This is a genomic window from Sphingomonas sp. 3-13AW (assembly GCF_049311085.1).
GTDB lineage: Bacteria > Pseudomonadota > Alphaproteobacteria > Sphingomonadales > Sphingomonadaceae > Sphingomonas.
Genome location: NZ_JASNVZ010000001.1, coordinates 1 through 54385 on the forward strand (window position 1 = coordinate 1; position 54385 = coordinate 54385).

Below are 54385 nucleotides of genomic sequence, written 5' to 3' on the forward strand. Positions count from 1 at the left end.
GAGGCAAGCTGCACTGGCACTCAGGCCGCCGCCCAGTGCCTTTCTGGCAGCGCCAGGTTCACCCCGATCAACCGGGGGACGCTCAACGGCCAATGCTCGCTTCAGTGCCAGTGAGATCGTCGGACGTTATACGGGTGCGGGGGTCGTCCGAAAGGACGGCCCCCATTTTCTATCGGGCCAGGTGCATCGTGGCGGAGAGACTGGGTGCACTCGACGGCGACTGACGCATCTCGGGACTGGTCCTGTTTTCCAGCTTCGCATGCCCGTTTTCATTGCCGACGATAAAAAAGGGGCCCGAGAGGCCCTCGAGTTTGCAAGGCGCATGGCGGTCTTACAGACCGCCTTTGAAGCCTTTGCCGTGGATCTCAGATGTCGCAGGTTGTGCTCCCGTCCTCCTGAATGAGCGCCGGACAGAAGCTGCCCTGACCTTCTGGGAGATCCTGGGTGCGCCAATAGCAGTAGACGTCGGCATCGGACCGCAGCTCGAGCTGGAAGCTTCCATAGTGGCCGCGATGGTCACAGACTGCGAACCAGCCGGGGATTCCGTTGCTGCCATCCTTCGCATAGGGGCGGCATCCCCCCACAGGGGCGGGATTACGCTTATGCGCCCCCCAATACGATCCCACGGCCTCCTCAAGCTTCTCGAGATTGTCGTCGCTCGCCGTCTTTAGCCCAAGCCGCTGCGCGGCTTCGTTGCAGAGGCTCCAACGAACCTCGTCGGCGCGGGGGTTAGCCGCGATCTGGGCTTTCACGGCCGCGAGAGCGGCCTGGTTCAGGAGATCTGCGGTGTTCGCGGCATTCTGCGTCATAGTGCTCATGCTGTTTTCCTGGTGGATGGGGGTGCGACTGGGGTGGGGAGGTCAGCCTGCAATGCTCACGGCGGGCATCCATGCGATAGCGGCGAACGCCGGTGAGCGCGGCTGAAGCGCTGGCCGGCGCCGCCCATGTGAGCAGAGGCGCCTAGGCGGCTAGGCCGAAGTCCGGATGCAGATCGGGCGGCCACGCGAGGTGTTCTCGATCGACCAGGTGCGGCTCCAGATCCGCGCGCCTGCGCTTCCAGTCAGGATATGGGCTCTGAAGCTGTTGTATTTTCGCTGGTTGATGAGGTGACCGTCAGTGTTCACGCGGTCAAAGAGAGCTGGGTCGATCTGCTGCTGAGGCTTCTGCAAAGCCCAGTTCGTCGGCGGGGTCATCTTTTTCGTCCAGGATCAAACCCTCCTGAAGCGCTGCTCAGATGGAGGGAGGGGCTCCGACCCAGTCTAACGGAACGGAAATCTGGTCGCCGAGTAACTCGCTGACGAGTCCTTCTTCAGCCAGGAACGTGGCCATTACGGTCGTGGGGTCGGACACATCTGCTCGGACTTGCGCAATGTACCCCTCCCCGATCGGGCCCGTGTCGATGACGATGCCGGGCCGGCCGCGAGCAATGGAGGTGTCCTTGCCTCGGATCACCACACCGCTCCTCCCAAGAGCTACAGCGAGGCACCGCTCGACCCGCAGCAGGGGTTGGTAGTCCGTGCCAGACAGATCATGCCCCCGTATGACGATGTGGAATGCTTCGGGCCCGTTGCGCGCAGCGTCCTGCTTCAGGGCGAGAGTAGACATCGGGGCTCCTGTCACTAGGCGGTAACGTCTTGGTGGTGCGATGAGATCGCCTCGTGCCATCATTCGGCGAAAATGGATAGCACTTTCAGGATGGAAGGGGCGTGGCCCTCTTCATCTGTGAGCGGTCAAACCGGATCATCCTCCCTTTCTGAGGCAACAGCTAGTCAGCACCGGCTGGCATAATCGTGATCAAGGCGCTGGGGGTCAACTCGGGGTGGGTTTCATCCATCATGTTCGGACGCACCGGCGCGTAAGGAGGGTGCGCTCCCGCGCGTCCTGAAGCCGTCGATCGCGCCATCTGCTGGCTCAGCGGCGCGGAAACCCCTGTGGGCTGCCATAGAAATTGTTGACGATTTGCAGGCGCGTCCCTCGGGAGGGGAGGGACATCAACTCAAGGGACTTCTTCCAGTCGGCTTCGGCGCGCCCGTAGCGGGCCGTGACGTAATTCGAACCGCCGCCGGCATCCCGGTCTTCCTGATTGTATTCATCGTTGCCAACGATCTCACCGCCGCATTTCGTGTCCCACTTCATCCGGGCGAGCGCCAGGAACAGGGCCTTAGCTACCGGGTGAGAGCGGGCACGTTCAACGGCGTGATTGCCTTCCGTCACGTACCAGTGGATGGTGCGCGCCTTATCATCCAGGGTGATGGTGCCGTTGCTGATCTCGAACATCATGGTCTTGCCGTTGGCTTCGGGGAACATGGCCTTCGTCGGCTTTGGCGGACGGCCGGCGCTGCCCTTCAGGCTCATCGGATCGACATACTGGCCGCCATTTGCGGCTCGTGCTTTCTGACGGTTCGGCTCGAACACGGCCCAGGTTATGACCCAGCGGTCGGAGTCATGGATCCGAAGATCGTCGAGAACCTTTTCGGCGAGCAGCCTCCAGTCGACGTTCCGCTGCCCGGCTGCCGCCTTGATAAGCCCCTCCTGGAGCTGGACCGCGACCGCGAGGCGCCGGCGCTGCTCTGCGTTGTGAGCTTCGCGCAGGGTAGCCTTGAGGGCTGCCCATTCGGTGCGGGGGATGGAAATCGTGCCGCTTTCCCATTCGTTGCTGGACATTGGACTACTCTCTCAGGGCAGGAGGATTGTGCAGACGCGTGATCGATGGCCGCCGGCGAGACCGCGCTCGACGGCGGAATGGGTCACGATCCGGTCGGGGGAGTGAATGCCGTCGAATATGCTCAGGACGGCTGCGGCGTCATGGGCTTCCCGTCGACGAAATAGCGCGTCGGTTAGTCGGCAGGGTCGGTTAGTCGGCAGGGTTGCTATGGGTATGACGCTCAAGCGTCACTCTTTTTCCCTTTGCTGCATCTTCGGAACCGGGCCGCGACCTTCAATCCACTGCTCAAGTTCCTCGACCGTGAACCAGCCGAAGTTGTTGAGGTTCTGCTGAGATGGGTTGAGGAAGAACTTGACCGGGTGGACGCTGTGCTTCGCCCTCTCATGATCGATCCAGGCGGGAGAAAGGGCGTGGTACGGTCTCCCGCGGCCGAGGACGCTCATTCGGCCAATCGACTGCAGCTTATCCGCGATCCCGGTCGCGTCTGCTGCCGCGAGGAGGCGCCTGCGATCTTCAATTTCCGAGTTGAACGCCTCGACTAGGGCAGTCGGCACAAGCGATCGTCGTGCAAGGCAGAGGTGGCCGTAGCCAAGGTCAATACTGCCAGAGATCCAGATGGCCAGATCGCCTGTTGCGAGCCCCTCCTGTACGAGGTCGATAATCCGGCGTCCTTCATCGCCGTAGCCCCGGATCGCGAAACTCGCATCGTCCCAGGCGCCGGTGATCAGGCTCAAAGGGCTATAGCGTCGGCATTCCTCGACCGCGTGCTCAAGGTTGCCTCCCACGCAAAGCGCGGTGCTGGTGCTGCGTAGCTTTTTCGCCTTGGAGCCAGCATCGAGGTAGAGCTTTTCCTCGTGCGTCAATTCCGTGCGCTCGAAGCTCCCAAGGGAGGGGATGAGGTGCTCATCGAACGTCCGAAGGCCATGAGAGTCCGGTTCGGGGGCGCCCAGGCGACGCAAAAGCGGGTCGATGCCGATCTGGTGCTGACCGACACTGTCGGGAGCGAGATGCACGCCTGCGATCTGCCCTGCCATCAAGAGAGCGCCGCTCTGAGCTTGATTTGCTGCCATCATGGTGGTTGGTTTCCTGCGGGTTCGACCATTGGTCGTGAGCGGCTAAAAGCGGGTGGATCCTGCGCTGCCTTGCACATCCTCATGGGTCACCCATTTCTCACCATCGCGAGCGATCGTGACGTGGGCGCCGTCTTGCTCAAGCTGGACGCGCCAATACCCCAGATCAAGAAGGGGCTGCTCGTAGACGACGTTGTACACCGGAAAGATGGCTCCCTCGACGTGTACGAGGTCGCCGGTGAGGGGCTGGTCGAAGTACTGAGCGGGGGCTTCAACACCCTGGTACTTCCGAAAATAGACAGCTAGCGCCAGCGTGTGGGTGGGGAAAGCGAGGACTCGGGGTCCCCAGGAGATATCGATACTGAGGGTCTCTGCGTCGGGAACCCAGCCCTTGAACTCGTTGACATGCACCGGAACCGGATTGACCGAGAACGTCAACGACTGGCGCTTACCCGGTGGGTACATCGGACCAGAGCCGCGCGAGCAGATCAGGTCGAGGTCGCTTCGGCGGACGTCATTATCCCGATGAATCTCTTCGCGATACTCACGCATCGCAGCGTCGTCGACTCCGTCATCCGTGGCCTCTTCGAAGCCGCCGGTAAGCCCAATGCAGCCGAGCTGCGGACCGTGCCCGCGGACGGGGGTGAGTATCCCGATCCGCTCACCGTCGGTGACGGTCTGAAGCAGCACCCCGATCGGCGTAGGGTTGTGCCAGCGAAGGTCACCACAGGTTGCGCATTTCCGCGGCCACTCAGCATCAGGGTAGGCTGCGCCGCAGTGATGGCAATGCGAGTAGGGAAAGGGCTTGGCGGTAACGTTGGTCGGTGCGTGCATTGTTCGCTGTCCTAGGGGGAAGTAGATCTGCTGGCCTCGACAGCGGGGTTGATCCCGATAATCCGGACACGGCATAATTCACGGTGCGATCTCGATGAATCGAGATCTCCGCAGGAGAGAGCGGGTCAGGTTCGGCGCTGGAAGTCGCCGAGCACCCCTCCCATGATGTCTGGAAGAACATCGGCGAGCGTCGTGCGTACCAATTTTTCGAGCTCGAGCGTCCTGTCCACTGCAGCCACGACACCCTCGGCCTCTTCACGAGAGCATCCTAGCCTTTCCTGGACGAGGATTAGCCGCTCGTCCTCTGTAGGTTCACGTCCATGCTGAACTTCGAACCGGACATGCGAGAGCATGACCCCGAGATAGGTGGGGTCGGCGGGGTGTAGAGCGCTTGTCATCTATCTTTCCTTTCTACCGTGTGGTCGAACCCTCGCGTGGCGGAAGTCCAAGAGGATCGCGCAATCAAAGGCGTCAGCCGGGCACGATCATCAGTGGAGCGAACGAGGTAATCGTGCACGTCCTCGTTGATGAACGGGGATCATCGTTCTGACGCAGTGGCAGCCTTGATAGAGAAGGGTATCGCTCCACCGATCGCACGCATGGCTGCGTGAGCGGTCGCCCGCGACGGGTACAGAAAGGCCCCGCCTCGATCCCTTGACCATTCTGGGCCGTACGGGTCGACCAGCCAATGCCCGGTAATTTTATTACGAACAACACACGGTTTGTCGGGCCTTTTTTTCCTGACGCGGCCCATTTTCAGATCGGGCATTCCGTTCTCCGGCACTTATGATGTTTACGGGAAGCCAGCGACATCCTAGAAACTGTACAATGTCCTCAACGACCGGAATCAGCAGAATCGATGCACCGCCGGTCTGGCGGTCAGCAACGATTGCGAACATTCGCCTTGTGATTATCTGCGCCCTTGTCGCGGCACTAGTGCGAAGCTTCATCGTGGCGCCATTCGTAATTCCGTCAGAATCGATGTTGCCCAATCTTTTGGTGGGCGACTACATCTACGTCACTAAATGGACTTACGGATATAGTCACTACTCGGCGGGGTGGGGGCTGTTACCCAAGGCCGGCCGAATAGGCGGAAGAGATCCGGAACGCGGTGAAGTTCTGCTGTTCGCCGGGACAGGTGACCCGTCTATCACCTTCGTTAAGCGCTTGATCGGGCTACCCGGCGATCGCGTTCAGATGCGCGATGGTAGGGTGTGGCTTAACGGGCAGGTGCTACCGTCGGAGCGGCTGAAAGATCTGTTGATCCCGATCACGCCATATACATCCTGCCTCGTCGTTCCTGGCATTATCGATTTGAGAGACCGAATGCCTGATGGTCGCCCCGCCTGTCACTACCTCCGCCGCCGGGAGACCCTGCCGAACGGGAGGTCTTACGTGGTGCTGGATTTCGCTACCGCGCGATCGGACAACACTGAGGAGTTTCTGGTCCCGGTGGGCCACTATTTCGTGCTGGGCGACAATCGGGATAACAGCATGGACAGTCGATTCACCGTTGAAGAGACGGGGGCTGGCATGATTCCCAGGGAGAATCTCATCGGTCCGGCGGCGGGGGTCTTCCTCTCCGTCGATGGCTCAACCTCGCTCGCCAGGCCATGGACTTGGTGGAAGGGGACACGCTGGGACAGGAGTGGCTCTATAGACGGACGTCCGGAAGAGATTGCGGGAACCCTGGTCGAGGGGCTTCCTGATCTTCACTGAGATGGTCGGCGCACCCTGCGAGCGGCGCGATGAAGTCGCGAATGGGGTGGGCATTGATTTCGACATCACCGCGGCACTTCGAGGCAGCGTGGCACCCGGGCGCTCCGCTTCTCGCGTGTTGTCGCGCGGGGCAGGCGAGCGCCACGGGGAGGTCGGTCTTCTCGACGACGAGGTCTTGGTCGCAGTCTTCGCGTCGACCGATCAGCTGCTCCGCGATTAATACTGTTCGGATGCCTGGTCTTCGGACGGAGCATCGAACGATGTGTCGTACTCTGTGCTTTCAGCAGTCGAGTATCCTGCCCCCGAATCCTCGAGCGAAGTCAAAGCGACAGCGCCGAAATGCATCGCCAGTGCGATGACAGCAACGATGAAAGTGCGCCCTAAGTTCGAGCTCACATTGATGACGCGCGTGTCGTTCGCCGAATCCCACGATACGAGGCTTCCACTATCGACCTTACGATAGTTTACCAGGGCGGCAATGACGACGAAGATCGGTATGCCGAAGGCGAGCCCGTAGACGTAGAGCTGGAGGTTTCGCCTGAGCGCTACTGCAAAGGGGATCTGTCGATCGTTCGAGACCCGAACCTTGATGCCGGCAAGCGCCTTCCCTGGCGTGTTGCCGAAGGCGGCTAACACCACGGCTTCAAAAAGAAGTGCGATAGGCGTCATGACCAGGCCGAAGAGCGCCGTCCCTCCCTTACCTTCGAATGCAGGCTGGGCGGCGAAGTCCGGAAATGCGAATGCTACCACGATCCCGGCGATCGTGGACCAAACCGCAAGATCGAGACTTCTTGCCCAGTACCGCGGCCAAGGCCGCGCGAGCGGAACGGAAGCCGCATCGGTATCATTTTCGGTTTTCGCCAGAGTGATGCTCATAATTTCTCCTGATTAAGAACGTCAGCGCGTATGATCGACGAGAGTGAAGAAGTTCTACCCTTCCGGGCGCATTATAGCTGCGGTTTAATAGAAATGGACTGCTGCAGCATCGTCCGCGTGCATCTAATTACCGGCAAGCGCTTAGCTGACACTGGGAAAGTGGCATGAGCGTCGCGCTGGTTCTGATGTGAGTGCAGGTCGTTGGCCTGGCGGTCCTGCGGCGTCGGGCTCAGCTTAGTAGACGATCACACGACCGAGAGCGGCGGATCGGATGTGGCCTACTCAGCCGCGCCGGCGATCTGGATTTGATTCCGCCCCTGCTGCTTCGCCCGGTAAAGTGCCCGGTCCGCGCTCTTCATCATAGAGGCGGAGGTGGTGCGTAGAGGCGGACCGGATATACCCGCGGAGAAAGATATGCGGCCCAGGGTCGCGCCTGTGCCTTCGACTCTGAGCAGCGTGCGGCCGATCTTCTCCCGGACGGCATCAAGGCGCCGAGATGCCTCGCCGCTGTCCACCCCGCGGAAGATGAGGACGAATTCCTCACCGCCGTAGCGGCCGACGAACGGCGACCCCTGGGTAGACCGGAGAGTTCCGGCGACATACTTGATCACACGGTCACCGACATCGTGCCCATGCTGATCGTTGATGCGTTTGAAGTGGTCGATGTCGACGAGCGCGACGGCTAGGTCGGCCTTGTTGACGTTGGAGTTGTCGACCGCCTGCTTCAAGGCGGCATCAAGAGCGCGTCGATTGGCGAGACCGGTTAACGGATCTCTGTCGGCATGCTCGCGGGCCTCGGCCAGCGCCTTCCGCAGCGATTGCGCCTCATTGTAGGCCGTCTGGATCTGGTGCTCGAGATCGTCGCTCTTGCGGATCATCGTCTTGGTGGCAGACACGAGGGTGGCTACTACCGATGCTGGGTCCTCGCGGAGATCAGCACCTCTAAGGACGGCACCGTACTCCGATGCGTTTTGGCCCGAGCGGGCCGTCAGGTCGATGATTTGCCGGATCTGCCGAGCTGCGTTTTGGGCGAGCGTCGTAAGGCTATGCGGGTCACCTTCCCTATACGGGATCTCCTTCAGGGCACCCGGTGTGATAGCACCATGACGCGAGATCGCTTCCTCGACCTTGCGACTAAGTTCGGGATCCTCCCCCGACAGATGGCGACGGAGCAAGTCGTAATGGACTGTGGTTGGCTCCAGGCCACCCGCTTCCAGCATCTCCCCGATACGCCGATAGAGGTCCGTACCGGTCAGCGGGGGTGTTTTGCGGGCCACTCGGCCTTCTCCATTTTTCATAAGCACGTGGTTCGAGGCGGGCGTCCGCGATGTACAGGCCAGCACGCCTCGGTGAAGGGCAGAGAACCGTGGTATCCGCCTTTAGAATGAGGACCGCCCGTGGTGCGGAGCGGCCCTTGCATTTTATAGAACGAACGCTCTTAGAGGGTCTCGTCTTCGAGCGGCTCCTTGAGCAGCAGTTCATCGAGGTCCGCCTTGAGCGGGTTCGACTCTTCGCGCACGACGCCGAGATCGGCGATGCTAAGGCCGCCGGCCGATCGCAGAGCATCACCTGCAATGCTGCTGAAGCGAAGGGAGGGGCTCGTCTCTGGAGTAGGCGTCGGCGCGGACTTCGGGGCTTCGACAGGCGCGGACTCGCGGCTTCCTGCCTTGGTGTCTCCCGCGAACTTGTCGGCGAGAGCTTCGAGAGCGATCGTCGTCGCCACGACCGGGTCTTCGCACGTGGCGGGGACGGTTGCGGACATCGGCGCGGGCGCCGAGCCGACCTCGGGGACTGCCACGACGGCCGGAGCTTGGGGTTCGCCTGAAGCAGTAGCCGGACCGCGAGCAGGAATAGCAGCTTCAGCGGGGGGTACGAGGGCGGTGGTGGTCGGAGCGAGGACAGCCTGGGAACCCGCCATGCTCACCAAGGTCAGGCTGTCGCGCACCGCGGTCGAGAAGCTTTCCGGATCTGCCGGATCTCCGTTGATCCGCTGAAGAAGAACCAGTGGGGTGTTCGGAATCGAGGAGTGCACACGGTAGCCGCCTGCGACTTCGTCACCGTCGTGGATCGACGAACGGACGAGCGATGTTCCGGTCTTGGACACCATGGCGGGGATAGATGAATCCAGAGCGCCTTCGAGCGCGATCATGAGGAAGTCACCTTCCACACTCTGAACCCGGCCCCTGATGGCGACTTGATCGCCCTTCCTGTAAATCGTCATTCTGCACCCCTGTTTGAGATCGTAATGGTTATAGGATGGGACTCCCTCGGTGGCTATACGGATCGCAAGACGCATGTCATTTTAGGATGACCCCCGATCCGGTTCCCAGTCAAAATCTCTTCGCGGCTTGGGGGGAAGCAGGCCTGCGCCTCTCACGCGAGGTCAAAGCGTACCTTCCGGGCGATCAGAAGTCTGTGTGCGGGGGCGCCAAGGCTGTCGCCGATCCACGATCACGAGGATCTCAGTGGCGACGAAAGTAGCGCCCACTCAGGGTTCGACCAGAATGATGTAGGAGTCGGGCAGTACGATGCTGCCTGGAAGAGCCTGTGATTTCTTGATGATGGCCTGAGGGCGCCCGTCGGCCGGAACGACACCGGTGACCTCACTGGTCGGTCCTTTCTCGCGCGTCATGTAACCGCCAGAATCCATGGTCAGCATGGAATCAACGATCTCGGCATGGACGCCGATACCTCCACTTTGCGCAGGGCCATAGGACAGGCGGATTTCACGTTGGACACCCGGGATAGCCGTCAGACTAACGCCACGGTCGACGTAGACGGCTGGCTCGCCTCCGAGGCGGACGGTCTGTTCATGGGGCTTTCCGTCGAGGATCAGTGGAACACGCGTCCCGGACAGCGCGCCCTGGTCGAGCATAGAGCGGACCTGGGCCGCAAGAGTTGCGCTGTCGAGGGCTTCGAGTTGCCCCGGCATCGGAGTGATGACCAGCGTCAGGCTGCCCGCCTCCTGAGCGGTCGCCGGCGTCGCCGCCAAAAGCCCTGCGAGCATAAGGATGATGTGCTTCATGCGATTTTCCCAACCAGTTATCGTGTTCCCAAGGGCGAGATTGTTCAGCGAAGCAGGACAGTCAGTGGTCTCTTGAGCACCGCTCGATGAGCGCACGAGAGTGCACCTCGATCCATTCTCGCATGATGTCGACGGGAACATATCCGGATTTGCCCTTCATCGAGAGGATAAAGGTCATCTTGAACGGCTGGTGGAGGCGCCACGCCAGGCGCGAGATGCGCTCCATCTTCGGGGTCCGGACCGACCACAAGTGATCGTGGGTCTCGGCAATGCCATACGCTTCAGCATCGAGCCGTTCGAGCAGGGCCTCATCCACCGGGTTCGGCGCAGGTATGAGCGCGCAAAGGGCCGACAGAGCAAGATCGGAGGACTTCACGCAGTCGGTACCGAAGTCCAGGCCGTTGGGGGAGTGATAGATGACGTGGCGCACATTGGCGAATACTCCGGAGGATCCGCGCTCGGCGATGAGGCCAAGATCTTCTATCGTGTGCCAGTGCTCGGTGAGAGCATTGAAGTCATGCATCGCCATGTCTGCGTCCTCAAGCGCAGGCATACCATATCACGAACCAGGCTTTCGCCAAGCCGGGCGAGAAGCTTGCTCTGAGAAGGTAGATCAGTTCTCACCCGGTGGCTGGGCGGCCTGCAGCGAAGGCAGCCAGTCGTCGCGCCACACGCTCGCGACAAGGTCGCCGGCGTGGCCTTCCTCGTTCCGCTCGTGAAGAGTGATGTAGCCCAGATCGTCACGTTGCACGATCAGGGCAGACTTCACGGCAGTGGGATCACCGTGGATCACGCCTTCATCTGCGTCCTTGTCGGTGCGTACGCCAGGCGCGGCCTGGCCGGCTTCAGTCACAGAGGCTGCGGCGTTCAGCGCATTTATGATCGTATGGACCCGCTCTACGTGGGTCTCGACCGTCTCACCCTCCAGGAACCGAACGACCACGATCGGAGCGGCATCGTCGTCGTCAGCGGCGTAGATCTCGGTCTCCTCACTGAGCGCTCGAAAGGTGTAGATCATCTTGGTTCCTCTCGAGGATTTGTTTTCGTGGGCGTCCGGGCTTAGGAAGCGTCTCACATCTTGGGGTAGATCTGCAGGAAGCTCCGCGCGACGGCGACGTTCGCCGAGATACTACCGAGTGCTTCGATCTCTTCCGCAGTGCGTATCTCGATAGCGTCGAGCCATTCTGCCAAGGTTGCGAGGCCGTTCCCCGTTAATGGCCCCCGCGCTATTGTAACACTCGCAAGTGTATGCCATCCTAAAACAGCTAGGGTCCTAACCGCCAGTCCCGTGTCGATGCTGGCGCGAATGAGCCCGAACCAGGAGATAAATTGGTGGTTGAAGAAAGAATGACGTTTGCCGTCCGCGAGCACAAAACGGCAGTCAGGTTCCTCTATCTCTTTTTCATCCTGACGTTGATCGCTTGCGTGATAGCCGAGGTGGTCGCCAGGATGACCACCGGTGACATGTCGTTCGCTACCTTCAGCTGCTTCGTCCTGCTTTTCAATGCAGCCGTTGGCCATTTCATCGCGGAGAGCATTTACAGAAGGCACCCCGTCGCTCGTTCTGTGACCGACCGCGGCGGTGAGACGCGTTTCGGCAGCCTTTCTCCAAAACTCGTTTGCGGCGCGATCCTGCTGCTGTCGCTTATTTCCACTGGGATCATGATCAAGGTTTTCGCCCCTAATCCCTAAGCTCAGGCGACGATGCCCCACCACCGGGCGCTCCAAAGAGCATCAGGTGGTGGGCGCCGGGCACTTTGCGGGCATGCTGGGGCGGGTGAGTACGCCTTCAACAAAAAGCATGTCGATCAGAAAGCTTAGATCGCCGAGCTCCGGGTCCAACCAGTGTTGGGGTGGTTCGCCTCCGGCGAGAATGCCGTGGAGCGCGAATCGTCTCATCGTTGCGCAAGCAAAGTCGGCGGGGAAGCCATGGGGCAGCGTATGCAGGACGGCTCCGTCTCCCAACATTGCCGCGATTGCAACGACTGTCGTTCGATGTCCTTTAGCAGAAGGGTCATACTTCTGACCCATCATCTCCTCAACCAAGGATAGCGTGGTGCGGCCGTTTGGCATGCCCGCCGGGGCCTCGACGTCGACGTAGTCCTCTGACGCGTGGTCGTTCATACGATCGCTGAGACTTTCGGCGCATTCCGCCTCCCGGTTCGGGGAAGCAGACTTCGCTCCGCGGCCACCCTCGCGCGCGGCGTTCTTAAGGGCCGTCCGGGCCTTGCTGCCCAAGAGACCAAGCCGGTTCACCATCCCCATGACGGCGCTGCGGGAGACATCGCCTAGCACGTCTGCGATTTGCCCGGACGTCTTGCCGTTCGTCCACATCTCGGTCACGGTTTGCTTACGGTCCGGCGTCCAGGTCACGTGATTGATCTCCAAGATACTCGAAGGGAGGAACGCGTCCCGTGCGTTCCTAGATTTTCCGCTGGGGTACGTTGGGTCGCCCGCGGCAGGAGGACTCTTCGCCTGAAGGAAGAAGAACAGGCGTCTCGTCCAATTTCATGATGTTCGGCAGTCCGTAGGCCGGACCGGCATCGGCGTCGTCGCGATGTCTCAGGTCCGTAGCTCAGGAGTTGTCCGCGCCATTCATGATGTTTGTTCGTCCTCGATCTGATCCACTGTTTGGCGGATCAGGCCCCTCAGCGCACGCCCAGGAGACGGAGCAGCTGCATCACGCGGTACGCAGGAGTGGGGTATGCGGTGTACAGCTGTGCCTGGCGCAGCGCCGCGCCATGCGCGAACGAGAGGCGAAGCTGATCGCCGAAGCTGCTGTCCCAGCCGCTGTCGCGCGGAGCCTCAAGGAGCCTCTCGCTCAGTCGGGAGATGAGCCTTAACGGCACGAAGAAAGCGTAGACGACGAGAAGAGCAAAAGCGTTGAAAATGAACATGGTTTCTTCCTTTGGGACTTCCTATTTTCCCTTCGGTATCACTACCGACCCATATTCATCTTCAATATGCAGCGCCACCGGCGCAGGTACTTTCTTCTTCTGGTCCTCTGTGGCGCATGGCGCGGAGAGCGGCCGCGACTGCTCGGCCCACGTCATCGCCGAGCATGCCGGTCATGCTGTGGAGCTTGTCGATGAAGCGCCCGGGCGTGGTTATCCGCAAACCGAGAGTAACGAGCCGCATGTCGCAATTGACCATGCAATGAACCTGACCCCTTTAGGGTCTCTCGTCAATCTTCTGGTGACGTCCTGAGTGTCTATGCTGGCCTTCGAGCCGGGGCATCCGCGATCCGCTAACGCTAGGGGCGCGAACAGATCTGACGCGCGTGAGGCCGGAATTTCCATCGCGCCCGCGCGAACGGTAGGCCAAGGCGGCGGACGTGCCCTCTCCGCGCCATTGCTTTAAGAGCATCTTGAACGTCCTGTCGGGTGTTACCTTCTCGAACGATGAAGACGGCGCGCGAGCCAAGAGCAAACCGTAAGGTTGTGATTGCCGAGGCGACGTCCTCATGATCCTTTTCCACGGCATCATGAAGTTCGCTGACCGTCATTGCCCGGTTTCCGCCGGCAACCAGACGCAGTATCCGCTGATCCAGCCTTTGTTTCTGTAGGGTCTTTGCTGCCTGGATCAGGACCGTCTGGAGGTCGAACACACGCCGGCGGAGGCGTCTCGCCTTTGAACCGGTATGCCAGGCTTTGTGGGAAAGCTCGTTGATGAGCGATTTGAACTCTGGATTGTCCGGACTTGCCGCAGCGTAGCCGCGCAGATTAGCCGCGATGGCAGGGGAAGCCCAGCAGGCTGCCTTTGTGGTCTCAAAGAGGAATGCTAGCTCGTGGCTATGCTTTTCGAGCAAGGTCGGCGTGGCCACGGGAATCTGCTTTTTGAGGACAAGCAGCCTCTTCTCGCTTCGCTCGATCGCGAGCCGCTCGTCATCAAGGGTCCTACTTATATCGGCAGCCTCGGCGTAAGTTAACTCGCTCACTCTTTTCCCCTCCGATCTCGATCTCCGATCACGGCTCCGCCGAGTTTCGGGTCATCGCTCGCTCATGCACTTCCTGAGGTATGTGTCCCAATCCCGACGGTAAGCCCCGTACGACGAGCAGCGCTTACGTTTATCGGTGTCCAGGAATAGAATTGCTGACGCGCGGCTTTCCGGGCTCACCAGCCGTTGTGCGTGTACGATCCCGCTGCTCAGCAAGTCCAGCCGCTCGCCGAGCGATTTTGCACACCGCGAACTTGCTGACGCAGCCTCCAGTGGTGCGCGTGCCGGCGCGGCGTCTGCGAGCGCGGCGAGGGTCTCCCGGACAATGTCTTCGAGCCTCGCCACTTCGTTCGACGCGTTGTCCGCCCCGCGTTCTGTCACCGCGCGTGCATAGTTCGAGAGGCAGTTTGTAGGGGTCACGCTTTATCTCCGGCAGATTGAGGTGGAGCGCTGGTTGCCGTCAGACAACCTGAAGGACTCAAGCGAGTGAGGCCAGGAAGCTTAGCGGTGAGGCAAGCTGGGAACTGCGCAAGGAGAAGGCGCGGTTCCAAAGGTAGACATCTACCTTCGCGCCCTGATGGGTCCAGGGAGAGATATCGAAAGATGGAGAGCCGGCGGCGTCGACGCAGTAAAGGATGAAGGCAGCGCGCTCCTTGCCCATTGCGGACAAAACGGAAGCTGCGTCGCCAGCAACTTGATAACCCTCGTCTTCGATCCGGCGAATTCCCTCGGCAGCGTCAAAGGGAATGTCCGACATGGGGGGAGAGATAGGTACCGAAACTGGGTCTAGGTGAGCGGTCCAGGTTGACCCTCGGGCGGTGAGAGACAGTACGGGTATGTCCTCTGCACCCGGTAGATCGACAATCTGGGACAGCCGCAAGGTCCCCTTCTGAGCGAGGGCGTTAAGGGCCACGCCCATCGAATCGGGAATTTCGAGGCCGGAGAGCTCCATGTCGGTGAGCTCCAGTCCTTTAACGCACAGGACAAAGGAGGCCCGCATGTTGTCCGCGGGGGAAGAAAGCTCGAGGCGGGCGATAGGTAGGCCGGTTGTGAACGCCAGCTCGGGTAGGACGAAGCTTGAAACCCGCTCTTTTCCAAGCCCTCGCATCCAGTGGCTGACTGCTTCTGCAGCTGGACGGGTAAGGCGTTGCAGGAGGTTAGCGAGCACCGGCGATGCATTGGGGTATGCGACGGCGGTGTCGTAGCCGAGACCTACCTCGCGAACGAGCTCTTCGCGAGCGTCGCTAAGGGATTGGGCGAAGGTGCGCGGGTCGGATGGGAGCTCCCGCCAAAACCACCCATGTTCGGACTGGAGACGATAGGTTCCTTTGTCCCAGGAGATCCGTTCGTTGACGCGGGGAGCGGCCGGGTGAAGACGCTGCAGGATTGCGTGATCGTTCACTCGGGAGGTGCCGCTCAGATAGCAGGCGACGTCCTCTGGTACAGATCCGAGAACAGGCGCGAATGTCGGCATGCGCTTCGTGGTAACATACCGCCTCCGGGCTTCGGTGCGATCTTCCGGCTGGAGATCGCGCTGCACAAGCCGGGCAAGGATCGTCGCATCTTCAGAACTGGTCGTGAGTATCCACAAGTCCTCACAATGCGGGCGGAGCGGCTTCCCGATCCACCGGACGGTGGTTTCATTGATTAGCGAGCGCCACTGGCGGACGACCACCGCGTAGAAATTATCGACTTCGATTATCGGGATGTCTGATAGGCGGCGCACGTCAGACACCCTCCAACCGCAGGCAACCGATGTCGATTGGAGTGGCTTGGCTCAGGAAGGCTCGAAGCTGGTCGACGGCGGTTTGCGGGGTGTTCGCTGCGTCGAGAAGGTCAGCCAGTACGTCGACGTACACAAAGGGCTTTCCATCGCCGTCGGCCTGGCACTCGGAGGGGGCGGGCATGCTGGGCTGCCACCAGACTACGATCCCGATCTCGCCGGCATCGGGATCATGTTCGCGGCGGAAGACCAGATCATGCTCCTGACAGAAAGTTTCGAGCGGCGGCAGTTTGCCCCATTTAGCGGAATCATTGTAGAGGCGGAGCGGCTCATTGCTCGTCGCCGCCTCAATGATCGCCTCGCGCAAGGCGGCAAGTCCGCGGGCATCCACGTTCAGCCGATCGCCGTTCCAGTCGAGTGCGACGCCACAGGCCGCAGCAGCATTAAGAAGGCCATGCAGGCGGTTTGCGGGAAGATGCCCGCCGATGGCAATGTTGGTCGCGTAGCTAGACATGGCAGGAGCTTTCCAAGTGTGGGTTGCGGGTGTCTGACGGCCGGCGCGGCGTCGTGCGCTTTCGCGCGGATCGGCAGGCCGATGCTGCTATTGTTTGGTGAACATGCCCTCCGGAGGCGGGGCGCTGAACCGTATCCCGACCGACGTGCCCTGCTGCCACACAATGTCGCCAGCCATCGCGTGCTCGCCGCGCAGCAACTGAACGGCGATGTCGCTTTTCCGGAGCGGCTCGCTTAGCTTGAGGCGGCATCCCAGAACGGAATGGTCACGGACCCGCCCGGGGATCCGCCGACCACCGATTTCGACAGTTATGGCGAAGAGAATGCTTCGCCGCGGCTCACTGCGGTTCTCAGGAAGGTGGTTGTTCATGCTGCCTCTCGAAAGTAGCGCGTCTCGCCGAACCGTGTGACGAAGTCTGTGAGTCCGCGCTCGAGGTCCGCCTGCGCGGTGGATACATGGAGACAGTAGGCGGGGTTCCAGCTGAGCTGGACCGGGATGTTCAGGCGTCCCTGTGTCCACGTCATCGTCGTGCCCACGTAGGGCGTGATGGGCTCGCGCAGGCCGATCAGCGCGTCGATCGCGATCCGGCCTAGCGCCAGGATTGCTCGCGGTTTCACCAGCGCGATCTCGCGAAACAGAAAGGGCCGACTGGTCGAAACCAGGGTGGCATTTGGCGTCTTGCCGTCGAAGGGGGTCCAGTGCACCGCATGAGAGATGTGGAAGTCCGATAACTGCAAGCCGGCCATCTTCATGGCCCGAAGCATTGGCTGGCCATTCGGCCCCGAAAAGGGGTGTCCGGTAACCAGATCTTCCGGTTCAGGCCGCTCGGCCAGGATCATCAGTGGGTTCACCGTGCGGGTACGCTTTGGCAGCGCCGCCACGCATTCGACAGCGGCCGGATGCGCGTCGAAGGCGCGTAGTGCTGCGCACAACTGAGGTACTGAACGTGCACGAGCACTTGCAGCGATCGCGGCCGCGACCGGGATGCGCTCAGAAAGATGGAACTGCACTATTTTGCCTCTCCGATGTCCTGACTACAGTGGATCCCCTTGGTCGGGGAATGATATCCGCTCGAGAAGTGGTGGATCAGGAGCTGCTCGCGTGCGATGATCACGGGACCCAAGCTGAGCGGGAGCCAGGGGGATATATCAACCTTGCAGGCGTCTTTGCTCAGCAGCGTCCTGAAGAGGTGCAGTCGAGCAGAGGGGGCAACCTGCGCCAAGAGGCTGAACACCACGCCTTCGATCCGCAGATCCGCCGGAGCCTCGAGAGCCTTGAGCATCTCCAATGAGACTTGCTCATCATCTTTCGGCGGCACGGGCGAAGGGAGCGGTTTCACGTCGACATCCGGAACGAGGGTGAAGCTGCCGTCTTTGCCGTGGTGACGGATGATCAAGTGATCGAGATCCGGCTCGCCCCATAGCTTCGAGGCTTGAAGCCCGACGACTCCCGCGAGGACGGTCTCGGGAAGTTTGACCGTCAGGGTCAGCGTTCGGTCGACGATCGAAGTGTCACCGTAATATACGCACCTTGCAGAGATCTGATTGGTGCTACGTACCGCCTTCAGTTCGAGCCACAAGAGATCGCGTGGGGTCGCGATGGTCGCTGCGGCGATTACGAGGGGCGGGATGGTATGGTGTGCTTCAATCCCGGCGCGTTCAACCGCAGAGCGCCAGCGCTCGAGCCGACAGGCACCGTGCCAGTCCAGCCGCGACAGGATCTGAGCTACGTGCGGCAGACAGGTGAGAGTGGGTGACTTCGGGGCCGGCAGCTTCGCGAAGCGCCGGTATCCTTTTTCGACTTGCTCTTCCCAGTCGGGGCCGTCCCGGAGAACGATGCGCCTCAAGGAAGTTGAGCCATCCTTCGTCGCGGTAAGGCGACTCATCCGGTAGCACTTGTCCTTAGCGTTCCACTGAAAGTTGACCGCAGGGCCTTCGGGGGCAGGATGAAGGCGCTTCAGGCGAGCATCGTCGCAGTCTGGCCCGAAAGTGTCGAATACGACGGCGTGGCCAGCGCTCACCAAAGGCTGTACGGCTTCACGATACGTGGGCGCTCGGGCAACGGTTATCTCTTTGGCCGTTACGTAAGGATATCGAAGCACGGTTGTGTGCACTTCCGCTGCGCGCTGTGCATCGTGACACAGGATGTAGAGGTCACATTCCCGGGGCAGTCCCTCGTTCCGGGAATCTGTGCCGCAGTAAAGCCCCAAGAGGCTGTGATAGGTATGCCAATCAGGCACGACGACGGCCCATGTGCCGCCGGCTAAGCCGACGACATGTGGGGGTAGTGACATGTTGCTCTCCCGAAGGCTTTAGCTCAGATCTGGCGCGAGCTCTCGACAAGCGCTTCAGCCAGTTCGCGCATCCCAGGGAAATTCTCGAGCAAGGAGACATAATGTCCCTCATTCTGAGAAGTGTGAAAGCCGCGACCTTCCACCTCTTCCAGAAGCTGGACGTCTTGCAGACGCCCATTCACGGCCTCGATGTAGATGTCGCGTGCTCGTTGCAGCCCTTCAGGGATACGTGTCTGCCACGGGACTATGCCGATCATTCGGCCTTCGGTCCCTGCTGGCATGAACATCGCGTGGTTCGACCGTAGCGCGATGGATGCTAACAGCCCTGGGGTGAGCGGACGGTTCTTGATCATCTGAGCACTCCTGCTGCTTTGGCTTTTTCCAGCCACTCGGGGTATTCCGCCATCATGAGGTCGTAGAGGTCGGCGTCTGAAAGCGCGTCTGGCTCCTCGACAGCGAAGAAGTTCGCGTTGTCGACGAGACGCCCCGGCATCGTGTCCAGCATGGCCAGAAAGTCGAAGCCTTTTGGTAACGTCGAGCGTCCGCGCTTGAGGCCACGGGGAAGCTCTCCGACAGCCATAAACTGCCAAAAGATGCCCTCTCGCGAGGCCTCGACGATCTGCGTCTCGGTAAGTCGCGGGTCGTTCGTTCCACCGTCGGTCAGGAACATGACGTAGACCGGGACGCGGCCGAAATCCGGTTGGGAGCGGTAATGGTCCCGGATCATCCGCATCATCTTGCCGTAGTACGTATTCGGTTCGAGGCCGGTCCGCTTCATCAGGCGCGAGGTGAAGGTGCGGTACGTGTCTGTGGTCTCCTCGCCAAGCCAGTGAGCATTGGCGCCGAAGGCGCAGGTGTCGATCGCGCCATCATCGTCGATGTTGAGGGCGAGGCCCAGACACCGCGTCACCAGAGCGTCGACCGAACCCCGAAGGTAGCGGTCTCGCATGGAGGCCGAGATGTCGGTGGCGAGGCAGATCTTCGCGGTGAGACCGCTAAGACCACGCTTGGACAAGCTAACGCGCGCAGTCTCTGCGACCGCGGCGAGGTTCGCGTCACGCTTTTGAAGATCGACCAATCGGTTCTTGCGAAGGTCGACCAGGCCGGGGGATGGTTCCGGCGTCGATGGCTCAACATCTACGCCGTAGGAGCGCGCTAGGGGCTCCATCCCGCCAGCAAAGCCCTGGCCAACAGCGCGAATTTTCCAGCTGTCGGCACGACGATAGATCTCGCACAGGATCAGGGCAGGAAGCGTCTCGTTTCTCGTGGAGTGGCGATAGGACACGCCTTCCTTTGTCGTGACCGTGATCGCGTTGAGCAGTTCGGCGCTACCGCCGTCGACAACGGCACAGAAGACGATGCGCTGGACTTGCGGAGAAAGCCTCGCGAGGTCGACCCGGAAAGTGGAGGTGGTGACATCAAGGGTAACGACATCGTGCCCGTAGAGAGGTTGCCCATAGAAGACGATATCGGCGTCACCCGAGACCTTGCCGTCGGCCCCTAGAACGTAGGCTGACAGATCAACGTCCATGATGGGCGGGTGTCGATCCATCCGGAATTCCAGAACCTGGACGTCGGCGGTGAGCGGCAGGTTCGCTCCAGGGGAGAGCTCCATCGACTAATCCTTGAATTCGACCTCGCCGAGGCTGACGTCGAACCTGCCGTCTGGGTGAAGGCGAGGTGCTGCTTCTGCGTCGGTCCCCGGCGGATTGCTGCTGAACATTGCGCCGGAGACGCCGTACGTCTCGACGTGACTGATCGAGATCTCGTCCGCTACCGCGATGTGGCTGATCGCGACCCAGTATGAAAATTCATTGGGGTTCAGCAGAGGAATGGTGACTTCGTTGCCAGCGTGGTCTGTCAGGACGACTTTCGGACGATAGCTTTGGAATGACCCGGTCCCGTTGCTGAGAGCGCTGTAAGCCGCGAGCAGCGCGAAGCGGATCTCTTCCGGGCGGTGGAGAACGATCTCTTCCATCCCGGCGGCCTGTGAGTCACCGGAGAGGGTGATGAAGGGGGCGCGATCGCGACTGCCGTGGTTGTTCCAATAGACCTTGCCGCGGCGGCCGTCCTTCATGACGTAGAAGCAGTAGAAATCGAGATCTCCGTCGCCGTCATAGCGGCCTTCCCAGATCAGGCGGGCCCGGATTTCTCCTCCCCCCTTCTTCAGGCTGACCTTGCCCTCCTTCTTGAGGGTGACCTTCTTGAGGCTGACAGGGGCCGGTGGCGGCGGGGCCTGCACAACTGGTTCCTCATTGACGTCGATGCCGAACGAACGTGCGAGTGGCGCCATGCCCCCCGTGAATCCCTGCCCGACAGCACGGATCTTCCACTCGCCGTTGCGACGGTAGACTTCAGCCAGGATGATGGCAGCCTCCGGAGCATCGCTCACATCATGCCGGAAGCTGATGCCGTCCGACGTGGACATCTGGATTGCACCGAGTGCCGAGGCAGGCCGCCCGTCTACGACCACGCAGATAGCGATCTTCTCGACGTCGGAGGGAAGTTCCTGCGTCCCGATCGAGAACGCGTTGCCGTTCTGAAGCTGGATACCGACCGCAGAAGGCTGGTTGAAAAACACCATGTCCGCGTCACCTCGAACCTTTCCGTCCGCGCGCAGCAGGTAGGCGGAAACATCGATGTCGGCGCCAGCCGGCTGCTTATCGAATGAGAGGCGCAGGTTGACGCTACGATCTTTCAGCGGCGCGTTTCCGCCCTTGGTGAGTTGCATTGGCTGTCCCTGTTAACGTCGTGTGAGGCGGCTGGGAGCGCTGGCGCGCCCGAGGCAGATGCACTCCGTGGGACCCGCTGTGTGTCGCGGCTTCCGTCTGTGCGTCACAACCTCGCTGTTATGCGATCAGGGCTTCCTGAAGCATCTCGTCCGGGGCCGCCTGGATGAGAATGTGTTCGACGGAAGCATCGTCCCGCCCTTCCAGGGCGGTGCGCACGGCAGATTGCACCTCGTTGGCAACGGGCAGGTCTGCACAGAGGATCTGGATCGTGACCAGGCGCGGCGAGTTCGGCGTAAACCGCTCCTCGGTTGTCTCGCCGTCGCGGTAACCGACACGTTCGCCCCAGGGGCGTAGCGGCTGGACGACGCGCCAGCCGAACGATTCCCAGCGTTCGTCTGCAGTCCAGGGCTCCCGCGTCTGAAGCATGACGCGGCGAAGCTCGCGGGGAAGCAGCCCAGACTCAAAAGTCGCGTCGATCTTTGCACGGTCCTCGTCCGTCGCTGGCTCCGCGCAATCCTTACGCAGCATGTCGACGGGGAATTCGCCTCGTCCTTCGACAACATACGTGTCGGCGTTGGGACGTTGTGACGCCATGTACTTTCCCCTGGGAGTAAAGGTTGATGGGACGGAATGATTAGGATGCGTAGCGGTAGGTGCCGGGATCATCGAAGCGGATGCCATCCAGCTCCTCGAAGCGGGCGATGGCCTCCTCTTCGGTCTCGTACCGGCGGTAGAAAGATCGGTCGCCCGAACCGAGAAACATCAGAACCCAAGGGTTGGTGGTTGAGACTTCCTCGGTGTCGTATGGGTCGTCTCCCCACGGTACATCGTACAGAAACAGGTGAACCGCAGCGTAATAGTCACCCTCAACGTTAATGCCCCAGGCCGTGTAATCTCCGCCGATTTCCGCGAGTCCCAAGAACGCGTGCGTCGCGTTTTCGCGCCATTGACACGTCACGCGGTTGATCGTGGATACGAGCGGGCTCGAGACGTATGGGGGACGGGGGAGGGTGGCTCTTTCGGCCATGGGAATCTTCTTTCAGCACTTGCGAGGCTGCCTTAGCCTCGTCTTCCGTTTGATTTAAGCAGGCTTATCAGCCTTCGTCGATGGTCCCGGCAGAGGAGGTCTTGAAAGACTTCGTCGGTCCTTCTTTTTCTCGCTCTACAGCTACTATGCTCTCGGCATCCTCCGTTCGAACCACTCTCGACGCCCGGAGATGCCGACCACGCCATCACGGATCGGCGGTCCTTATGGCGTTTTGGAGCTGGCGATCGCGTCAGCCACGGCCTTTGACGCATCACACAGGGACGCGTTCGCCCGGATTGTCTTCGAAGACCTCCTGGCCCACGTAGCGCAGAGCCTCCACCGCCATCTCCGCTTCGGGAAGGGTCAAGGGAACGAGGATCATGGGTTCCCGAGACCGGTTCCGGTTATTGAATGCCGACATAGTCCTACCTTCAGGCCGCGTTTCTCAGGTTGATGAGGGGGCGACCGCTCCGGATTAGCGGTTCGAGGCCGCTGGCCGCGTCGTCGCCGAAGTTGCGGGTGATTTCTTCGCTGCTGACGCCGCTCATCCGAAGCTTCTGTAGCAGGACCTCGCGCAGCGGCGACGTCATGTCCTGGAACGGCAGCAACGAGTTCTGAGGGAACTCACGCGCAAGATCGAGTACCTGTCGCGCCTGCTCGATGGTCTTGGGCCAGGACATCATCGAGAACAGCAACGCGTGCATTTGCCCGGTGCTCTCCGGCCACATGCCCGCACGTTTTGCTGGCGTAGCTTCGAGGAGATCGAGGAGAGTGTGCCCACTTTCCACCTGGTCGTAGATTGCCAGACAGCCGACAGCCAGGGCGGTACCGACAATGCTGCTGCCTCCCCAGAGGAGCTCTTCTCGAGCTTCCGTCGTCATCTTGCCGCCGGTCTGGCGGAGAACCTCCCAGATCAGATCGGAGAAGCTCGTCCAGTTGCGCGGATTACCGTACGCGATCAAGTTATGCTTGAGCGCATATTCGGTCATGCAGAAGTGACCAACGTTGTGCTTCAGATAGGCGACCACCGCCGGGTGAACGTTGTAGATCGCAGCGAAATCCGGGATCCACTGATCAAGGGACGCGACCAATCGAAAGTTCATGAAACGGCCGCGGGTCGCGTTGTCCATGTGCTGAACGATGGTGCCATAACTGCCGATGTTGCCGGCAGCGACCAGAAGGTCGTCCTCGCCTACCTTAATCTCGTTGAGACGGCGCTCAAGGAAGAACCCGAACAGCGGCTTTCGCACCATATCGTGCGCCGCGGAGAATTCGTCAAAAAAGTAGAGCTTGGCCTCATCGCTCTTAATCTGGAGCCATTCCGGTGGGTACCAGATCGTGCTTCGAGTCTCTACGTCCTGCATCAGCGTGCCAGCCGCGGTATCGGGCGCCCATCCGGATGCTCGCCGATCGACCATGAGATAGCCGAATTCCTTCGCGATCTCCCCGACGATGAACGATTTGCCGACGCCCGGTTCCGCCTCGATGTAGATGGACTTTCCGGCGTTGCGGTAACGTCGAAGAACCCTCTTCATTTGGCTAGGGCTCAGTTCCGGAGTCTCGCAGTTGATCTGCTCGGCCAGCGCGCTGTTGTTGGAGGTCATGTCTGCTTTTCCTAAGGTTCGGGTCGTATGCCTTACGCGGCCATTGCAAGAGCGGCTTCGTCCAGGGCGATTCCGGGTTCGCGAGCCATCACCACGATGGTCCCGTATTCTTCCAGCCCGGCGGTGCCCCCCCCCGGAGTGATCGCCCAGATGACCGGGATCCGCGGCTTTTCGGGCAGTGCAACGCTGACATAGCCATCCGTCATCAAGACTACTGCTTGGTGGCTTTGCTGCTCAGCATAGGCGAAGAGTTCTTCCATGAGAGTTGTGCCTCCCCCTCCGCGCAGTCCGTGCTGCAGCACGAGGTCGAAGTCGCTGCGGTCCCGGATCGTGATTTTTTCCTGGATCCCGTCGTCCCAGGTCACCAGGTCGATCTCGGCATTCTTCATCTGGGCCATTGACCAGATCTCAGCGCAACAGCGCTCAAGCTCGCGTGTCATCGAGCCTGAGACGTCGAGCCCGACGAGGATGCGAGGCCGGGGGCTGTAGATCGATGTTCCGTGCGACACAGGGAGGTTCCGGTTGCCCATGGCGATTGCACACAGCGTCACGTTGCCAGGGCGAGTGTAGCTCTCGCGCAGCTGCGTCCCGAGCGCTCCGTCAATGACATCGCGGATGATCCGGAACCAGGGGACTGCTGGAGCCGGCAAATCGGCTGACAAGTTCATGAGCATTGACCCGTGCCCCGTGCCCGCGGCCTTTATGCCTTGCACGACGGCTTGGACACGACCTCGAGCTTGCTCGATCTCGTCTTCGATCGCCTTCACGATCTGTTCGGACGAGTGACCTTCCTTGATCATTCGGCGAACGTCCTCGACGTGCTCGCGCAGATCCCAGGCGTCGTCCTTTTCCATCTGCTCGACGGCCGTCTCAGGGACCGGCCGACTATCGCCATGGCCCTCTTCGCCGTGACCCTTCTTCGGACCGGCGCGACCACTTTCCGGTCCTTGCGACGTGCATGCACTTCCCCCCTGCGGCTGGCCGGTCATCGGGTGCTGGTTTCGGTAGCGCCGCATCGCAAAAAGAGCCCAGACCAGCCATTCGTACAGCACCTCAACCCTTAGGTCGTGGTAGATGGAAGGGCAGTAGTCGGAAGGCGGCGCCTCTCCAGTCGTCTCCACCACCTCAGCGATCGTGTCATGGATCGTGGTTCTCATTCGGCAGGGCGGGAAAAGCTTGGGAGCCTGGAACAGGCCTGTCCGCATCATCGGGTTCGCTTCGATGCCCTCATTGATGACGACATCAGCGGCGTAGTTCCAAAGGGCCGGGAACAGATAGCCGTGCCGCATCATCCATAGCATCGCGCGAGCGGAGTGCAGATAGATACCATGGCCCAATTCGTGCAGGCAGATATACGTCCGTTCCGGGAGATCGAGGCTCTCGTACTTGGGGCCGTACTCGACCACCTCGCCATCCGTACAGGCGATGATATGTTTGTCCTTCTCCAGCGTCCGGTAGTGCTTGAGCTGGTGGAGGAAGGTCATGAGGAAGGGGTCCGTCATGAGAATGCTGTTCGCTTCATCGGCGATGTTCATCCGCTGCCGGGATGCGTCCCCCCGACTACGAGCCTTGAGCATTCCCATAGTTTTTCCTCGTCTATCATCAGTGCCGTACCTGTAATGCGGTCAGGGCTAGGTTGTGGTTGAGGTCGCCTGTGAGCGCAGCAGTTCCAGCATCAACTCGCGGCTTTCGCATGACAGACGGAGCCATGGAGTGTGTGCCTTCTCATCCTCGATCTTGGCACATAGCCGGGCGGCTCGGCCGAGCGCGCTGCTAGCCCCGAGGCAGCCGTGGCGGTCGCGTACTGCGATGCAAGCGCTTCGGAAAGCCGCCGCCCGTACCGCGAAGCCGAGATCGCTGCCGAATCCGGAGCCTCTTTCCATTTCGGCGATAACCAACCGGACGTGGGTCGCGCTCAAAGTGCAGGTTCCACCGGGTATCCCGGGGTGATGAAGCGTAACGCGTTCCATTTTCGCTCTCCTTGTGGGGTCGGGGCTGCGCGCGCGGAAGCACTCGCATTTTATTCTCCCCACGGCTTGCACTCATCCTAACTTTGAAACAGAAGGCCCCCACGTGGGCGGAAGGGCACATTCATCCTATAACGGTACCGGAGCACAGGGGCTATAAGTCTGTTCGGACTTCGCGGCCCCGGCCCCACAGCCTCCTCCGAGGCGAATTTATAGGCACCCCCGGCTGACAGGGGGCGTCACACTGGAGCTATCGTCGTGTCGACCAATCACTCTATCCGCAGCCAGAGCCGCTTTGTGTGGGCGGCGGGCGCGGTCGTCATGTTCGGTCTCGTCCTCCTCGGAATGGCGATCATGTGGAGCGAGGTTCGCCTCGCGAGTAGCCGCGACGCGCTAGACAACTGGCGCGCAAAATCGCTCGAGGTCATCATCGCATCCGATAATGCGCAATCAAAGATGCTCGATCGCCAACGCATCATGCGCGGCTTTGTGATGACTGGCGACCCCGCCTCGTTGAGGGGGTATGACTTCGGCGCGATGCAGGAGGCGCTGTGGGAGCTCGAGCGCAGTGTGCAGGACGACCGGAAGCAAATCCGGCGCGTAAGAGATCTCTACCCGATTATCTTGGACCTCTCTGTGCGGACCGAGCGGGCACGAATGCTCGTTGAGCGCGGCCAACGCACCGACGCTTTGAAGCTGAGTTCGTCGACCAATAGCGACCAGGCGATCACGAAAGCCAAGAGCATCTTCGCCGCAATCGTCGATGCGGAGCGGGCCTCGCTCGCGCGCCGTCAGACGCAGGAGGCGAAGGTTGACCAGCTTTCCGACATTTCCGTTTACGTCGTGGCCCTGTTCGGCGCGTCTCTGGTGATCATCGCCGGCGCGGCGGGCTGGCACCTGCTTCTCACGAAGGCGGAGCTACGCGAGGGGCAGCTGGCAAAGCGTTTGGACGACGAGATCCGGTCAAGCGAGGAGCGGATGCGTATCGCTCATGAGGCCACGGGAGCGGGAACCTGGGAGTTCGATCTTACCAGCAAAGCGCTCGTTTGGAGCCCGGAGATGTACTCGCTCTACGGATGTCACGCCAGAAAGAAGATGACCGTCGAGGAATGGAGCGGACTGATCCACATGGATGGTGTGGATGGCGCTTCATTTTTCGGCGAAGCCGGTTTGAGGGTCGGAAAGAGCATTCGGCAAGACTTCCGGATCGAGGTCGCCGGCGGTGAGCAGCGGTGGATCTCATCCCGCGCGCACGTGGTCCGCGGGGACGCCGGGCTGCGGCTCATTGGTATGGATCTCGACGTCACCGAGCACCGTCAGATGTCCGAGCAGTTGGAGATTCTGAACCGCATGCTCACCGCAGACGTCGACGAGAAACGCCGGGAGCGGGAGAGCATGTTCACCAGGTCTAAGGACCTGATGTGCATCGCCCGCTATGACGGGTCCCTCGTTTCGGTGAACCCTGCTTGGGAGGTTATCACAGGCTACAGTGAGAAGGAGTTGCTAGGGCGGCAGTGGCTTGACCTGGTAGTGTCCGATGACCGCGAGCGCGCGCTTTCCCGTGTGCCTGATCTCGAATCGGGCGGTGCAGTTAGCAACCTGGTTGTGCGCGTCGAAACGCGCGACGGCCGGACAGTCTGGCTGGACTGTACCTTGGTCTCTGAGCCCGAAGGCAGGAGAATATACGGGGTCGCGCGGGATATCACGGAGGCGAGGCTCAACGAAGAGAAGCTCCGCAGTGCAGAGCAGCAACTTCAGCAGATGCAAAAAATGGAGGCAGTGGGGCAGCTGACCGGTGGGATTGCGCATGACTTCAACAACATGCTGACGCCGATCGTCGGGAACGTCGACATGCTGGCGAGGCTGCATGCAAATGACCCCAAGTCCCAGCGGATGCTGGCAAGCGTGCGCCAATCGGCGGATCGCGCGACCACACTGGTGAGCCGCCTACTCAGCTTTGCGCGCAAGCAGCACCTCGAGCCACAGGTTGTTGACGTGGTCAGCCTGGTCACGGGGATGGAGGATCTTGTGTCGCGGGCTCTCGGCCCTCTGTTTGAGGTCACGATCACGGCTGAACATGGTGGCGGCGTGGTGAAGGTTGAGCCCAACGCCTTCGAGAACGCTTTGCTCAACCTTTGCGTCAACGCCAAGGACGCGATGGCTGAGGGCGGTCCGCTCGAGATCTGCATCAGGCATGGCGCCATCGCTTCGGTTACTGATCTAGGCTTGCAGCCCGGAAACTATGTGGTGGTCTCTGTAAGAGACAGAGGACACGGGATGGATCAGGCCACCATGCAGAAGGCGGTAGAGCCGTTCTACACCACGAAAGCTGTCGGGAAGGGGACGGGGCTGGGGCTGTCCATGGTAAATGGCATGGCTGTACAAGCTGGTGGCCGCCTTATCCTGAAGAGCCAGCCGGGTCGCGGGACCGTGGCATCGATCTGGCTCCCGCGGGTGGACGCAGATGCCACTGCGGTTCCGGTAGCTTCATCACCGGCTCCAATCTCGATTGCGCGTCCCCTTCGGATCTTGGTTGTCGATGATGAGCCTCTAGTGCGGCACAGTATGTTGACGATGTTGGAGGCGGTTGGTCACTCTGTGGTGGGAGCTGAGGATGCGTCGGAAGCTCTGCAGACGCTTACGAAGAGTGACGATTTCGACGTATTGGTGACCGACCATCTGATGCCGGGGATGACGGGTCTGGATCTGATCGCGCGGGTGAAGCGGGACATGCCCGGCATGAAGACGCTTTTGGTCACGGGCTATACGCAGATGGAGGGCGATCCCAGCGTGCTCCGCCTGGGCAAGCCGTTCTCTGCCTCCGGTCTGGCTTCGGCAATCGAGGAAGCTTGCCGAAGCGACAATATCGTGCGGCTCAAGTCTCACCGCACAGCATGATGTTAGCTCGGCCTTCGTACGCGCTTTTGGGTGAGGGAGACCGCTAGGCCGAACTCTATGTCTCGCTAGTTGAGCGTGTGTTGCCAGCCTGGGTCCACCGCGATTGTGCGGCTGCGCTGTCTGCGGCCGCGGGCAACGCTGCCACGAGGTATTCCGGGCTCTCACGGGCGGCGCCGTTCCTTGCGCCTCTCCGGACCACTGCCTTATTCGTCGAACGGGTTGCTACGCGACGTGACGTTGGGGGACGGTAGAGCGTCGGGAAGGTCCATTTCGCGCAACCTGGTCACCATATCCGCGGTGATCCGAGCCAAGCGTTCGGCCAAGACCAGTCCCTCATGCGTGGCTTCGATCGTAAGGGAGCCGTAAAGTGCGACGGAATCGCCGGCATCTTCGATCGTCAGGTCCCCGATGCCAATGCTATCTGCCCCATCAGCGAACGGCCGGAATTCCTTGCTCATCGTTTCTCTCCGTCTCGGGCGCGATCTTGATTGCGTGCGCGGAAGCGGGCTGCGGGGTCCACTTGAGGGGTCGCCGACCACGAGCCAGCTCCCGGAGACGCCGGTGATGTGGCGGCGGTTCCGGACGTCGTGACCTTACGACCACCGTTCGAGCCTACCGTACCCGGCACAAGACCGTACTTGGCTTCGCTGTTTTCGATGGCGTGACAGTGTCCGTAATGCGGATTCTCCGTCGGTCGCCAAGGCGCGTTGCAATTGCGCTTGTCCCACGGCGGGGTGGTTACCTGTGTCTGCTGGGAGCCGCGGGAGGACTTCGCTCCCTTCTTGCCGGGCTTCTCGCCCGTGGCCATGTTGGCATCCGCCAGCTTGGCATCGAGCCCAGGGAAGGGGTTTATGCCGGAGAAGCGCGTGAACTCGGAGACCGACATGGTCTTCCACACCGGATAATCGGTGTTGCTTGCGATGTAGACGGTTGCGCCTTTCTCGGGGATCATGATCGCCTTCCAGACGTGGCTGGGGATCATGATCCGATTGTTGATCACGGCTACGTTGCGTCCGTTGAACACGGGTCCTGTGACAATGAAGATACGCTTCACGTCGAAGGCCTGGTCGCGGAGGTCGCTCTCCAGATCGCTCCAGGATCCGCGATTGAGCTTCGGAGCCTGTGGAATGATGTTGGCCAGCGAGAAGCTTTCGGCTTGCGCCGCCCGCGTAGGCATGTTCCCAGATGGTGCGAGATGGCCCCGGTCGTACCCCGATCCACGATAATCCGCGAGCTCGGCGCGGGGAGAACTCGCGCCCTTAGGTGCGTCCTTGGCGGCCAGCCGCGGCTCAGGGTAGAACTCGTCACGACGCTCAAGCTTCCGCGCGAAGCGAACGGTCGTGGCGTCGATCATCTCAGCAGACCACATCGCGGTTCGTGAGATGGGCGAGTAGCCGACTGAGAAGGCCCGGTAGCAGAGACGCTTCATGTTCTTGGCAAGGGATGCCTTGACGACCACCGGCTCGCGGCCGCCGTAATAGAAGCGATCGCAGCCCGTCTTGACGTGAACGGCAGCGACATCATTCACACGGTTCTGGTTGGCCGGCTTCTTATCGGTGCACGCCGTCAGCGAAATCGACAGAGCAAGGGTGATACCTAGGTGCTTGCTTGCAGCCATCATGCGAAGGGATCTACCTTACTTCCATAGCGGTCCGTGATGAACCGGTTCACATCATCGAACGACGAGATCTCGCGCCTGGCGAGATCGGCGATTGTGGCATCGAGACGGCTTGCGATGATCTCGAGACTATCCCGGAGAACGTAGCTTGCCGACTTGCCCTTCTCCTTGAAGATCTGGGCCCGGTGGTCAGCAGGAATGTCGATGTAGCTGGCGATCAGGGCCGGGAGATGAACGTCCCGAAGGTCGATAACTTCCTTCTCGGTCGTATCGCCGATGCTGGTCGGGCCCACGGTCGTCAGAATGCGCTGGATCTTGGCCTCGATCGCTTCGACAACCGGCAGGGCGACAGTCGGCAGCTTCGGATGCTCGCTCGCTTTCGGGGCAGGGGGAGCGGGCGGCGGCGGAGGAGAGGCGGAGATCGCCGGATGCGTCGCTGTCTGTTCACCCTGGGGTGGCAATACAGGTGCGACTTGCGGGCCAAATAGTCCCTTCAGCAGATCCTGGATCATGAGCGGCCTCTCTTCGGGAGTTCGATGGGGTAGATGCCAATCAACGCGCGTCCGGAGTATGATAAAGGCCAGAGCAGCGAATGCGATGCTGATGATTAAGAAATAGGGCGTGACGAAAATCGCGGCAGGCACTGCGCTGAACGCTACGGCATTTGCGATGATGGCCTGACGTTTGCGGCGACGAGCGGCGCTTCTCGTTCCGTGGCGATGTGGCGGCCTTGTCGGGTGCCCTCCCTGCGGGACGGAGTTTGCCGGGGGCGCCCTCCGGGCAGACAGTCTCTTCATCTCTTTTCCCGATATCTCTTAGTGATGCCAGCCGCCCGCTTCGAGAGACGCCGGCAGGCGCCATGCAGCGCCTGCCTCCGGATGGTTTGCAAGATCACGAGCATGTTGTCGATCTCAGCGGCGATTGGCGTGTCCTACCCCTTCAGCAGCGGATTGAGCGGCCGAGCACCGCACACCAATCCCTTTCTCGTAAGGCTCTGCAGATCCCTATTATAGGATGGAGTCGCCGCGAAAGCACGAGCTTGCAGGATGGTGTGCGGAGGGGCGGGAGATCGCCTCCTGCCCTCACCACGTTACGACAGCTGCAGGGGTGATCCGGCGTTCTGATCGGCGCCCTGGGCGCGCGCGATATAGGCCTGAGATTTCTCCACTTCGCCGGAGAGCACGTCGACGGTCTGCTTCATGCTGTCGAGGGCCTTGAGCTTGTAGGCGTCGACCGCGTCCATCGTCGCGTAGATGTTCTCGAAAGCCCTCTTGAGGGTTTCCAGCGGGACCGCGGGATTGGTGGCCTGCTCGTGGATCTTTGCCGTATTATCGACAAGTAGACGACCCGTCGACTCGATGACGTTCGCGGTCGTCGAATTGAGCGCGCCGATCTGTTCCATCACAAGCTTCTGGTTGGTAAGTGCCTGCGCGACGGTGACCGCGGTGCGTAGTGCCGCCACGGTCGTGGTCGATGCGCGGTCAACGCCCTTGATCAGCTCGATGTTGTTCTTCTTCACCAGGTCGAGCGCCAGGTATCCCTGAACCGAGACTGCCATCTGGGTCAGCAGATCAGTGGTCCGCTGCCGGACCTGAAACAATGCGGTCTCCCGGATAGCCTTGGCTTTCGTGGGGTCGGTGGCGTCGAGATTGGCGGCCGTATCCTCGAGCTTCTTGTCGAGTGCCTTGGCCAGGTAGATCATCTGCTCGAGCTGGCCCATCACGTTCCATAGCCGGCTTCGCTCACCATCGATGGCCGCGTTGTCTTTGAGCAAGTTGTCCTTCCCGGTCATCATGCTCTGCAGGATCGCCGAAATATGCTTCTGTGCCGGCGTGTATTCGTCGAAGTAAGCCTGCAGCTTCGAACCGAACGGGATAATCCCCAGAATGCGCCGTGGTGACAGCAGGTTGCCGCGCTTCCCCGGGTCGAGCCCTTCCACGACGTTACGGAGCTTCACCAGGTCCGCGCCGACACCGCCCTCGCTGTCCATTGCCTTGATCGGGCGCTCGAGGAACCGGTTGGACGCGGACGCTGCCTCGACGACCTGCTTCTGCCCCATGTTGGCGATGGAATCCGTCTGTTTGCCGAAGTCAGGGCTGTTCGTCGGCGTGGCGACAAGACGGTCAACGAATTCGGCGACCTTCCGTTCGAGCTCGCTCTTCTTGCTGTCGTCCACAGGCACCAGGCCAGCCGTTTTGTCGAGGGAGACAGCGGGAACTGGCGCTGGCGGCGTCAACGAGAAGGTTTCGGTTGGCGGGCTCAGGGTGGTCGTGCGGGTCATGATGTCTTCCTTGCTTTGTCCGCAGGCCGCGCGAGGCGCTTGGCCCTTATAATGCTTTCTGCGCCGAAAGGGTGGCGGCTTCCCGTCTACGCGAATTGAATGCAGGGCTCGTCGTGCGCGTTCTCGCGCGTCGAATGCTCGGGGTCCAGAGGTTCGGGCTTCGCGTCAGGGTTTGGACGTCTCGACCGGCAGAACATGCGACGCCAGCTCGCTTAGTGCGTTCGCCGCTCTCTTCACCAGGTCATCGAACTGCTCGTCGCAGATATGCCCGTCGCGCCAATCTACCAGCGCTTGCTGCAGAAGGTCACGAATCCCTATTACGCACGTGGTGTCGAAACGTGCGCAGTATTCGTCATAGTCGTAAGTCATTTTGTCGCCGTTCGGTGCTGTGTCAGTCGTTTGGTACAGGTTTATGCTGCTCTGCGAACTGCGATGCCCGCGTGTGGATCTCGTCGCTGGTGAGGCTGCTGCTCTGCAGGTAACCGACCCACTGCCTGTAGAGGCCGCGCTCCTTGCGCGTGGGGAGTCGCTTTGATCGTAGCGACGAGAAATCGACATTGCCCATTCTGTGGCTCCTACAGAGGATCTACGGTCGGCAACGGAGCAACCGTTCAGGAGGAAAACGGTGACGACGCGGCTCAGCGCGATCGGCGGCGGGAAGGAAGGATGCCGTGGTTGCCGGGGCCATGTGGAACTCCGAGCGGGAGGGCCGGGCAGACGGGGAGGGAAGCCTTTAGCGGGCTTCCAGAGCGAGGTTGTCGCTGATGTATCCGTTACCGTAGGTCGCCATGCCGTCCTCCAGGCCCGTACGATTGTCGCTCAACCACTTGGCCGCGTGATCGGGCAACACGTAGATGTCTTCGCCCTCGGCGGCTGCCTCCACGTCATCCTGCGTGAAGATGCAGACGGCGCAGCCCAGGCTACGAAGCTTATTGGTTGCGGAACTGATTTCGTCCCACTGTTCAGCGGTCAGGGGCATCATAGACCTCGTGTATATTGCGGAAGGATACGTGTGTGCCCTCTGCAGGGCGCGACGGCCGGCGTCCTGGAGAACGATGGCAAGACTTAGGGAGCACGGGTGTGCCGGACGCTTCCTCGTTTCAACGGAACGTCGCCGTCGGTGCCGCACTCGCGGTAGAGGTTGCAGCTGACGGCCTGGCGGCCTTCAATCGGTTTTCAGGGGGTCGCTGTATTTGTGAACGAGTGCCGGGTTTGCCTGATAGTAGGTCAGACAGGCTTCCAGTCCCTGCTCGATCAGCTGGTCGTAAGCAGCCCGATGATCTCCCGTGAGAATGTAGAAGCGGTCCATTTGGCCGACAACGAGCGCGGTTGTGTCAGATCCGTAGATCGCATGGTCGTGGTCGTTGTAGCTGATGTAGAACCCGTCCCCGTCCTGGATCTTGTTGGGGACGGAGATGAGCATTGGGCCGGCTGAAGTTGGAACTGATACGTACTGCATTGGCGTCTCCGGTGGGTAGATGATGGGGCGCCTGGCACGGGCACGATTTGATGGAAGCGATCGGCTGGCCGACGCACTGCTGGTCTCTGCACCGTCACCTGCGAGCAGACCGAGACTCCGGGCGAGACCAACTCACGCAAATGAGGCGTGCCCCCAAGACAGCATCGACTAAAGACAAGGCGCGGACTTCCGACGCTTGGTCAGGCCTTCCACCGGAACTCGGATTGCGGCTGGGGTGTCGCGCCCTCTGTCAGGTGGAAAGCGGGATCGTCAGCTTGGCGTCCAGACCGTTCGCTTTCCAGTCGATGGAGAACTCACCTCGCATAGATCTGGCAACCCGGTCCATAAGCCGCAGGCCTTGGCCGCCCGGGCGTGAGCGTGCTTCGACCAGCCGATCTCCACGCTCTTTCCACAGTATCTCAAGGAGATGAGGGTGGCGGCGGACGTCAACCTCGATAGATCCGTTGCTGCCAAGCGCGCCGTGCTTGTCTGAGTTGACCGCCAGCTCCCCGAGTACCAGCGCAATCGCGTCTGCCATGGCTTGGTCCAGTTCAGCGTCAGAAAGGTCGTCAATTGTGACGGGGCAATTAGCCGTGTCGAACGCGCCCACCAGCGCGGGCATCAGATCCCTGATTCGACATGCAGTGCGGCTGGTGGTCACGAGGAGGGATTGTGCGGCGCCAAGCGCCGACAGGCGCTCTACCATCTGCTCCGCGAACTTTGCCCGGTCGGGTGTGCCGCGGGAGAAGTTGGTGATCAAGCTTGAGATCATGGAGTAGGTGTTGCGCAACCGGTGGCGCATTTCAGCTGTCTTCGTATCGAGCGCATGTCGCACGAGCTCGTTGGACGTCACGTCATGAAGGACGGCGACGAGGCCCCGTACGAGACCGTCGGCCCCATGAACTGGAAACATCGTCCCCTCGAACCAACGCGTGTGCCCTGACTCCCCCGCGCGTTTGACCTGGAAGGAGACGGTCTCGCCAACTGACGAACGTATGCGCGCGGCTTCGACGATCGGGCGGCTTTCGTCCGGCCACAAGTCAGCCCAGGGGGTTCCTGTAGCCCCATGTGGGTCGGAGAGCTCGAGGGCATCTGCTGCACGGGTGGTGATGTGGCGGATCGTGCCGTCGATGCTGATCTTTACACAATCGACGCCTTGTTCGACGATCTGGGCCAAGGTGGTTGTCGGAAGGCTTTCAAACGAGGAAGCAGGACGCTCAGAGCGATCGCGTATCCGGGTGGCCAAAGCGCCGTCCATGTCCTGAACTCCTCACTGGCGTGACGGGTGTCGTCCTGCCCGGAGGTTGAACGTTCCAGATTTCTGGACGCTCCGAAAGGTTTTAGTGAAATTCCTTGGAGATCGTTTCGCCGAACAGCGCCTGTACGATTTGGCGGCTGCCGATCTCGATCGCCGGGTCGGGTTCGAACCATTCACCGTCGATCTCTTCGCCGCGGGGTTCTTCCGTCGACACGAACTCCTGATCCACGTCCGCGTAGAGAGTGGAGGGAAGTTCCTGGATGAACTCGCGCAACATGTCTCCGACCGGGCCCGCGTAAACCCCGGTTGTATCGCCCTCGAGATCCTCAGGGAGCGCACTCCAGTGATCTTCGGTGAAGCTCTTCCAGTCGCCGGATGCCGGGAGTACGGCAAACCGGGGCCCGTGCAGGAGGTCAGCGGCACAGGCAGCCGCAGCTGCGCGGATGTGCGGTGGTACGTCTACGGTTTCACGGATGGCGGTGACGAGGGAATCTCGCATATAGTGTCTCCCCGGAACGGCAGGTCAAAGTGCGTGGACGGTCGTGGCCCAGGAGCCATCGAACTCGACTTCGTGCCGCTCCCCGTACTGGTCCTCGATCGAGAAGATGCCTTCATTGGCGCGGGGCTGGTCGTCGCAGACCTTCTGCACACGGATCTCGACGTCGGCTCCCATGAACCGCATCTCGATCAGGTCGCCTTCTTCAGGACGCTGCATTCTATTTTCCTTTGTGGTTTTCAGATTTCACTCAGCGAGGATCAATCACGCTGCAGGTAGCAAAGCCGCCATGTGGCGGTGCGATCAATGCTCTGCGGGCACCGGCTACGGGCCAGCGCTTGTCGCGGGACCAGTAGAAATCGAGGCCGCCGCCGGCCTCCCGACGGATTTCCGTTTTCAGTTTTGTGCTTTCGCAGGTGTTGGGGTCTGCGAGTAGGATGCCCTTCGCGTAGCACCGGGAGCCGCCACGGGGAGTTGCTTCTACTTCGAACTCGACATCTTCCAGACAGACGCCATAAATGTCTCGCACGCGATGGGAGGTATGATCCTCGATCAGCAGCGCCCGGGCTCCGCGATCATACCATACTTTGACCCGCTTCCCGACCATCTCCAAGGCCGTCGGAGTTTCTGTTGAGCGCATCGAATTTCCCCTTCAGTGTTTGCGGTGAACGTTCTGCGGGAGCGTCACTACCAGCGGATCCGGGGCTTGCTAGGGCGCCTTGTGGTCAAGACGCGTTAGCTGTCGGACGGAGGGAAGAGCGCGGAACGGCTCGCACACCGGGATGTTTGTCGATCGTCAGATCCACACAAACTGGTTTGTCGATCGTGGATTAAACACAAGGCGAATTGCTGATCGTGGGAGTGGCTTTCGCGATCAGCAAGAAGGCCCACGAAGCCAGACGGTCACCCGGAGGGCGAGCTTGTCGATCGTCAGACGCACACAAAGCGGTTTGTCGATCGTGTAATCCACACAAGGAAGTTTGCTGAGCGTAGAACTCGCACCCGCGATCAGCAAGCGGGACTGAGATGCCCGGAGGTCACTCGGTGGGCTTCGGGAAGCCTGCGATTTCGTCCCATATGCGAGCCTCTTCTTCGTCTTCCATATCGAGAATGAGCACGGTAGGGCTAAGAAGGATTTGAGCCCGGGAATCCAGGCAAGCAGCATCTCTGCACAAATTTACCGCTGGCGTCACCGATCGTCTCCTCACGAAACATCGGCTTGAACGTACCACCTCACCAAGGCCGGGGTCCAGTTTTCGGATGAAAGAAACGGGCGGCGCCAACTCTCAGGGGGCCGCCCGAAGTTTGGACTGCTCCGATCTAAGGAGAACCGGAAGGAAGGTTATAGGATGGGACTGGCCGAGATGCCAACCTCGCCTCGGCTTGCGGCAGGATAGATCTGAGGATCGTAGACCGCACGCGATAAATAAGTCTTGACCAGGGTTTCGTACCGGTACATGATTCGCCCATGTTCACGAGCTCATCTTCGAAGACGTCTAGTAACTCAACCTTTTAGGGTTGGGCGCGTCATTGCGTCCGATCCGAGAGGGGAGGACGAAGCGAAGATGAAAGGGGCGGAATGCTCCGCGCCATCGAGCTGAAACCTCCCCGATCCACGTGCTGCTGTAGCTTAGATGGAAGCGCACCTCACTCGTAGCGAGGTGGCCGGGGGTTCGAACCCCTCCAGCAGCACCAGTTTTTTGCGATCGCAGTATCGCGACAGGAAACGGCGCTGCCGTAGGAGGTGTATTGTTGATGTCGGATCGTCCTGTAAGCCTTCAGGCTGCACTTGTTCTGAGGCGAGCACAAGCTGCCCGAGATCGGGCGGCGGCCGCCTCCGCCTCGAGGCCGCGGCGGACTGGCTTTATTCTCTCCTGGCTCTTCGGGGCCGAAAAGCGGGAGGTTGATTGCCAAGTGGAGAGTGAACCTCGAAGATTTGCTGCGTGACGTCGAAGGGAAGCAGCATAATTGGAGAAGGATTGCGATATTTGATCGAAAGACTGTGGCGCCGGAGGTCTGATTGCTCTTGCCGTGCCATGATCTTTTGATCATGTGCTTAGCGGAGCTGTGGTCGAGTGGTTTAAGACGGCCGGCCTGAACCCGGCTCTGCGTCGCGAGACGCAGCCTGGGTTCGAATCCCAGCGGCTCCGCCAAGTACACGGAAAGTTGGCCGAGTGGTTTAAGGCACCGCATTCGAAGTGCGACGTAGGCGCAAGTCTACCCAGGGTTCGAATCCCTGACTTTCCGCCAGTTTCAGGTTACGGCGACTTCGACGCCGATATGCGGAGCGGTGGCCGAGTGGTTTAAGGCACCTGCTTGGAAAGCAGACGTAGGCAAAAGTCTACCGGAGGTTCGAATCCTCTCCGCTCCGCCAGCATTTGCCGACGCCTATGTTCGCGCACATGTCGCGAGCCGGGAGCCGGGTTTGGTTATGGACGGGTGGGTGAGAGGCCGAAACCACCACATTGCTAACGTGGCGAACCGAAAGGTTCCGTGGGTTCGACTCCCACCCCGTCCGCCAAACCGCGCCAATGGTCTACTGGGCTGCTTCTTCCCACGGATCTCCGAGGCGCGCTTCAAGGAAACGCCTCTGAGTGTCCAGATCGTTCTGCGCGCTGGCGGCGTGACGGGCCATCGTCGACGTAAGCGAGTTCTCGACCAGCTCTAGGGAGGATTGCGCCATACTGACAGTATCGGGGCGCGTGCTTTCCGATGAGGTGTCGAAGGCGGTGACGAAGCGGCGCGCGAGATCGGGGAGATGGCGATCGACAAGGGCGCGCGTCTGAAAGATAGTCATCTCGTCGAAGTGACGCGTGTCGGCGGCTTCGAAGCTGGCGACAAGGGACCGCACTCGTTCCAGGACGGTTTGATCATCAAGCCTCTGCGCCATCGCTGAGAGCAGGTCACCGCTAGCGATAAGGTCGGGGGTTCGACGGCGAGAGAGCCTCTTTGGCGAATTCGAAATGACGTCTACGTGTATCCCGCGGTCTTGGAGCACGGTTCGCCAAGGCCACATGAGCGAGCCGATCCTGCTGACTAACTGGTTCGGCGTGGGAGGCGGCTCAATTCTGCCAGACAGAGCGCCTATTAGCCACTCCAGAGAGTCCTGGAGGCCACGTGCTGTACGGATGGGGCTTCCAACCCAATTTAGTACGACACTGTCGGGAATCCCGCGCAGCGGAGCGCCGTTCAGTTCCTCAATCAACGGCGCGGCCCTCAAGCTAGCTTCCATGAGCTTGCGACGGCCTTCTTCGGTCTCGTCGGCGACAGCGTCGTGCAGGGTCTCCAAAGCCGCAATCAACTGCTTTGCGACGGGCAGCGCCTCGTGCGCGAGGACCTCGACGCGGTGTGACGTGGCTACGGTTTCCTTCCGCTTGAACACCCTCAGCGTAAGAATAACGGCTCCAAAGACGCCAGGCGTGACGGCAAAGACTAGGGGCTGGATGGACGTCGCAAGGCCCGTAAAGAGCTGGTACCCCCAAGCGCCGCCCCAAGCCGCCCCGAAGCCGCCGAGACCCAATCCCCAGCGTGCCATGCTGCGCATGCTCTCTTCGTACTCTTGTCGAAGCCGTGCCGCTAGTTCGAGCTCCTTTGGTGTAGCCGGGACCTCGATGATGCGGACAGGAAGGTGGTCAGGCTGCATCTGTTGGCGCTTTCTTGTCGTGGCTCGCTAGGTACGCGTTGAAGGCGTCCAGATCGCCCGTCGGGCATGTGTAGGAGAGTTGGCGGTGCCGGGGGCGCCCGCGCGGAGTGTATTCGAGGGCCGCATAGCCAAACCGCGCTCCGGGATAATGAAAGGGAACTCGGACGGCGCTGAGGAGAGATATGCCGTGCTGATCGATAAACTCGGCACCCGCCCGGGCCCTATAGCTATCATCCCGATCGACTGGTTCGGCATCGGGTAAGCGTTTCAGGAGGATGCGGGTGAACATCGCGACCGCGCGAGCCCGCATCCGAGCGCGCGTCTCCTTCTCGAGGCGGTCATCCTCCTGACAGCGAGCGGTACAGTACACCGCACCGTCCTGGGTGCCGATGACGTCGCCGGTCGTCCAATTCTTGTACCGATCGCTTGCGACACACTCATCGCTTTCGAAGTGGCGGTCCGCCATGTCAGCGTCGATCCTCCGGCCGCAGCCGCTACACTCGAAGTGCCAGCCGTTGTCGATCATATCGCTGGCCGGAACTTCACCTCCCACATACCTGTCAGCCCAAGCTGCACGACGGCAGGTAGTCTCGTAGTCTTCGCCACCGAAGTAGCGATCGCGCGCGAGGCGACGGGCCTGGTCCGGACGCCGCGCGAACACGACGCCTCCGGTCCATTCGTCCGTCTCCATCACGACGTAGGCCTTGAGCCTGGTAGTCATACGAAACCCCTTTAGCTGGCGGCGAATGGATCGCTGCGATTGAAGCGATGCTCGAGGAACAATCCGTGCGCTTCCAGCGCAGCGATGTCGCCGCGGATTAGTTCGTCTTGTTGCGCAACCAGCTCCCGCTCGAGCTTACGGAGATCGTGAGCGATCTGCTCGTTCGGAGTACGTCCGTTCGCTAGCTTCCGGGAGGTGCGTACGCTCTGGGGGAGGGCGAGGTACGTGCGAATAGTGGTTGGAATGTAGTCGGTGACCGCGCGCCTGACCGTTTCGGCCGCTGGGTCGTGGTTCTTCGCTAGGCGGGGGTAGATTTCCTCCAGGCTCGAGATGATGTGGTTCATCCTTTCCGTCGTGTTTACGTCACTGACGCTCCTCAGGGATTCAGCCAGTGACCGAAGATGGTCCAGTTCCGGGAGGGGTGGCGCAGGAGGTGGAACGCTTGAGCCCGTCCTGTTCGGGCGCACTATGCGGTAACCCGACCACCCCATGCCGCAAAGCAATCCCGCAACGACGACGGGGTGGGATGTGTTCAGCACGCCCGATTTGCTCACAATGGAGAGAAGCGTATGGCCCAGACCCATGCTCGCGAGGGCACCCGTGGCGCCGATAAGCCATAGGTCCGCGTTACGGATTACGCTGTCGAGCCCAAATCGCCTCCCCGAGGGCGTGCCGGTCTTCCTAGTGCTTAAGCCCATGATGGTCATTGTCCGTTGTTCCCTGCTGCACTGGCAGCCTGCCGTGTTCGATATCCCTCCAGGCGCCTCAGGTAGTTCTGCACCTCTATCTGCTGTCGCCGCGCATCCTTCTGCGGGTCGATGACTGGTCGTACCGGCGGCAGGTCGCCGTTCGGATCCAAAATGATCGCCGGCGGAGCAGTACTGGACTTCCAACGCATTGCTGGCGGCTGCACCGCGGTCTCACGTGCCCTGTTTTTCGCCGCAATCCGTGCGATCATCGTCTCGATGATACGTCCTTCGGGCATCTCGAGGATCGTCTGGAAGTGGGAAGGGGGTCGTTCGGCACCGTCGGCCCATCTTCCGGGAACCTTGTCGCTACCAGCGACCCTGAAGCCATGTCGGAGAGCTATCTTACGTGCTTCCGCGCCGTCTAGGATCTTGCCAACACGCCGCCCCATGGGTGTGTGGGGCACGAACGTCTGCGGCGTTACTACCGTTTCGCGAGGATAGAGGACCACCAGGTCTGCCGGAGCATCAACTCGGTTGAGGAGCTGGATTGCATCCGCCTCGCCCACAAGGAGGAGCGGCGTCCTTGAGATGCCGAAAGACACGAACTCGTTGATTGCCTCTTGGCTTGTGACCGGTTGCCGGCCCAGCTGAAAGAGCGGAGCGATCTGATCTGCGATCAGATTGGCTTGGACGCTTGAGAGGATGTCCCGTCCGCCGTTAGCCGCCAGAGCTGCGACAGCAAGAAACATGGTCGTAGTGCCCGACCGCCTTAGATCGGCCGCTCGGATCTGCAGAGGGCGAGCTGATGTCCACCCGTCCTCAGGCACAACCTCCGACCAGCGCTTGGAAGCGGCCGCGCTCTCCATGAGCGTCGTTGCGTCGAGTGTGCGCCACCTGCCGGTCCCCTGCACGATGCCCGCGCGTGAGAGTGCGTCGGCAGCCGGCCCCCAAGCCAGGATGACCGGGGAGGTGTATAACGGCGTTGGCGCTGACGTTGGCTGGATCGCCAAACTCGTCGGCTGGATGCCCGATACCAGAGCCGCGGTGGCATCGTCTTCGAGCCACGAAAACGCGTGACCGGCCTCCGATGCCGGAACTCGGATCATGTCACGCCCTGGGCCCGGCGCCGTCTTCACCAACACGCCGTTGCGCGCAAACAGCGCTACCATCTCCGGATCGGCCAAGATCGCCATCTTATCCGGTGAAACTCTGCCCTCGACGATTTCAAGCTGCCGCGCCGGGGATCCTTGCTCAGCTTTTACCGCAGGTGGCCGATGTACACGGGTTGTGGTCTGGCTCTCAGTCAGGCCTCCAGCGCAGAGGAAGAACATAAAAGCAGGTACGAGACGGCCCAAGGCGTCCTCCTAGTTCATCTAATTGGCCGGCGCCGGCGCCGGGCTACAGGTCGGTATGTCGCGACTAAGCCGAACGAGCGATCACCGGACCTCCTCTCCGAGGACCAATTCACGGCCGAGGACCAATTCACGGGGAGCCTGAGGACGCAGACGATCTCGAGGCGTCGGACGGTTGGCTAGCCACTCGACCAACGGCGTGAAGATGTACTTTCGATCCACCGCGCTTTTGGCCGCGTACGTAGTGGCGCCCTCGGGCAGCGCTATCGTGATCGCGCCATCGTGGGCGATCGAGATCGACGCTTCCGGAAAGCGAACGGTGATCGCTTCGGCGCTACTCTCAAGTTCGATGCCGTTGGCTGCCAACAGGCGGGATCGCGCCATTGCCAGGAAGTCTTCCATCGGGAATCGCATGACGTGAGAAATACGTGGGAGGTGTGAAAGGAGACGGTTGGAGACAGCCTGCCAATCAGCTCGGATCGCTGCCTCCCACGCGTCGCAAGCGGCGACTTCCACTGCTTGCAGCATTCCTTGCTCACAGACGTCTGCCGGAATTTCCTCGACGGGGACATCGAAGTGGCCGGCGATTTCGCCTCGGAGCGTTTCGGCGGTCCAACCGAAACGGGCGACGTCTTCGGCAGTTGCTGGGCGGAAGTCGGCTTCGATCTCGACGTCTTCGCCACTTCCCGTCCACTTGGCGTCTTGAGCGATCCAAAGGCCAAGGTCAGGGTCGTCCATGCCCAACAAATTCACCAATGTGTCATCGCAATCGTGGAAGGTAAGCCCGCTGGTACCGAGGAGGATGGCGCCACGATGATCGCCGTCCTTGTATCCGAAGACGAGGGCCTCGTTCGGCTGCGTGCGCAACGCTGCTCGTTCTTCTTCCTGCACGATCTCGTACAGGTCCTGGAAGGGGCCACTGTGGTAACTTCCCGGAGAAAGGCTGGGCGGCAACCAGGAACCAAGATGCTCGACGGTGCAAGCAAGGATTTCGACGACATGGCGAGCCTTGTGGACCGGCAGGCCGTCGACGATCGAAGCTTTACCGGGCCATACGACGATCAACGTGCCGGCTCGAGTAAAATCCTCTTCGGGGCGAGCGAGCCGCACCAGGTGCGACCAGATGGCAGCATTGCCAACCGTATAGTCAGGAGTTGCCTCGTCGCACGAGTAGATGCTGCCCTTGCCGCGCTCGTCCTTACTCGGCAGCACAGGGAGAGCGTAAATGCAATCGTCCGAGACTGATTGAACATGCAGTAGCCAGGGTTTGTCGCGAACACCTTTCGAACGGATCCCAACCGTGGCCATTGCGAGACGGCGAAGCTCCTCATCAGACGCTTTAGGCACAGGGCGCGTCCAGATTACCTCGGACGGCAAAACAAGGCGCCGCGATGAATAGCTGTCGCCGCTGCGTTCGATGCGCCGCTTGGTCCCTACGGGGTTCAGGAAGAAGAGGCCGTCGGTGTCCTCTTCGACGATGACCACGTTGAACTGACTTACGTCTGCCAAAGAAGCACAGATCCCCGACAGGCGGCGACCCGTTACGAGACGGGCGCCTGGTACGATATCTTCTAGGTGAACGGTCACAGGGATCTCCGGTGGCGAGGTTGAGGTGTTCGGGGGGCTCAGGAATTCGGTGGCGAGCCGGCGTTCGTGCGCCTGCGGGCTGCCCCGATAGCGACTGGTGACGGTCGCCGACCGGTGCCCTGGGAGGTCGGTTTGAGGCGTCTCAACGCTCTTCGTGAAAATGCTCGAGAGGGCGGAGCCGCTTCGGAAGCCGCTGGCCCGCGAGGCTTTTACCCTTCCACGCCATCCGCCTCGATGTTCGGATCGAAAGCTGTTCTATGGTTCGATGCACGACCTCCGCCACGGCAAGCGCGACGGGAAGCGCCATCATCGCTGCTAAAGTGCTCCCGACCCCTTTTGCGGATAAAAGGATCGAACTTGCGACTACCAAGGGGAAGTGAACCGCGTAAAAAGGATAGCTGATCTTCCCTAGCCACCCCACAGGAGCACAGGTTAGGAAAGCGCGTGCTGCGCCTCCGCGCACCGCCAGGATGAGTAAGGCGGCGCCGACGCCGGAGACATACCGCTGCCAGACATGAAGCACGTCAAGCAGATACCGGCTGAACACCAGTAGAAGGCCGATCATAAGCGCAACCTTGAGGGATTTCCGAGGCAGGTCAGCCGCATAGACTCTGACAGCCACGCCAAGCACGAAGAGTGGCAGGGTCATGAATTCAAGGCGCCCCGACACGTACCAGAGGATAATCCAGCTGGTGAAAGCAGGGAGTAGGAACAGCCTTCCCTTTTTCCGGACGCCTGCCACCGTGACCGGGATCAAAAACGAGGCGTACATCTCCATCACAAGTGTCCACAGGGGCACATTGAACCGGTCGGTGTCCGGCATTGGAAACGTGAAGGTGATGAAGCCGACCCAATCCTGCCAACGAAGCGGCTGATCCATGTTGATCATGCCGACGAGCGGATCCTGCTGCATCGGCACAATGAGCGTCCGAACAGCTAAGCCCAGGGCGACACCGACCCACGCCACCGGCATGAGGCGTACCCACCTTCGAGCTAGAAATGAGCCGATCGTCGCGCCATCGATCTTCACTCCCTCGAGGCTGGCGGCGAGGACGTATCCGGATAGGACGAAGAACAGATCGACCGCCGGAGCTCCCAGATGCCACATCGCGTACTCGAGATCGTTGGGCGCCGCTCCCCCTTCGCGGGGGAACCAGGTCATCATCGCGACATGGCTGAAGAAGACCATAAGCGCGGCGATGCCACGCAGGCCGTCGAGAGCACGATCACGCGTTGTGCCGATCAGCGACAGGTTGACGGCTTGCCTGGTCATGCGGCGTTGTTTGCTGCGGCCGGGGCAGGCTCACGCGGGATGGCCCGGGGGATAGGATGGATTCCTTGCCCGTACTCGTAATAGTGCGTCGGATTGTACCCGTCGCGTACGCATACGGCGACTGCTGCGGGGAGGCTCATCGCGAACCCGGTTCCGTGTGCCAGTTCGATGTGCTTGCACCCGTCTTCTGTCTCGAGACTGAGATAGAACGGGGCCTGGAGCGTCTCGCGGTCAAAGATGATGCATTGAGCCGGGAGTTCGCTTTCAAAGCGCATGACACGCTCCATGCTCGAACATATCTGCCGACGGGATCAGGGAGAGCTGTTCTTCGCCGTCGATATTATTGATGTCGACGCAATCGTCGGCGCGACGATGCCCCACGTCCAGGTCCTGATAGAACCGCCGCCCCGCGGTCTCCAGCTGGTCTCCGGATGTCAGGTCGAAGAAGGCCAGCCATTCCTTCATGTCGGAGCGCTCTTCGAGCGGGACGCCGGATGCCCAGTCCTGCCATGCCATCAGAGCCTCGGGCGCCGAATTGATGATGTGGTCGATCTCTGAGGTGGGCAGTAGCTTCTGTTCGCGGATGTACTGGGTCATCGAGCCCGGTTTCGGCGTGGCGCCGTTGGTGCCCTTTACGGCCTTGCGCCATAAGCCCTCGGTCGTGCGCAGGCGCGGGGCTGCACGAGCCTCCATGAGTACGATCCTGCGCAGCAGCGAGGGAGGATAGTCACCTGAGTTGTGGAGCTCGTGAGGCTTGGTGGCCGTGCACATCCAGCATGCGCTCTTTGGCGGAACCGGCAGGCCAGCCTGGCGGATGCGTTCCTCACAATCAGCACGCTTCCATCCCCACTCGCGCAAGGGATAGCGGTAGTGGTAGCGATCGTCGGTGTATCCTTCTCGCTCGGCATAGCGCCGCATGTCGGCGGGGGAGCAGTCGTAGCCGATGAGCTTCGTCACCTTGCCACCGGCCTCCCAGATGTCGAGCGCCGGCTTCCAGGATTCCGTCCACTTGTTCTGCGGAGCAATCTTCCACTTCTGGCTGCACGAGCTGAAGCCGAATGCGATGCTCGGGAGGGTGCCGTTGGTGAAGCAGTTCTCGTCCAGAGTGCGGTACGGCGGATAGTTTTTGTAGCGCTGCGGCTGGTAGCGGACCACCGTTAGCGGTACTCCGCGGTCTTCCAACCACCGCCCGAATAGCTCGAGGTAGAGATAGGTCGTCGGCTTCTCCGAGCCCGTGTCTGCGAAAAGGACGTGGTCGATGATCTCAGCCCCCTTTTCGACGTGCCGGCCGCCCTCGATCATCTCGATAAGGTAGCTCGTCGAGTCGACTCCGCAGCCCCAGGCTGCCAGCACCGGAGACCGGTTTGGGAGGGCGCCAAACATGTTGAGCTGCGGCGCTCGTACGGCGCCGGCGTCTGCCATATTGCTCATTGCATTCTTTCTGCAGGGGACGGGGCCAGTGGGCCGTCCTGTTCGTTATAGGATGGTATTCACGTATGGAGAAATCCCTGCTATCAAAGTGACAGGACAACGTTTCTGGATGACATTATGCGCATCGTCGCCTTGCTGCCGCTCGTGATCCTCGTCTCTGCCTGTGGCGGAGCGACCGAAGCTGAGAAGAAGACGGAAACGGTTTCCGAGAAAGGACAGTCGGTTACCGCCGACCTGCCTCAGGGCGTCAAGCCTTCAGCCGAGGTGTTGGCGACGCGCAAGATCTCTGGTGTGTGGAGGTCTGCTCCGGGCGTTCTTCAGGATGCGCCAGAACAGATCGTGCAGCTCGAGATCGCGTTCGATAAGAGCTTCATGCTGACGCTCTGGGGGAAGGATCCGAAGAGCTCCGGCGAGGCCGTGTTTGCTCGGGCGGCCGGCAAGATAGGCAACACCAAGGACGGCATCGCAGGGTCGGTCGTCGACTCCAAGCCAAGTGGCTTGAGCAAGATCTCCACCTGGAGCGCGAAGCTTCGGGAAGACGGAGTGATGTTGTTCCACCCGTCGGGAGGCTCTCCGTTGGAGCTAACGCGGATCGCAAACTGATTTAGTTCAAGGCTGCCCCTCTCGGTTTCCCAGCCGGAACGAGCCCGACAGATTGATTATGCCAGGATTGTGGCGAGCGCCTCATCCAGGATGATCAGACTGTCTCGCGCCGATGGTAGCAGTTTGCGGAACCTCGCGTCGGACAGCGCATCGATATCGCGACAAGCCGCCCGAGCAGCTTCGAACTCTTCAATCGGGATGCCTTCGTACCTGTTGAGGTACACGATGATACCCGTGCCGCGTGAACGTAGGTGCTGCAGATCCTGGAGCCGCCAGGATCCGGTGTCGCGCCGTCGGGCTACTTTCCCGGCCGCGACGCCGACGCGGACTAGGTGACAGCCTCTCCCTCCGCGCATGCTCGCCTGCTCGATCGTACCGACATGCAGGAACGGCTTTACCTCTGTCAGCGGTTCTGTGCTGCCGTGCCACCATTCCCCGTCAAGCTGCTTCATGTTCAAATATCTCGTATCCGGCGAGCGAGGGTCCCGGGTGCTGCTCTAGCGGTTCTGACCAGCCGAGCGAAGACGGGGGGCTGGCCTTGGCCCATGTCGCGCCGGCGAGGGAAGCGTTTGCGATCCGTGCCAGCGTCGCGGGCGGCGGCAGGAAGGCACGAACGAGCCCGAACCATGTGCCATACACAACGGACGGGTCCAGTGCGTCGCAGTAAGGCGCAAATCCGGTTACGTGCCAGTCTGCCTTGTCTGGCTGAAGCGGGCGGCCGCTACGGAGGATATCGGCGATGCGATCAGCGTCCTCCAGAGTTGGCCCTTGACCGGGAGGGTGGCGCACCACGACGCCGGCGTCGAACATGCTGGGAAGGACCTCAAAATCGAGATCGGGCCGAACCTTGCTGAAGGCTTGCCCCACCTCCTTGATGGTAAGGTTCTCGAAGAAGGCGACCTCGTCGCGCATGCTGGTCATAGAGGTCTCCTTGCTTATGGGGCTCGGGTTCACCGGGTATCGAGCGCGGGGGAGGTCGGGCCGACGATCGTGAGAGAGGATGGCCCGGTCCATCGGACCGGGACCTGTAGGCGTTTCCCTGGCTGCAGGAGGTCGACGAGACGGACGTAATGGCATCCTTGGACCATAAAGCTGATCTCTCTTGTCGCTGCGCTGTCAGGGATGGTTGCCTTTCCGCGGGCGTAGGCCCGGGTACCACTTCCGAGGTGTGCGACTGCCACAACAGTCATTTCCTGAGTGGACATAGGCCGGGTATTGTCTCGAGCCTCTAGAGCATTTCCATTTTTCGGGTGCTCTCGTATATCTCCACCCTGTTTCCAGACAGAACAGACCGGCAGTGCTCGATCGACGTTGAAGACGCCGCGCCCAGCCGTCTCCAGGTCTGCCAGCATCTCGAGTGCCGGCTCCGGTAAATCAATTTCGATCGGCTCATGGTTCTCATGCGGGCGGGGGCGAAAATATGCCTGTAGGAGCGGCTGGAAGTCATAATCGTCGAGCAGACGGTTGAACCTCTCGCAGTACTCCATCTTGATCCGTCCCATATCATCACGATCGACGTAGGTGCGGCTTGTGAATACGCGCGAGGCCCACACGGTCTCTGGTTTCAGTTCAGGATGCGCGATCGTCATGGAGTTGAAGCGGCTGAGCAGCGGTCGCCGCGCGATCGTCTTGCCGCCCTTCAGAACCGTATGCTGGGCTAACGGCATGCGCTGCGCCCCGTATGAGTTCCAGTCCGTGAACAGGCGTCCATCGAGGATCATGAGACCCGACCCGAACGGAATCGCATGGTGGTGGTAGTCAGCCGGAACCGAGGGCTGGATGTGTCCTACTTCCGCAGCCACTGCGATGGCGAGACCACACAAGGTCCTCAGCAGCTCGTCCTCCACGGTGTGCGCGAAGGTTGTGTGGTGGCAATCGGCCCTGGCGTAGAGACGCTCCAGCGTGTGCCGTGTGATGGCCAGGTGGGCTGTTGCCATGCTGTACGTCAGCTTGTTCTGGGACACCTCCAAGTCGAGGCGGCGAACGATGACGACGTCCTCATCATATGAGGGGCTCCCGTCGACTGGATAATTTCTGATCCTGGCAGCGATCGGTACGTAGCCGGTGGAGTGGCAGGCTGGCTTGCCCAAGACAGACGTCCAGGTCTCGATGAAACCGAACCCACCATGCTCTTCGACCAGGCTCTGGTGATCGGCTACCACGCCTTTGATCGTGGCAGCGTTCATGGAACGTCGCGTGGCAGCGCAGGCGCGGTCAAACCAACCGCTAGAAATCGGCCCGGCGAGCCTCTCCGTCTTCTCTCGAAGATCCTTTAGGTACGCACGTACGCCGTACCGAGGCCCGACGTTTATCATCGGAGCCTCCTCTGGCGTGGGTTTTTTGATTTAGGACGGAGGCCTTTTGCCTCACGCCATTATGGCGAGATCCGGGACCCCCTGTAGAAGGCGCCCTACCAGCGCCTGTCCCTTTGGGGTGATGCTCACGGTCACTCGATTGCGGCTCTCAGGAAGGCGCGCCCTTCGAACGAGGCCATGCTTCTGAAGTGCGTCGATGGCACGAGAGGCAGCGGCATCGCTGACCTTCAGCGACTGTGCGATAGAGCAAACCGCATCGGGCTTGTTTCGCACTGTGAGCAGTACGGCGGTCTGACGCATGGTCAGCTCGCATTCCTCCTCGCGAACATGGTGACAAATCGCGAATGCGAGCATGTCGACCGCCTGGGTCTCGATCTCATAACCGTCGCGCAACTTGATTCCCTTTAGCGGAGTTTCTGAAGTTGCGCCGACCGAGCGGGGACGGTGAAACCCCCGCACTCATCGTGCAACAGGCCGGGAAATGGTCCGAGGTTTGTCAGTCCGGTCATAGATGAACATTTTAGGATTGATGGCTGATTTTGTCCAACATGTGGCGCACGATTACGGCAAAAAGTTACGCGCGGCGTTCGTAGGTAAGAAACGTGCAAGCGACCGCACCGTCCTGGACGACTTCAGCGCGCGCCGTCTCGGTCCAATCCGTCAGGTCGGGCTTCCAGAAGACATCTGCGGGGTAGGTCCCTCCAACCCTGGTAAGGAGGATCCGGCTCGCCAGAGGCAGGAACTGCCGATAGACATCGGCACCACCGATCACCATCAATTCATTCGTTCCCCCGGCTTTCACCGCTGTTTGGATATCATGCACGACCGTCACGTTGTCCATGTGCCAGGCAGGGTCGCGGGTTAGCACGATATTGTTGCGCCACGGTAATGGCTTCCCAAGAGTCTCGACGGTGCGGCGCCCCATGATCACCGACCGGCCTCGAGTGACGTCCCGGAAGTGCTTCATATCTTCCGGGATGCGAGGCCAGGGAAGGCCGTTGCCGGCGCCGATGGCGCCGGCATCATCGTGGGCAAGTACGAGGGTGATCCGAGGGTTCATACTGCGACAGCACCCTTGATCTCACCTTGGTGCTCATAACCGGTCACGACGAAATCATCGATTTCATGGGCGAAAAAGTCGTCCCGAGGTTTGATATCGAGTTTCGGGAATGCCGTTGGCGTGCGCGATGTCTGCAGCGCGACCTGGTCAAGGTGGTTGAGATAGACGTGCGCGCAAACTGCGTCCATGACCAGTTCGCCTGGCTTAAGTCCCGTATGCATTGCGACCAGCCTGAGCAACATCGCGGCCTGCGCGCAATTGAATGGGCCGCCCAACCAGAGATCCCACGATCTAAGGCCAACAGCTAGACTTAGGCGGTCGCCCTCCACCTCGAACTGATAGGTCTTGTGGCAAGGTGGGAGCATCATGTCGTCAAGTTCGGAAACATTCCAACCCTCGAGAATGATGCGACGCGATGACGGGTTGTTGCGAATGGTGTCGAGCACCGACCTAACCTGATCGATACCTCCTGGCACTTCGCGCCAGAGGCCGTCGCCAGCATCCGGAGCCGGCTGATACTGGCGCCAGCTACGCCACTGGACGCCATAGGCTCGGCCGGAATCCGCCCAGCGCGCCGAGAATTCGGGGTCGTTCAGGATTCTTTGCTCGAATTCTCTCAGGTCGATGTTGTCACCTGTGGCCTTCACGTATTTTGCGTGAGGCCACTCAGTCCAGATCCGAACCTTCTGGCGCAACAGCGGCTCTATGCTGGGAGACCCTGAAAGGAACCACAGCATCTCGCGAAATGCGGTCTTCCAGGAGACGAACTTCGTCGTGAAGATTGGCACGGATCCGTCAGAGAGATCGAAGCGCAAGGTGCGGCGGAATCTCTGCCGCGTGCCGACGCCAGTGCGATCGGTCTGCTCGTACCCCGTTTGCACGACCTCCGTCAGAAGATCGAGATATGCCTGTTCCTGGGGGTTAGCGCTCATGAGTACCCTCGCATCTTGAAGAATTCTTGATTGTGGATCCAGCGCCCGTCGTCGAGGAAGCCCCACTCCCGGATTTTGGGGCCGGTGAGGAATAGGGTCCAGGTCGGCTCTTCGACCAGGATACGATGCCGTTGCTCTGCCGTTCGGAAGACCACTGTCCCTGGAAGGCGCTCGAGCACCTCGGTTTTGCCGGTGGAAGTTACAACCTCCTCGTATCCGGTTCCCTTGAGCCAGATGCTTAGGTTGTCCCAGGGATGGTCATGATGCTGCGGATCATAGTCCGACCTCAGCGTGTGGTGGAGGTAGACATTTCCATCGTCCGTCGATCGCTCAATGTACCACCTCTTCATGTAGACGTCGGTACCGTTATCGAGGATCTGACTGGGATCGGAAAGCGCGACGTTGTTTAGCAAGGGCGCTGATACCGCTTCCAGCAGGAATTGGGGAAGTCGGAAGATCGTCTTCATCATCTAGGTTTCCGTGAACGAGCGGTCGGAAAGGCGAACCATACGCCCAGGATGTATCCTCGCATCTGACTCGGGCTGTCTCCCCCGAGCAACGGCTTGCCTCACTTTTAGGATGAAAGTGTTGCTTATAGGATGGTATGGGCTTCAGAATGCTGCATCGTCAACAGCAGATGAGCTACCTATGCGTTTCCTCACGGCGGCAGCGGCCCTTATGGCGGTGTCTACTCCGGCTCTAGCGATGGATTTTGCAGCGACTTCCCGCGCGATACCGCCCGCTGATGACCAGGACACCTCTGGCACGAGCTCTGCCGCAGAGCGGATCGATGTCGATCGCGTAGCTCCCCCGGCCGTGCCTTTCGTGGGAAGTGAGGCACCTCGCCAGTTCCAGGCGAGCACCAGTGCCAAACCCAAGCACGACGATGCCCAGCAGACCTGCGTCGCACAAGCCGTTTACTATGAATCGAAGGGCGAGCCACTCAAGGGGCAACGAGCCGTGGCAGACGTCGTGATCAACCGTACCAAGCGCCGCGGCTTCGCCTCAACCCCGTGCGGCGTCATCCGACAGCCTCACCAGTTCACCAATGCCCACCGGTGGGGCGTGCCGTCGGCGGCGGATCCGATCTGGCAGCGAGCCAAGGAAATCGCGCGGAACGCTCTGGACGGCATCGGCACGGTGTCGACCGCTATCACGCACTTCCATTCGGTGGCGGTGAGGCCAGGATGGAACATGCGTCGAGTGGCCTCGATCGGCAGGCACGTTTTTTACTGATCCTCCGGTCCGTGCCTTGGATTGGCGCGCACGAGGCGTTTGCCGCACCATAACACAGCCCCATGGAGCGTTGGCGACGAGGGCGCTCCATGGGCCGATCTAAATGGCGGCCGCAGCTCTCTTGTCTCTGGAAGAGGTGGAGATCGGCGGCCGGCCTCGTACGCGCGGCTGGAGGATGCCGAAGTCGCGTGCTTAGCCGGCGACCTGCGGTTCAGCCGTTTGCGGAAGGCCCTGTTTCCCGGCCCCCTTCGAGCGACGATGGGTGGTCTCATGTGCAACAAGAAGGCCAACGGCGAGCAAGAATGGCCCGATGTGGTAGACCAACCGGAAGAGGATGAGGGCGGCAATTACCTCAGCCTTATCCACCCCCGGTATGAGCATCACCACCACAAACTCAAGAACGCCTGCGCCCCCTGGCGTGTGAGTGATCATCACGGTGACGAATGCCGCGACATACGCGACGAGCACTTGCGGATAGAGCGAGATGTCCACCCCCGGCATGAGGACGGCCAAAACCGAGGCGGCAAAGAAGAGGTCAAGAACGGAGAGGCCGCATTGAGCAACACCCCTCCGCGCAGTTGGGAGAGGAACGCGCCACCGGCGAAAGCCCAGCTCCTTCACGCCACGCGAGAGTATCGCGAGATACAACGCATTCAGGCTGACGATCGCGATCCCGATTGCTGCCTGCGCTCCGTGGCCGATGCTGTAGCCGGCCAGCGATGCTACATCGGGGATAAAGACCAGGCAGAGTCCGAGCATCAGCAGGACCCCAACCCAGAATGAAACGCCGGTGAGCACCGTGATCTTGGCGATATCGGCTACATTCAAGCCGGCGGCGCTATAGATACGGAACCGTGCGACCGCACCGGTCAGAACGGCAAACCCGAGATTGTGGCTGAGGTTGTAGCTGACGAAGGATGCCTTGGCGGCCTGCCTCCAAGGCAGGGGACGACCAATGGTCTTGAGTGCAATTACGTCGTATCCGGTGAGCACCAGATAGCTCGCAATCCCGAAACATGTGGCAATCGCGATCCTTCCCCACCCGACGCGGGACATAGCCGCGCGGATCTCGTCGAAGGACACCTCGCTGAGAACCTTGGACAGCCCGTGGAAGGCTGCGGCCATGATAGCGACCATGATGACCACGCTCAGGGCGGTCTTGAGTGGGGATGAGGTCGAGGATGCCATAGACGGCATTGTAGGATGGAATGGGCGCGTCGTCACTGTCATGTGTGAACGTAGCCGTCCTCTTCGATGCCGTAATAGATCCCGCCGATGGTCAGGCCGATCCAGTCGAGCGATCGGGTTACGCGGCGGCGGAAGTGACGATAGTTCGGCGATCCGTCCGGGTTGCGCTTGAAGAGGCGAAGGATCGCCAATCGCTGAGGTCGAGTGGTCTTGCAGATCATAGGAACTCCTTCGGTGTATGGCAGGCCGTGCATTGCAAACAGCCGATCAGATATGTCGTTTTGCAGAGATCCAGGGCGTATAGGTATCTCGGCACACCGCGACACCACGCGACGAGATCCGGGCCATCTGTATTGATG

General features: G+C 60.7%; 63 protein-coding genes and 5 tRNA genes. 10 read left to right on the top strand and 58 right to left on the bottom strand.

The genetic code is table 11. The features are described 5' to 3' along the window. Positions 1-365: 365 nt before the first annotated feature. The 7 genes from QP045_RS00005 to QP045_RS00035 form a co-directional block, all read right to left on the bottom strand. Positions 366-818, bottom strand: a complete 453-nt coding sequence (locus QP045_RS00005) for a hypothetical protein (RefSeq protein ID WP_422512904.1) — start codon at positions 816-818, stop codon at positions 366-368. Positions 819-968: 150 nt separating this feature from the next. After that, complete coding sequence (locus QP045_RS00010; protein ID WP_422512905.1) at positions 969-1193, bottom strand: hypothetical protein; 225 nt, start codon at positions 1191-1193, stop codon at positions 969-971. A 37-nt stretch (positions 1194-1230) separates the two neighbouring features. Further along, positions 1231-1605, bottom strand: a complete 375-nt coding sequence (locus tag QP045_RS00015; RefSeq protein ID WP_422512906.1) for a hypothetical protein — start codon at positions 1603-1605, stop codon at positions 1231-1233. A 306-nt stretch (positions 1606-1911) separates the two neighbouring features. After that, positions 1912-2664, bottom strand: coding sequence for a hypothetical protein (locus QP045_RS00020; protein WP_422512907.1), 753 nt, complete (start codon positions 2662-2664; stop codon positions 1912-1914). A gap of 228 nt (positions 2665-2892) precedes the next feature. Beyond that, the gene (locus tag QP045_RS00025) at positions 2893-3699 is read right to left on the bottom strand and encodes a hypothetical protein (RefSeq protein ID WP_422512908.1); all 807 of its coding nucleotides are present in this window, start codon (positions 3697-3699) and stop codon (positions 2893-2895) included. An 81-nt stretch (positions 3700-3780) separates the two neighbouring features. Further along, positions 3781-4569 carry a hypothetical protein gene (locus tag QP045_RS00030; protein ID WP_422512909.1) on the bottom strand — a complete coding sequence of 263 codons (789 nt, stop codon included), beginning with the start codon at positions 4567-4569 and terminating at the stop codon, positions 3781-3783. Between the two features lie 125 nt (positions 4570-4694). Then, a complete protein-coding gene (locus tag QP045_RS00035) occupies positions 4695-4967 on the bottom strand; it encodes a hypothetical protein (RefSeq protein WP_422512910.1) in 273 nt (90 codons plus the stop codon). Positions 4968-5397: 430 nt separating this feature from the next. Between QP045_RS00035 and lepB the strand changes: the two genes are divergently transcribed. Further along, a complete protein-coding gene (gene lepB, locus QP045_RS00040; RefSeq protein ID WP_422512911.1) occupies positions 5398-6288 on the top strand; it encodes a signal peptidase I in 891 nt (296 codons plus the stop codon). A gap of 216 nt (positions 6289-6504) precedes the next feature. On the opposite strand, the gene QP045_RS00045 is transcribed toward lepB, so the two are convergent. From QP045_RS00045 to QP045_RS00085, 9 genes are all read right to left on the bottom strand, one after another. Then, the gene (locus QP045_RS00045) at positions 6505-7164 is read right to left on the bottom strand and encodes an RDD family protein (protein WP_422512912.1); all 660 of its coding nucleotides are present in this window, start codon (positions 7162-7164) and stop codon (positions 6505-6507) included. 278 nt (positions 7165-7442) lie between these two features. Continuing rightward, entirely contained in the window at positions 7443-8441 is a 999-nt protein-coding gene (locus tag QP045_RS00050; RefSeq protein WP_422512913.1) for a GGDEF domain-containing protein, read from the bottom strand. A gap of 161 nt (positions 8442-8602) precedes the next feature. Continuing rightward, positions 8603-9460, bottom strand: a complete 858-nt coding sequence (locus QP045_RS00055) for a hypothetical protein (protein WP_422512914.1) — start codon at positions 9458-9460, stop codon at positions 8603-8605. A 192-nt stretch (positions 9461-9652) separates the two neighbouring features. Next, positions 9653-10189 carry a hypothetical protein gene (locus QP045_RS00060; protein ID WP_422512915.1) on the bottom strand — a complete coding sequence of 179 codons (537 nt, stop codon included), beginning with the start codon at positions 10187-10189 and terminating at the stop codon, positions 9653-9655. 61 nt (positions 10190-10250) lie between these two features. After that, positions 10251-10718 carry a hypothetical protein gene (locus QP045_RS00065; protein ID WP_422512916.1) on the bottom strand — a complete coding sequence of 156 codons (468 nt, stop codon included), beginning with the start codon at positions 10716-10718 and terminating at the stop codon, positions 10251-10253. Between the two features lie 84 nt (positions 10719-10802). Beyond that, entirely contained in the window at positions 10803-11207 is a 405-nt protein-coding gene (locus QP045_RS00070) for a hypothetical protein (protein WP_422512917.1), read from the bottom strand. 53 nt (positions 11208-11260) lie between these two features. Then, entirely contained in the window at positions 11261-11905 is a 645-nt protein-coding gene (locus QP045_RS00075; RefSeq protein WP_422512918.1) for a hypothetical protein, read from the bottom strand. Positions 11906-11923: 18 nt separating this feature from the next. Further along, positions 11924-12577: a GcrA family cell cycle regulator gene (locus QP045_RS00080; RefSeq protein WP_422512919.1), complete on the bottom strand. Its 654-nt coding sequence runs from the start codon at positions 12575-12577 to the stop codon at positions 11924-11926. 260 nt (positions 12578-12837) lie between these two features. After that, positions 12838-13086 (bottom strand): hypothetical protein, encoded by a 249-nt coding sequence (locus QP045_RS00085; RefSeq protein ID WP_422512920.1) that lies wholly within the window; start codon positions 13084-13086, stop codon positions 12838-12840. Between QP045_RS00085 and QP045_RS00090 the strand changes: the two genes are divergently transcribed. Continuing rightward, a complete protein-coding gene (locus tag QP045_RS00090; protein ID WP_422512921.1) occupies positions 13079-13396 on the top strand; it encodes a hypothetical protein in 318 nt (105 codons plus the stop codon). The genes QP045_RS00085 and QP045_RS00090 overlap by 8 nt on opposite strands. A 46-nt stretch (positions 13397-13442) precedes the next feature. Here QP045_RS00090 and QP045_RS00095 read toward each other — a convergent pair whose 3' ends face one another. From QP045_RS00095 to QP045_RS00155, 13 genes are all read right to left on the bottom strand, one after another. Then, positions 13443-14126: a hypothetical protein gene (locus QP045_RS00095; RefSeq protein WP_422512922.1), complete on the bottom strand. Its 684-nt coding sequence runs from the start codon at positions 14124-14126 to the stop codon at positions 13443-13445. 478 nt (positions 14127-14604) lie between these two features. Then, entirely contained in the window at positions 14605-15861 is a 1257-nt protein-coding gene (locus QP045_RS00100) for a hypothetical protein (RefSeq protein ID WP_422512923.1), read from the bottom strand. Beyond that, positions 15854-16363, bottom strand: coding sequence for a hypothetical protein (locus QP045_RS00105; RefSeq protein ID WP_422512924.1), 510 nt, complete (start codon positions 16361-16363; stop codon positions 15854-15856). Before QP045_RS00105 ends, QP045_RS00100 begins: the two co-directional genes overlap by 8 nt. An 87-nt stretch (positions 16364-16450) precedes the next feature. Further along, positions 16451-16732, bottom strand: coding sequence for a PilZ domain-containing protein (locus QP045_RS00110; RefSeq protein ID WP_422512925.1), 282 nt, complete (start codon positions 16730-16732; stop codon positions 16451-16453). Beyond that, on the bottom strand, positions 16729-17373 hold the full coding sequence (locus QP045_RS00115) for a uracil-DNA glycosylase family protein (RefSeq protein ID WP_422512926.1): 645 nt from the start codon (positions 17371-17373) through the stop codon (positions 16729-16731). Before QP045_RS00115 ends, QP045_RS00110 begins: the two co-directional genes overlap by 4 nt. Next, positions 17373-18656, bottom strand: coding sequence for a hypothetical protein (locus QP045_RS00120; protein ID WP_422512927.1), 1284 nt, complete (start codon positions 18654-18656; stop codon positions 17373-17375). The genes QP045_RS00115 and QP045_RS00120 overlap by 1 nt, the downstream gene beginning before the upstream one ends. Before the next feature lie 23 nt (positions 18657-18679). Continuing rightward, on the bottom strand, positions 18680-19009 hold the full coding sequence (locus QP045_RS00125; protein ID WP_422512928.1) for a hypothetical protein: 330 nt from the start codon (positions 19007-19009) through the stop codon (positions 18680-18682). Continuing rightward, the gene (locus tag QP045_RS00130; protein ID WP_422512929.1) at positions 19006-20271 is read right to left on the bottom strand and encodes a VWA domain-containing protein; all 1266 of its coding nucleotides are present in this window, start codon (positions 20269-20271) and stop codon (positions 19006-19008) included. Before QP045_RS00130 ends, QP045_RS00125 begins: the two co-directional genes overlap by 4 nt. A gap of 3 nt (positions 20272-20274) precedes the next feature. After that, the gene (locus QP045_RS00135) at positions 20275-21387 is read right to left on the bottom strand and encodes a TerD family protein (protein ID WP_422512930.1); all 1113 of its coding nucleotides are present in this window, start codon (positions 21385-21387) and stop codon (positions 20275-20277) included. 118 nt (positions 21388-21505) lie between these two features. Continuing rightward, complete coding sequence (locus QP045_RS00140) at positions 21506-21982, bottom strand: hypothetical protein (RefSeq protein WP_422512931.1); 477 nt, start codon at positions 21980-21982, stop codon at positions 21506-21508. A 40-nt stretch (positions 21983-22022) separates the two neighbouring features. Further along, positions 22023-22415: a hypothetical protein gene (locus QP045_RS00145; RefSeq protein WP_422512932.1), complete on the bottom strand. Its 393-nt coding sequence runs from the start codon at positions 22413-22415 to the stop codon at positions 22023-22025. A gap of 431 nt (positions 22416-22846) precedes the next feature. Then, positions 22847-24019, bottom strand: a complete 1173-nt coding sequence (locus QP045_RS00150; protein WP_422512933.1) for a hypothetical protein — start codon at positions 24017-24019, stop codon at positions 22847-22849. Between the two features lie 32 nt (positions 24020-24051). Then, on the bottom strand, positions 24052-25602 hold the full coding sequence (locus QP045_RS00155; RefSeq protein WP_422512934.1) for a DUF2201 family putative metallopeptidase: 1551 nt from the start codon (positions 25600-25602) through the stop codon (positions 24052-24054). Between the two features lie 642 nt (positions 25603-26244). Between QP045_RS00155 and QP045_RS00160 the strand changes: the two genes are divergently transcribed. Further along, complete coding sequence (locus tag QP045_RS00160; protein ID WP_422512935.1) at positions 26245-28884, top strand: PAS domain S-box protein; 2640 nt, start codon at positions 26245-26247, stop codon at positions 28882-28884. Between the two features lie 203 nt (positions 28885-29087). On the opposite strand, the gene QP045_RS00165 is transcribed toward QP045_RS00160, so the two are convergent. The 12 genes from QP045_RS00165 to QP045_RS00220 all read right to left on the bottom strand — a co-directional run bounded on the left by QP045_RS00165 (position 29088) and on the right by QP045_RS00220 (position 36636). Then, on the bottom strand, positions 29088-29342 hold the full coding sequence (locus tag QP045_RS00165) for a hypothetical protein (protein ID WP_422512936.1): 255 nt from the start codon (positions 29340-29342) through the stop codon (positions 29088-29090). After that, positions 29339-30505: a DNA/RNA non-specific endonuclease gene (locus tag QP045_RS00170; protein WP_422512937.1), complete on the bottom strand. Its 1167-nt coding sequence runs from the start codon at positions 30503-30505 to the stop codon at positions 29339-29341. Before QP045_RS00170 ends, QP045_RS00165 begins: the two co-directional genes overlap by 4 nt. Further along, positions 30502-31014 (bottom strand): hypothetical protein, encoded by a 513-nt coding sequence (locus QP045_RS00175; protein ID WP_422512938.1) that lies wholly within the window; start codon positions 31012-31014, stop codon positions 30502-30504. Before QP045_RS00175 ends, QP045_RS00170 begins: the two co-directional genes overlap by 4 nt. 578 nt (positions 31015-31592) lie before the next feature. After that, positions 31593-32783, bottom strand: coding sequence for a toxic anion resistance protein (locus QP045_RS00180; protein WP_422512939.1), 1191 nt, complete (start codon positions 32781-32783; stop codon positions 31593-31595). A gap of 165 nt (positions 32784-32948) precedes the next feature. Beyond that, entirely contained in the window at positions 32949-33152 is a 204-nt protein-coding gene (locus QP045_RS00185; RefSeq protein ID WP_422512940.1) for a hypothetical protein, read from the bottom strand. Between the two features lie 22 nt (positions 33153-33174). After that, entirely contained in the window at positions 33175-33348 is a 174-nt protein-coding gene (locus QP045_RS00190) for a hypothetical protein (RefSeq protein WP_422512941.1), read from the bottom strand. A gap of 168 nt (positions 33349-33516) precedes the next feature. Beyond that, on the bottom strand, positions 33517-33762 hold the full coding sequence (locus QP045_RS00195; RefSeq protein WP_422512942.1) for a hypothetical protein: 246 nt from the start codon (positions 33760-33762) through the stop codon (positions 33517-33519). A 186-nt stretch (positions 33763-33948) separates the two neighbouring features. Then, positions 33949-34206, bottom strand: a complete 258-nt coding sequence (locus QP045_RS00200) for a hypothetical protein (RefSeq protein ID WP_422512943.1) — start codon at positions 34204-34206, stop codon at positions 33949-33951. Between the two features lie 286 nt (positions 34207-34492). Then, on the bottom strand, positions 34493-35500 hold the full coding sequence (locus QP045_RS00205; RefSeq protein ID WP_422512944.1) for a sensor histidine kinase: 1008 nt from the start codon (positions 35498-35500) through the stop codon (positions 34493-34495). 82 nt (positions 35501-35582) lie between these two features. Next, entirely contained in the window at positions 35583-35999 is a 417-nt protein-coding gene (locus tag QP045_RS00210; RefSeq protein WP_422512945.1) for a hypothetical protein, read from the bottom strand. Positions 36000-36023: 24 nt separating this feature from the next. Beyond that, positions 36024-36215, bottom strand: coding sequence for a hypothetical protein (locus QP045_RS00215; protein WP_422512946.1), 192 nt, complete (start codon positions 36213-36215; stop codon positions 36024-36026). A gap of 31 nt (positions 36216-36246) precedes the next feature. Beyond that, a complete protein-coding gene (locus tag QP045_RS00220; RefSeq protein WP_422512947.1) occupies positions 36247-36636 on the bottom strand; it encodes a hypothetical protein in 390 nt (129 codons plus the stop codon). 979 nt (positions 36637-37615) lie between these two features. Between QP045_RS00220 and QP045_RS00225 the strand changes: the two genes are divergently transcribed. From QP045_RS00225 to QP045_RS00245, 5 genes are all read left to right on the top strand, one after another. Continuing rightward, a tRNA-Thr gene (locus QP045_RS00225) sits at positions 37616-37691 on the top strand. Between the two features lie 366 nt (positions 37692-38057). Next, positions 38058-38149: transfer RNA gene (locus tag QP045_RS00230), tRNA-Ser, on the top strand. A 7-nt stretch (positions 38150-38156) separates the two neighbouring features. Continuing rightward, positions 38157-38246: transfer RNA gene (locus tag QP045_RS00235), tRNA-Ser, on the top strand. Between the two features lie 34 nt (positions 38247-38280). After that, positions 38281-38370: transfer RNA gene (locus QP045_RS00240), tRNA-Ser, on the top strand. A gap of 59 nt (positions 38371-38429) precedes the next feature. After that, positions 38430-38517, top strand: a tRNA-Ser gene (locus QP045_RS00245). Positions 38518-38532: 15 nt separating this feature from the next. Here QP045_RS00245 and QP045_RS00250 read toward each other — a convergent pair. The 8 genes from QP045_RS00250 to QP045_RS00285 all read right to left on the bottom strand — a co-directional run bounded on the left by QP045_RS00250 (position 38533) and on the right by QP045_RS00285 (position 46563). Beyond that, positions 38533-39639 carry a hypothetical protein gene (locus tag QP045_RS00250; RefSeq protein ID WP_422512948.1) on the bottom strand — a complete coding sequence of 369 codons (1107 nt, stop codon included), beginning with the start codon at positions 39637-39639 and terminating at the stop codon, positions 38533-38535. Next, on the bottom strand, positions 39629-40330 hold the full coding sequence (locus tag QP045_RS00255; protein WP_422512949.1) for a hypothetical protein: 702 nt from the start codon (positions 40328-40330) through the stop codon (positions 39629-39631). The genes QP045_RS00250 and QP045_RS00255 overlap by 11 nt, the downstream gene beginning before the upstream one ends. Before the next feature lie 41 nt (positions 40331-40371). Further along, positions 40372-40704 (bottom strand): hypothetical protein, encoded by a 333-nt coding sequence (locus QP045_RS00260; RefSeq protein ID WP_422512950.1) that lies wholly within the window; start codon positions 40702-40704, stop codon positions 40372-40374. Positions 40705-41063: 359 nt separating this feature from the next. After that, positions 41064-42242: a hypothetical protein gene (locus QP045_RS00265; protein ID WP_422512951.1), complete on the bottom strand. Its 1179-nt coding sequence runs from the start codon at positions 42240-42242 to the stop codon at positions 41064-41066. A gap of 243 nt (positions 42243-42485) precedes the next feature. Then, positions 42486-43988: a hypothetical protein gene (locus tag QP045_RS00270; RefSeq protein ID WP_422512952.1), complete on the bottom strand. Its 1503-nt coding sequence runs from the start codon at positions 43986-43988 to the stop codon at positions 42486-42488. Positions 43989-44130: 142 nt separating this feature from the next. Beyond that, positions 44131-45261, bottom strand: coding sequence for an acyltransferase family protein (locus tag QP045_RS00275; protein WP_422512953.1), 1131 nt, complete (start codon positions 45259-45261; stop codon positions 44131-44133). Continuing rightward, positions 45258-45536 carry a hypothetical protein gene (locus QP045_RS00280; RefSeq protein WP_422512954.1) on the bottom strand — a complete coding sequence of 93 codons (279 nt, stop codon included), beginning with the start codon at positions 45534-45536 and terminating at the stop codon, positions 45258-45260. Before QP045_RS00280 ends, QP045_RS00275 begins: the two co-directional genes overlap by 4 nt. Further along, on the bottom strand, positions 45526-46563 hold the full coding sequence (locus tag QP045_RS00285; RefSeq protein ID WP_422512955.1) for a hypothetical protein: 1038 nt from the start codon (positions 46561-46563) through the stop codon (positions 45526-45528). The genes QP045_RS00280 and QP045_RS00285 overlap by 11 nt, the downstream gene beginning before the upstream one ends. 246 nt (positions 46564-46809) lie before the next feature. Here QP045_RS00285 and QP045_RS00290 point away from each other — a divergent pair, with 246 nt between their 5' ends. Continuing rightward, positions 46810-47295 (top strand): hypothetical protein, encoded by a 486-nt coding sequence (locus QP045_RS00290; RefSeq protein WP_422512956.1) that lies wholly within the window; start codon positions 46810-46812, stop codon positions 47293-47295. Positions 47296-47351: 56 nt separating this feature from the next. Here the strand turns inward: QP045_RS00290 and QP045_RS00295 are convergent, their stop codons facing one another. The 7 genes from QP045_RS00295 to QP045_RS00325 form a co-directional block, all read right to left on the bottom strand. Continuing rightward, positions 47352-47747, bottom strand: a complete 396-nt coding sequence (locus QP045_RS00295) for a hypothetical protein (RefSeq protein WP_422512957.1) — start codon at positions 47745-47747, stop codon at positions 47352-47354. Then, positions 47734-48216: a hypothetical protein gene (locus tag QP045_RS00300; RefSeq protein ID WP_422512958.1), complete on the bottom strand. Its 483-nt coding sequence runs from the start codon at positions 48214-48216 to the stop codon at positions 47734-47736. Before QP045_RS00300 ends, QP045_RS00295 begins: the two co-directional genes overlap by 14 nt. A 29-nt stretch (positions 48217-48245) precedes the next feature. Further along, positions 48246-49481, bottom strand: a complete 1236-nt coding sequence (locus tag QP045_RS00305; RefSeq protein WP_422512959.1) for a hypothetical protein — start codon at positions 49479-49481, stop codon at positions 48246-48248. Positions 49482-49661: 180 nt separating this feature from the next. Then, the gene (locus QP045_RS00310; RefSeq protein WP_422512960.1) at positions 49662-50003 is read right to left on the bottom strand and encodes a MarR family transcriptional regulator; all 342 of its coding nucleotides are present in this window, start codon (positions 50001-50003) and stop codon (positions 49662-49664) included. 181 nt (positions 50004-50184) lie between these two features. Further along, on the bottom strand, positions 50185-50670 hold the full coding sequence (locus tag QP045_RS00315; RefSeq protein WP_422512961.1) for a dihydrofolate reductase: 486 nt from the start codon (positions 50668-50670) through the stop codon (positions 50185-50187). After that, the gene (gene thyA / locus QP045_RS00320) at positions 50667-51602 is read right to left on the bottom strand and encodes a thymidylate synthase (protein WP_422512962.1); all 936 of its coding nucleotides are present in this window, start codon (positions 51600-51602) and stop codon (positions 50667-50669) included. The genes QP045_RS00315 and thyA overlap by 4 nt, the downstream gene beginning before the upstream one ends. After that, complete coding sequence (locus QP045_RS00325; RefSeq protein WP_422512963.1) at positions 51599-52072, bottom strand: hypothetical protein; 474 nt, start codon at positions 52070-52072, stop codon at positions 51599-51601. The genes thyA and QP045_RS00325 overlap by 4 nt, the downstream gene beginning before the upstream one ends. 178 nt (positions 52073-52250) lie before the next feature. On the opposite strand from QP045_RS00325, the gene QP045_RS00330 reads away from it, so the two are divergent. Further along, positions 52251-52838, top strand: a complete 588-nt coding sequence (locus QP045_RS00330; protein WP_422512964.1) for a cell wall hydrolase — start codon at positions 52251-52253, stop codon at positions 52836-52838. A gap of 192 nt (positions 52839-53030) precedes the next feature. Here QP045_RS00330 and QP045_RS00335 read toward each other — a convergent pair whose 3' ends face one another. Together QP045_RS00335 and QP045_RS00340 are read right to left on the bottom strand one after the other, a co-directional pair. After that, a complete protein-coding gene (locus QP045_RS00335; RefSeq protein WP_422512965.1) occupies positions 53031-54026 on the bottom strand; it encodes a lysylphosphatidylglycerol synthase transmembrane domain-containing protein in 996 nt (331 codons plus the stop codon). Positions 54027-54064: 38 nt separating this feature from the next. Further along, positions 54065-54247, bottom strand: coding sequence for a hypothetical protein (locus tag QP045_RS00340; RefSeq protein WP_422512966.1), 183 nt, complete (start codon positions 54245-54247; stop codon positions 54065-54067). Positions 54248-54385 lie beyond the last annotated feature (138 nt).

What these genes read in the sequence shown, in the direction of transcription:
- QP045_RS00005 (WP_422512904.1), bottom strand. Translation starts at nt 818, where the DNA reads ATGAGCACTATGACGCAGAATGCCGCGAACACCGCAGATCTCCTGAAC.
- QP045_RS00010 (WP_422512905.1), bottom strand. Translation starts at nt 1,193, where the DNA reads ATGACCCCGCCGACGAACTGGGCTTTGCAGAAGCCTCAGCAGCAGATC.
- QP045_RS00015 (WP_422512906.1), bottom strand. Translation starts at nt 1,605, where the DNA reads ATGTCTACTCTCGCCCTGAAGCAGGACGCTGCGCGCAACGGGCCCGAA.
- QP045_RS00020 (WP_422512907.1), bottom strand. Translation starts at nt 2,664, where the DNA reads ATGTCCAGCAACGAATGGGAAAGCGGCACGATTTCCATCCCCCGCACC.
- QP045_RS00025 (WP_422512908.1), bottom strand. Translation starts at nt 3,699, where the DNA reads ATGGCAGGGCAGATCGCAGGCGTGCATCTCGCTCCCGACAGTGTCGGT.
- QP045_RS00030 (WP_422512909.1), bottom strand. Translation starts at nt 4,569, where the DNA reads ATGCACGCACCGACCAACGTTACCGCCAAGCCCTTTCCCTACTCGCAT.
- QP045_RS00035 (WP_422512910.1), bottom strand. Translation starts at nt 4,967, where the DNA reads ATGACAAGCGCTCTACACCCCGCCGACCCCACCTATCTCGGGGTCATG.
- lepB (WP_422512911.1), top strand. Translation starts at nt 5,398, where the DNA reads ATGTCCTCAACGACCGGAATCAGCAGAATCGATGCACCGCCGGTCTGG.
- QP045_RS00045 (WP_422512912.1), bottom strand. Translation starts at nt 7,164, where the DNA reads ATGAGCATCACTCTGGCGAAAACCGAAAATGATACCGATGCGGCTTCC.
- QP045_RS00055 (WP_422512914.1), bottom strand. Translation starts at nt 9,460, where the DNA reads ATGCGTCTTGCGATCCGTATAGCCACCGAGGGAGTCCCATCCTATAAC.
- QP045_RS00060 (WP_422512915.1), bottom strand. Translation starts at nt 10,189, where the DNA reads ATGAAGCACATCATCCTTATGCTCGCAGGGCTTTTGGCGGCGACGCCG.
- QP045_RS00065 (WP_422512916.1), bottom strand. Translation starts at nt 10,718, where the DNA reads ATGGCGATGCATGACTTCAATGCTCTCACCGAGCACTGGCACACGATA.
- QP045_RS00070 (WP_422512917.1), bottom strand. Translation starts at nt 11,207, where the DNA reads ATGATCTACACCTTTCGAGCGCTCAGTGAGGAGACCGAGATCTACGCC.
- QP045_RS00090 (WP_422512921.1), top strand. Translation starts at nt 13,079, where the DNA reads ATGAACATGGTTTCTTCCTTTGGGACTTCCTATTTTCCCTTCGGTATC.
- QP045_RS00085 (WP_422512920.1), bottom strand. Translation starts at nt 13,086, where the DNA reads ATGTTCATTTTCAACGCTTTTGCTCTTCTCGTCGTCTACGCTTTCTTC.
- QP045_RS00105 (WP_422512924.1), bottom strand. Translation starts at nt 16,363, where the DNA reads ATGTCTAGCTACGCGACCAACATTGCCATCGGCGGGCATCTTCCCGCA.
- QP045_RS00110 (WP_422512925.1), bottom strand. Translation starts at nt 16,732, where the DNA reads ATGAACAACCACCTTCCTGAGAACCGCAGTGAGCCGCGGCGAAGCATT.
- QP045_RS00120 (WP_422512927.1), bottom strand. Translation starts at nt 18,656, where the DNA reads ATGTCACTACCCCCACATGTCGTCGGCTTAGCCGGCGGCACATGGGCC.
- QP045_RS00125 (WP_422512928.1), bottom strand. Translation starts at nt 19,009, where the DNA reads ATGATCAAGAACCGTCCGCTCACCCCAGGGCTGTTAGCATCCATCGCG.
- QP045_RS00130 (WP_422512929.1), bottom strand. Translation starts at nt 20,271, where the DNA reads ATGGAGCTCTCCCCTGGAGCGAACCTGCCGCTCACCGCCGACGTCCAG.
- QP045_RS00135 (WP_422512930.1), bottom strand. Translation starts at nt 21,387, where the DNA reads ATGCAACTCACCAAGGGCGGAAACGCGCCGCTGAAAGATCGTAGCGTC.
- QP045_RS00140 (WP_422512931.1), bottom strand. Translation starts at nt 21,982, where the DNA reads ATGGCGTCACAACGTCCCAACGCCGACACGTATGTTGTCGAAGGACGA.
- QP045_RS00145 (WP_422512932.1), bottom strand. Translation starts at nt 22,415, where the DNA reads ATGGCCGAAAGAGCCACCCTCCCCCGTCCCCCATACGTCTCGAGCCCG.
- QP045_RS00150 (WP_422512933.1), bottom strand. Translation starts at nt 24,019, where the DNA reads ATGACCTCCAACAACAGCGCGCTGGCCGAGCAGATCAACTGCGAGACT.
- QP045_RS00155 (WP_422512934.1), bottom strand. Translation starts at nt 25,602, where the DNA reads ATGGGAATGCTCAAGGCTCGTAGTCGGGGGGACGCATCCCGGCAGCGG.
- QP045_RS00165 (WP_422512936.1), bottom strand. Translation starts at nt 29,342, where the DNA reads ATGAGCAAGGAATTCCGGCCGTTCGCTGATGGGGCAGATAGCATTGGC.
- QP045_RS00170 (WP_422512937.1), bottom strand. Translation starts at nt 30,505, where the DNA reads ATGATGGCTGCAAGCAAGCACCTAGGTATCACCCTTGCTCTGTCGATT.
- QP045_RS00175 (WP_422512938.1), bottom strand. Translation starts at nt 31,014, where the DNA reads ATGATCCAGGATCTGCTGAAGGGACTATTTGGCCCGCAAGTCGCACCT.
- QP045_RS00180 (WP_422512939.1), bottom strand. Translation starts at nt 32,783, where the DNA reads ATGACCCGCACGACCACCCTGAGCCCGCCAACCGAAACCTTCTCGTTG.
- QP045_RS00185 (WP_422512940.1), bottom strand. Translation starts at nt 33,152, where the DNA reads ATGACTTACGACTATGACGAATACTGCGCACGTTTCGACACCACGTGC.
- QP045_RS00190 (WP_422512941.1), bottom strand. Translation starts at nt 33,348, where the DNA reads ATGGGCAATGTCGATTTCTCGTCGCTACGATCAAAGCGACTCCCCACG.
- QP045_RS00195 (WP_422512942.1), bottom strand. Translation starts at nt 33,762, where the DNA reads ATGCCCCTGACCGCTGAACAGTGGGACGAAATCAGTTCCGCAACCAAT.
- QP045_RS00200 (WP_422512943.1), bottom strand. Translation starts at nt 34,206, where the DNA reads ATGCTCATCTCCGTCCCCAACAAGATCCAGGACGGGGACGGGTTCTAC.
- QP045_RS00205 (WP_422512944.1), bottom strand. Translation starts at nt 35,500, where the DNA reads ATGGACGGCGCTTTGGCCACCCGGATACGCGATCGCTCTGAGCGTCCT.
- QP045_RS00210 (WP_422512945.1), bottom strand. Translation starts at nt 35,999, where the DNA reads ATGCGAGATTCCCTCGTCACCGCCATCCGTGAAACCGTAGACGTACCA.
- QP045_RS00215 (WP_422512946.1), bottom strand. Translation starts at nt 36,215, where the DNA reads ATGCAGCGTCCTGAAGAAGGCGACCTGATCGAGATGCGGTTCATGGGA.
- QP045_RS00220 (WP_422512947.1), bottom strand. Translation starts at nt 36,636, where the DNA reads ATGCGCTCAACAGAAACTCCGACGGCCTTGGAGATGGTCGGGAAGCGG.
- QP045_RS00250 (WP_422512948.1), bottom strand. Translation starts at nt 39,639, where the DNA reads ATGCAGCCTGACCACCTTCCTGTCCGCATCATCGAGGTCCCGGCTACA.
- QP045_RS00255 (WP_422512949.1), bottom strand. Translation starts at nt 40,330, where the DNA reads ATGGAGACGGACGAATGGACCGGAGGCGTCGTGTTCGCGCGGCGTCCG.
- QP045_RS00260 (WP_422512950.1), bottom strand. Translation starts at nt 40,704, where the DNA reads ATGAACCACATCATCTCGAGCCTGGAGGAAATCTACCCCCGCCTAGCG.
- QP045_RS00265 (WP_422512951.1), bottom strand. Translation starts at nt 42,242, where the DNA reads ATGGCGATCTTGGCCGATCCGGAGATGGTAGCGCTGTTTGCGCGCAAC.
- QP045_RS00275 (WP_422512953.1), bottom strand. Translation starts at nt 45,261, where the DNA reads ATGACCAGGCAAGCCGTCAACCTGTCGCTGATCGGCACAACGCGTGAT.
- QP045_RS00280 (WP_422512954.1), bottom strand. Translation starts at nt 45,536, where the DNA reads ATGCGCTTTGAAAGCGAACTCCCGGCTCAATGCATCATCTTTGACCGC.
- QP045_RS00285 (WP_422512955.1), bottom strand. Translation starts at nt 46,563, where the DNA reads ATGATCGAGGGCGGCCGGCACGTCGAAAAGGGGGCTGAGATCATCGAC.
- QP045_RS00290 (WP_422512956.1), top strand. Translation starts at nt 46,810, where the DNA reads ATGCGCATCGTCGCCTTGCTGCCGCTCGTGATCCTCGTCTCTGCCTGT.
- QP045_RS00295 (WP_422512957.1), bottom strand. Translation starts at nt 47,747, where the DNA reads ATGAAGCAGCTTGACGGGGAATGGTGGCACGGCAGCACAGAACCGCTG.
- QP045_RS00300 (WP_422512958.1), bottom strand. Translation starts at nt 48,216, where the DNA reads ATGACCAGCATGCGCGACGAGGTCGCCTTCTTCGAGAACCTTACCATC.
- QP045_RS00305 (WP_422512959.1), bottom strand. Translation starts at nt 49,481, where the DNA reads ATGAACGCTGCCACGATCAAAGGCGTGGTAGCCGATCACCAGAGCCTG.
- QP045_RS00315 (WP_422512961.1), bottom strand. Translation starts at nt 50,670, where the DNA reads ATGAACCCTCGGATCACCCTCGTACTTGCCCACGATGATGCCGGCGCC.
- thyA (WP_422512962.1), bottom strand. Translation starts at nt 51,602, where the DNA reads ATGAGCGCTAACCCCCAGGAACAGGCATATCTCGATCTTCTGACGGAG.
- QP045_RS00325 (WP_422512963.1), bottom strand. Translation starts at nt 52,072, where the DNA reads ATGATGAAGACGATCTTCCGACTTCCCCAATTCCTGCTGGAAGCGGTA.
- QP045_RS00330 (WP_422512964.1), top strand. Translation starts at nt 52,251, where the DNA reads ATGCGTTTCCTCACGGCGGCAGCGGCCCTTATGGCGGTGTCTACTCCG.
- QP045_RS00335 (WP_422512965.1), bottom strand. Translation starts at nt 54,026, where the DNA reads ATGGCATCCTCGACCTCATCCCCACTCAAGACCGCCCTGAGCGTGGTC.
- QP045_RS00340 (WP_422512966.1), bottom strand. Translation starts at nt 54,247, where the DNA reads ATGATCTGCAAGACCACTCGACCTCAGCGATTGGCGATCCTTCGCCTC.